41 protein-coding genes, 1 pseudogene and 1 riboswitch are annotated in these 50890 nt (G+C 61.7%); of the genes and pseudogenes, 30 read left to right on the top strand and 12 right to left on the bottom strand.

The features are described 5' to 3' along the window. A pseudogene (locus tag WA904_RS04510) lies at nucleotides 1-767 on the bottom strand (DUF349 domain-containing protein); the annotation flags it as partial. A gap of 207 nt (nucleotides 768-974) precedes the next feature. Continuing rightward, nucleotides 975-4931 carry a DUF748 domain-containing protein gene (locus WA904_RS04505; RefSeq protein ID WP_425195928.1) on the bottom strand — a complete coding sequence of 1319 codons (3957 nt, stop codon included), beginning with the start codon at nucleotides 4929-4931 and terminating at the stop codon, nucleotides 975-977. Nucleotides 4932-5666: 735 nt separating this feature from the next. Here WA904_RS04505 and WA904_RS04500 point away from each other — a divergent pair. From WA904_RS04500 to tolA, 20 genes are all read left to right on the top strand, one after another. Further along, nucleotides 5667-6545, top strand: coding sequence for a transglycosylase SLT domain-containing protein (locus WA904_RS04500; RefSeq protein WP_425195927.1), 879 nt, complete (start codon nucleotides 5667-5669; stop codon nucleotides 6543-6545). A 56-nt stretch (nucleotides 6546-6601) separates the two neighbouring features. After that, nucleotides 6602-6731: riboswitch (ZMP/ZTP riboswitch) on the top strand. A 44-nt stretch (nucleotides 6732-6775) separates the two neighbouring features. Next, nucleotides 6776-8020, top strand: a complete 1245-nt coding sequence (glyA, locus tag WA904_RS04495) for a serine hydroxymethyltransferase (RefSeq protein WP_425195926.1) — start codon at nucleotides 6776-6778, stop codon at nucleotides 8018-8020. 99 nt (nucleotides 8021-8119) lie between these two features. Beyond that, on the top strand, nucleotides 8120-8569 hold the full coding sequence (nrdR, locus tag WA904_RS04490) for a transcriptional regulator NrdR (RefSeq protein ID WP_425195925.1): 450 nt from the start codon (nucleotides 8120-8122) through the stop codon (nucleotides 8567-8569). A gap of 116 nt (nucleotides 8570-8685) precedes the next feature. Further along, a complete protein-coding gene (locus WA904_RS04485) occupies nucleotides 8686-9324 on the top strand; it encodes a GspH/FimT family pseudopilin (protein ID WP_425195924.1) in 639 nt (212 codons plus the stop codon). Next, nucleotides 9315-9935 (top strand): type IV pilus modification protein PilV, encoded by a 621-nt coding sequence (pilV, locus tag WA904_RS04480; RefSeq protein ID WP_425195923.1) that lies wholly within the window; start codon nucleotides 9315-9317, stop codon nucleotides 9933-9935. Before WA904_RS04485 ends, pilV begins: the two co-directional genes overlap by 10 nt. Then, on the top strand, nucleotides 9932-10930 hold the full coding sequence (locus WA904_RS04475; RefSeq protein WP_425195922.1) for a PilW family protein: 999 nt from the start codon (nucleotides 9932-9934) through the stop codon (nucleotides 10928-10930). The genes pilV and WA904_RS04475 overlap by 4 nt, the downstream gene beginning before the upstream one ends. Further along, complete coding sequence (locus WA904_RS04470) at nucleotides 10930-11616, top strand: pilus assembly PilX family protein (RefSeq protein WP_425195921.1); 687 nt, start codon at nucleotides 10930-10932, stop codon at nucleotides 11614-11616. Before WA904_RS04475 ends, WA904_RS04470 begins: the two co-directional genes overlap by 1 nt. A gap of 11 nt (nucleotides 11617-11627) precedes the next feature. Beyond that, nucleotides 11628-16718: a pilus assembly protein gene (locus WA904_RS04465; protein ID WP_425195920.1), complete on the top strand. Its 5091-nt coding sequence runs from the start codon at nucleotides 11628-11630 to the stop codon at nucleotides 16716-16718. Between the two features lie 6 nt (nucleotides 16719-16724). After that, the gene (locus WA904_RS04460; RefSeq protein WP_425195919.1) at nucleotides 16725-17234 is read left to right on the top strand and encodes a type IV pilin protein; all 510 of its coding nucleotides are present in this window, start codon (nucleotides 16725-16727) and stop codon (nucleotides 17232-17234) included. Nucleotides 17235-17263: 29 nt separating this feature from the next. Continuing rightward, nucleotides 17264-17872, top strand: coding sequence for a hypothetical protein (locus tag WA904_RS04455; protein ID WP_425195918.1), 609 nt, complete (start codon nucleotides 17264-17266; stop codon nucleotides 17870-17872). A gap of 82 nt (nucleotides 17873-17954) precedes the next feature. Further along, nucleotides 17955-19040 (top strand): bifunctional diaminohydroxyphosphoribosylaminopyrimidine deaminase/5-amino-6-(5-phosphoribosylamino)uracil reductase RibD, encoded by a 1086-nt coding sequence (ribD, locus tag WA904_RS04450; RefSeq protein ID WP_425195917.1) that lies wholly within the window; start codon nucleotides 17955-17957, stop codon nucleotides 19038-19040. Nucleotides 19041-19094: 54 nt separating this feature from the next. After that, entirely contained in the window at nucleotides 19095-19730 is a 636-nt protein-coding gene (locus tag WA904_RS04445) for a riboflavin synthase (RefSeq protein WP_425195916.1), read from the top strand. A 3-nt stretch (nucleotides 19731-19733) separates the two neighbouring features. Next, complete coding sequence (ribBA, locus tag WA904_RS04440; protein WP_425195915.1) at nucleotides 19734-20846, top strand: bifunctional 3,4-dihydroxy-2-butanone-4-phosphate synthase/GTP cyclohydrolase II; 1113 nt, start codon at nucleotides 19734-19736, stop codon at nucleotides 20844-20846. Nucleotides 20847-20848: 2 nt separating this feature from the next. After that, nucleotides 20849-21313: a 6,7-dimethyl-8-ribityllumazine synthase gene (gene ribH / locus WA904_RS04435; protein WP_425195914.1), complete on the top strand. Its 465-nt coding sequence runs from the start codon at nucleotides 20849-20851 to the stop codon at nucleotides 21311-21313. A 33-nt stretch (nucleotides 21314-21346) separates the two neighbouring features. Beyond that, nucleotides 21347-21865, top strand: coding sequence for a transcription antitermination factor NusB (gene nusB, locus WA904_RS04430; RefSeq protein WP_425195913.1), 519 nt, complete (start codon nucleotides 21347-21349; stop codon nucleotides 21863-21865). 18 nt (nucleotides 21866-21883) lie between these two features. After that, a complete protein-coding gene (locus tag WA904_RS04425) occupies nucleotides 21884-23080 on the top strand; it encodes a pyridoxal phosphate-dependent aminotransferase (RefSeq protein WP_425195931.1) in 1197 nt (398 codons plus the stop codon). Next, nucleotides 23077-23505: a tol-pal system-associated acyl-CoA thioesterase gene (gene ybgC / locus WA904_RS04420; RefSeq protein WP_425195912.1), complete on the top strand. Its 429-nt coding sequence runs from the start codon at nucleotides 23077-23079 to the stop codon at nucleotides 23503-23505. Before WA904_RS04425 ends, ybgC begins: the two co-directional genes overlap by 4 nt. Then, complete coding sequence (tolQ, locus tag WA904_RS04415) at nucleotides 23502-24194, top strand: protein TolQ (protein ID WP_425195911.1); 693 nt, start codon at nucleotides 23502-23504, stop codon at nucleotides 24192-24194. Before ybgC ends, tolQ begins: the two co-directional genes overlap by 4 nt. Before the next feature lie 16 nt (nucleotides 24195-24210). After that, a complete protein-coding gene (locus WA904_RS04410; protein WP_425195910.1) occupies nucleotides 24211-24642 on the top strand; it encodes a biopolymer transporter ExbD in 432 nt (143 codons plus the stop codon). Between the two features lie 3 nt (nucleotides 24643-24645). Continuing rightward, a complete protein-coding gene (gene tolA, locus WA904_RS04405) occupies nucleotides 24646-25536 on the top strand; it encodes a cell envelope integrity protein TolA (protein WP_425195909.1) in 891 nt (296 codons plus the stop codon). Between the two features lie 71 nt (nucleotides 25537-25607). On the opposite strand, the gene dnaE is transcribed toward tolA, so the two are convergent. Continuing rightward, nucleotides 25608-29114, bottom strand: a complete 3507-nt coding sequence (dnaE, locus tag WA904_RS04400) for a DNA polymerase III subunit alpha (protein WP_425195908.1) — start codon at nucleotides 29112-29114, stop codon at nucleotides 25608-25610. 175 nt (nucleotides 29115-29289) lie between these two features. Between dnaE and WA904_RS04395 the strand changes: the two genes are divergently transcribed. Then, nucleotides 29290-30072 carry a sulfurtransferase gene (locus WA904_RS04395; protein ID WP_425195930.1) on the top strand — a complete coding sequence of 261 codons (783 nt, stop codon included), beginning with the start codon at nucleotides 29290-29292 and terminating at the stop codon, nucleotides 30070-30072. Between the two features lie 52 nt (nucleotides 30073-30124). Next, entirely contained in the window at nucleotides 30125-31462 is a 1338-nt protein-coding gene (egtB, locus tag WA904_RS04390; protein WP_425195907.1) for an ergothioneine biosynthesis protein EgtB, read from the top strand. Between the two features lie 25 nt (nucleotides 31463-31487). Here the strand turns inward: egtB and WA904_RS04385 are convergent, their stop codons facing one another. From WA904_RS04385 to WA904_RS04370, 4 genes are all read right to left on the bottom strand, one after another. Then, nucleotides 31488-32372 carry a pirin family protein gene (locus tag WA904_RS04385; RefSeq protein ID WP_425195906.1) on the bottom strand — a complete coding sequence of 295 codons (885 nt, stop codon included), beginning with the start codon at nucleotides 32370-32372 and terminating at the stop codon, nucleotides 31488-31490. A gap of 33 nt (nucleotides 32373-32405) precedes the next feature. Further along, on the bottom strand, nucleotides 32406-32960 hold the full coding sequence (locus tag WA904_RS04380) for a flavodoxin family protein (protein WP_425195905.1): 555 nt from the start codon (nucleotides 32958-32960) through the stop codon (nucleotides 32406-32408). Nucleotides 32961-33034: 74 nt separating this feature from the next. After that, the gene (locus tag WA904_RS04375; protein ID WP_425195904.1) at nucleotides 33035-33445 is read right to left on the bottom strand and encodes a DoxX family protein; all 411 of its coding nucleotides are present in this window, start codon (nucleotides 33443-33445) and stop codon (nucleotides 33035-33037) included. Between the two features lie 81 nt (nucleotides 33446-33526). After that, nucleotides 33527-34228: a pirin family protein gene (locus WA904_RS04370; RefSeq protein WP_425195903.1), complete on the bottom strand. Its 702-nt coding sequence runs from the start codon at nucleotides 34226-34228 to the stop codon at nucleotides 33527-33529. 109 nt (nucleotides 34229-34337) lie between these two features. Between WA904_RS04370 and WA904_RS04365 the strand changes: the two genes are divergently transcribed. The 5 genes from WA904_RS04365 to WA904_RS04345 all read left to right on the top strand — a co-directional run bounded on the left by WA904_RS04365 (nucleotide 34338) and on the right by WA904_RS04345 (nucleotide 39132). Beyond that, on the top strand, nucleotides 34338-35291 hold the full coding sequence (locus tag WA904_RS04365; protein ID WP_425195902.1) for a LysR family transcriptional regulator: 954 nt from the start codon (nucleotides 34338-34340) through the stop codon (nucleotides 35289-35291). Nucleotides 35292-35445: 154 nt separating this feature from the next. Continuing rightward, entirely contained in the window at nucleotides 35446-36516 is a 1071-nt protein-coding gene (locus WA904_RS04360) for an NAD(P)/FAD-dependent oxidoreductase (RefSeq protein WP_425195901.1), read from the top strand. 23 nt (nucleotides 36517-36539) lie between these two features. Continuing rightward, nucleotides 36540-37493, top strand: a complete 954-nt coding sequence (gene gluQRS / locus WA904_RS04355) for a tRNA glutamyl-Q(34) synthetase GluQRS (protein ID WP_425195900.1) — start codon at nucleotides 36540-36542, stop codon at nucleotides 37491-37493. Further along, nucleotides 37493-38227 carry a tRNA (guanosine(46)-N7)-methyltransferase TrmB gene (gene trmB, locus WA904_RS04350; protein ID WP_425195929.1) on the top strand — a complete coding sequence of 245 codons (735 nt, stop codon included), beginning with the start codon at nucleotides 37493-37495 and terminating at the stop codon, nucleotides 38225-38227. The genes gluQRS and trmB overlap by 1 nt, the downstream gene beginning before the upstream one ends. Next, a complete protein-coding gene (locus WA904_RS04345) occupies nucleotides 38224-39132 on the top strand; it encodes an RluA family pseudouridine synthase (RefSeq protein WP_425195899.1) in 909 nt (302 codons plus the stop codon). The genes trmB and WA904_RS04345 overlap by 4 nt, the downstream gene beginning before the upstream one ends. Nucleotides 39133-39255: 123 nt before the next feature. Here the strand turns inward: WA904_RS04345 and WA904_RS04340 are convergent, their stop codons facing one another. Then, on the bottom strand, nucleotides 39256-40362 hold the full coding sequence (locus WA904_RS04340; protein WP_425195898.1) for a transglutaminase-like domain-containing protein: 1107 nt from the start codon (nucleotides 40360-40362) through the stop codon (nucleotides 39256-39258). 216 nt (nucleotides 40363-40578) lie between these two features. Here WA904_RS04340 and WA904_RS04335 point away from each other — a divergent pair, with 216 nt between their 5' ends. Next, the gene (locus tag WA904_RS04335) at nucleotides 40579-41724 is read left to right on the top strand and encodes a hypothetical protein (protein ID WP_425195897.1); all 1146 of its coding nucleotides are present in this window, start codon (nucleotides 40579-40581) and stop codon (nucleotides 41722-41724) included. 140 nt (nucleotides 41725-41864) lie between these two features. Here WA904_RS04335 and WA904_RS04330 read toward each other — a convergent pair whose 3' ends face one another. After that, nucleotides 41865-42416 (bottom strand): TlpA family protein disulfide reductase, encoded by a 552-nt coding sequence (locus WA904_RS04330; protein ID WP_425195896.1) that lies wholly within the window; start codon nucleotides 42414-42416, stop codon nucleotides 41865-41867. A 174-nt stretch (nucleotides 42417-42590) separates the two neighbouring features. Between WA904_RS04330 and egtD the strand changes: the two genes are divergently transcribed. Beyond that, nucleotides 42591-43610, top strand: coding sequence for an L-histidine N(alpha)-methyltransferase (gene egtD / locus WA904_RS04325; protein WP_425195895.1), 1020 nt, complete (start codon nucleotides 42591-42593; stop codon nucleotides 43608-43610). A gap of 211 nt (nucleotides 43611-43821) precedes the next feature. Here the strand turns inward: egtD and parC are convergent, their stop codons facing one another. The 3 genes from parC to WA904_RS04310 form a co-directional block, all read right to left on the bottom strand. Further along, nucleotides 43822-46179, bottom strand: coding sequence for a DNA topoisomerase IV subunit A (gene parC / locus WA904_RS04320; protein WP_425195894.1), 2358 nt, complete (start codon nucleotides 46177-46179; stop codon nucleotides 43822-43824). A gap of 163 nt (nucleotides 46180-46342) precedes the next feature. Then, a complete protein-coding gene (locus tag WA904_RS04315) occupies nucleotides 46343-47173 on the bottom strand; it encodes a lytic transglycosylase domain-containing protein (protein ID WP_425195893.1) in 831 nt (276 codons plus the stop codon). 105 nt (nucleotides 47174-47278) lie between these two features. Then, nucleotides 47279-49249, bottom strand: coding sequence for a DNA topoisomerase IV subunit B (locus WA904_RS04310; protein WP_425195892.1), 1971 nt, complete (start codon nucleotides 49247-49249; stop codon nucleotides 47279-47281). 149 nt (nucleotides 49250-49398) lie between these two features. Between WA904_RS04310 and WA904_RS04305 the strand changes: the two genes are divergently transcribed. Further along, on the top strand, nucleotides 49399-50628 hold the full coding sequence (locus tag WA904_RS04305) for an MFS transporter (protein WP_425195891.1): 1230 nt from the start codon (nucleotides 49399-49401) through the stop codon (nucleotides 50626-50628). Nucleotides 50629-50890 lie beyond the last annotated feature (262 nt).

Raw genomic sequence — 50890 nt, 5'->3', positions numbered from 1 at the left:
GCCCACACCGGAACGGCGGGCAGCGGCGCGGCTGCGTCTTCGGCAGCAGCAACAGCCAGCGAGAGCGCGGCCTGGAAGGCTTCCCACACCGCCAACAGCTGGCCGCGCGAGGCATCGAGCAGGGGCGGAAACTTCGCGTCCACGCTGGGCCAGTTGGCGTCTTGTGCCAGTTCGTCGGCTTCGGTCTGCCAGTGCGTCACGTCGGCGCGCAGCGCGTCCCACGCGGCCTGCGCGTCGCGCCATGATTTGGTGGAAAGAACCTCGACACGCTGGGCCATCAGCACGGCGGCTTCGCGCTGTACCTGGGCGCGGTGCTGCAGGTCTTCAATCGTCTTGACGCGGTCGGCCAGCCGCGCTTTCAGGCCGGCCAGCGGCTCACGCGACAGCGGCGCACCGGCCTTGGCGGCGTCGCGCTGCCAGGCCAGCGCGTCAGCCATGTTGAGTTTTTTCAGGGCCAGCAGGGCATTGCCTTTTTCGGCCCATTCAGCGGCCACGGCTTCCTGGCTTTTCAGGCGCTTGGCTTCGTCGAGCTTTTCCTTCAGCGGCTTGGCAGCACCCTTGTCGCGGTTGGCCAGGTCTTTGTAGACCTCGGCCATCTGCTCGGCGCTGGGGCCGGTGGCCAGCCACTCGCGGATGCGCGTGGTGCGCTCGCCGGAGGTGGGCGCGGAGAAAGCGCCACCGGTCAGGCCGTCCAGGGGATGGCTGTCGGCGCTCCTGGCAGCGGGCGTTTTCACGACGGGGGTTTCGGGCTTGGAAGATTTGGACATGGGGAAACGCAGCATATGAATAAGTGGAACCGGCGAAGCGGGATCTTCGGGAATCTGGAAATTGCAGGTCTGCCTCTTGGACTCTCGGGCTGTTGGCGTCAACAGGCAAAGACAGGACCAGCGTAAAAAAGAGGAGCCGCTGGACAGATATCCGCGACCCCCGACCCAAGCTTCAGAAATAAAGCAATGCGGCTATTTTCGCTGTTTTTACGGCATCGCCAAATTAAGTTCGGCACGCGGTGTCCATTTGGCGTCTGCAGGCGCATTTTTGGGTGCACCGAGGAGGAGCCGGGCAGATGGCAGACCGCTGGCCGCCAGGTAGTCCTTGACCGCCACCGCACGCTGCAGGGCCAGCTCTCGCAAGGTGTTGTCATCGGCCACGATGCCGGCCATCAGCAGCTTTTCCATCTCCGGCACAGGCAGGTCTTTGGCCAGGCCTATCAGGTTGCGTGGCTTGGCCATGTCGGCGCGCTGGTAAACCGCCTTGAGCAGCGCCGGATATTCGGCCGGGCTGACGCTGATGGCTGCGGTGCTGCTGCCCCCTTCCCTGACAGTGGCACGGCGCTTCTCGGTACGCACCATCTCCGCGAGCCGTTCACGCTTGAAGCCGTCACGCTCGGCCTCAAGGCTGCTGGTGCCCACCACCGTGAGCTGGAGCGCGGGCCGCTCGGTCAGCGCCTTGGCCACCTTGTCGAGCCCGGCCCGGGCTTCAGGTGCCAACTGCGCGCTGCCAGCCGCAAAGCCCACCGTGCCCAGCTCTTCACCACCGCCGCCCAGCGCGTTGGCCAGCAGGCTGAAGGGCGCGGCAATGGCCTTGACAATCAGGTTGAAGATGACCTTCACGATGACGGGGCCCAAGCTGAACTGCGGGTCGTTGAGCGAGCCGCTGATGGGCAGGTCGACGTCGATCACGCCATGGCGGTCGGCCAGCAGGGCCACGGCCAGCTTGACCGGCAGGCTCGCGGTCGAACCTTCCACCTTGTCGCCGAAGCTGAGCTGGTTCAGGACGAGCTTGTTGCTGGCCGTCAGCTGGCCATCAGGGCGCACCACGTAATTGACATCAACGCTGAGCTTGCCGCGGGTGATGCCATAACCCGAATACTTGACCGAATACGGCGAGAGCGGCGGCAGCTCGAGGTCACGCACCTTGCCCTTGATGTCGAGCGCCAGGGGCTGGGCCAGCGGGTTGAGCTTGCCCAGGATCTCCAGCGAAGCCGTTCCTTCGGCCTTGCCGCGCAGCTCCAGGTCGGCCATCGGAGGCGCCGTGCCGGCGGGCGTGCCGGGAGCGACCGAGGAAAAGGCGCCCAGCCTGCCGGTCAGCTCGCTCAGGTTGGCCGAGTAGCTGGGTTTGACAAACCGGTCGGAAAACAGGACCTTGCCATTGACCAGGCTCATCGGTCCGAAGCTCATGACAGGCGGCGGCCCGGCAGGGCCGGCCGCCGCGGCGGGTGGCGACGCAGCCGCAGCCTTGGCATCTTTTATGCCTGCAGCCCCCGTCTCTCCTGCGCCGGCAGCTATCGTTTTGGAAGCATCCTGGGGCACGGCGGCCGGTGGTTTGAGCAGGTCCTGCAGGTTGATGCGGCCTTCCGGCGTGATGATCACCCGGGCGAAAAAATCGGTGAGCAGTGTTTCCTTTACATCGACACGCGTGGCACGCGCCGGATCCAGCGCTACATGCAGGCCGCGCAGGTTCAGCGACTTCCAGGCCAGCAGCTCCTCGCTGGGCGCCAGCGTGTTGGCGCGGAACTCTTCAAGCGCCACGTCGCCCGTCAGTTGCGCCCGCGGCCCGGCGGGCGTTTGCCGGTAAGCCACGCGGCCCTTGAAGCTGGCGTCGGCACGCAGCAGATCTATATTGACGGTATCCGCAAAATACGGCTCAAACACCTGCACCGGCAGCCTGTCGATGGCCAGGCGCCCCTGGGCCTGGACCGGACTCAGGCCGAGCTCACCGTTGAAGGCCAGCTTACCGGGCTCGAAGCGGCCCGCGCCCGTCCCCAGGCGCAGCGAGGCAGTCAGGGGCATGGCTTTGGCGGGCTGGGCTTTGGGTCCCGGGTCGTCAATAACCAGGCCTCCCAGCCGCGCATTGGCGGCCGTGACTTCAAACCCCACGGGTTTGGCGCCGGCCTTGTCGGAAAAAGACAGGGCACCGCCTTCGAGCTGCACCTCGTTGATAGCCACCGACCAGGACGGCGCAGCGGCCGCCGCTGCGGCATCGGTCCTGGGAGCGGGCGTGTTTGGCGCCTTGCCCTGGGCCACCATCCAGCGTTCATACATCCAGCGCTTGTCGCTGCCCCGCTCCACCAGGGCTTTGGGTTGCATCAGCTGCATGCTGGCAGCCTTGAAGCGCTGGCCTGTCACATCAATATCCACCTTGCCCAGCGCCACCCGCTTGACGGACACCAGCGATGTCTTGCCCTGGGCCAGCTGGACATCACTGACGGCGATCTGCGGCGCCGTAAGCTGCAGCACCTGCGCCCCCTCGCTGCCGGCCGCCTGCCAGTTCACGCCGAGCTGCGCATCAAGCTGGCCATGCAGTGCCGGCAACAGGAACTGGCCCACATACTTGGCCGCCATGGTGAGCGGCCAGGCCACAACATGGGCCGTGACCTGGGCCGCCCGGTCGGTTGCGCTGCCGCTAAAGCTCAGCAGCGCCGGCGCGGGCGCCGCCGCCGGCACGGCTTTCCCTTTCCTGCCGTTCGAAACCGGGGCAACTGGGACGTCCAGCCCCATCGAACCGTCGAACTTCAGCGGCGCGGCCGCCGCAAAGGGAAAACGAATGGCCGAGGCATTGAGCGCCACACCCGCCAGGCGGATCTGCGCCGGTGACGCCAGGGTTTCGTCGAGCCAGTTCACCCTGCCCCCACGCACGACCACGCTGCCAACCTCGACGCGCCATGGTGCAGGGGCAACTGGGGCCGGGGGCTGCGCAGCCGCCGGGGCACTGGCAGCTGCGGTAGCTGGCCGCGCCTCGTTCTTCGAGTCATTTTGGCCTGCAGCCCTTTCGGGTCGGGCGTCGGCAGCTTCGTTATTAATAGCAGAACGAGTTGGCGGCAGCAGCGTCAACCGCCCTGCACGGTCGCGGATCAGGTCCAGCACCGGCGCGCTGAGTGTCACCGTGGAAAGCTTGACCGAGCGCTCCAGCGGCCGCACGTCGTCCATGCCGACCTGCAGGCGCTCAAAGGCCAACAGGTCGCGGCTGTTGGCCTGGGCGTCGAGCACGCGGACCTGGTCGGCGGTCACCGTGCCGGACAGCCGAACCACCGTGGCCGGTGTCTGCTCGAACGCAACCTTGACATCGGCATGGACCACCGCACTGTGCAGCTTGACCGGCAGGCCGACCGGCCAGTAGGCCAGGTAGGGACGCAGGTCAAGGCCACGCAGCGCCAGTGTGGCGTCGGTCTTGTGCGTCTGCGCAAAAGGCGTTCCCACGGCAGAGGTGTCGAAACTGCTGCCGTTGAGCTTGAAAGCCAGGTGCGGGGCGGTCTTGACTTCACGCTGCGACTGCAGGTTGCTCAAAAAAGGCACCGAGAGGTTGAGTTCGCGCAAGGCGTGGGTCTTGCCTGCGGGCGTGTCGGAAAAATCCAGGGAACCACCGGTGAGCACCAGGTTGTAGAGGGCAAAGCGCAGCGGACTGCGCGCCGGCTCGTCAGCAGGTGTCTTCAGGCGTTCAAGGATGTCGTCGATGTCGTAACGCCCCTGGCCCAGATGGTTCAGCGAGAGCACGGGCTCGTCGACGGCAATGGCGTCGGCCACAGGCGCCAGCCGCAGCAGGGACTGCATCTCTGCATCTATATAGAGGCGTTTGATTTTCAGCTGGGGCAATGCCTGGGCAGTTCCCGTTCCGGCGGCCTGCGAAGCAGTTCCCGGCAGGCTGCCCGCTTTGGCGATGGCAAACTCGCTGATCGTCAGCTCCAGCGACCAGGGCTTGAAGTCCACGGCCCCCACCGTGACCTGCCGGCCCAGTTTTTCGGAACCAACCCGCTCGATTTGCGCCTTCAGGAGCACAGGAACCGCGGCATAAGCGAGGGCCCAGATGAACAACAGGGCCGCCACAGCCCAGGCGGCGCGACGCTGCCATCGAGGCGACCGAAACACGGCAACCGTGCGGGCCGGAAATGTTTTCCAGAAGCTCCGGAGCTTGCTTTTCAATTCTTGGCTTGGCATAGGCAGGCAAATAAAAACCCCGGGCAGCGGAGCCGACCGGGGTTGACGGCGGGCGTAATGCTCATGCCGTCGGGCTTCGCAAAGAAGAGAAGATCGTCTCCAGTGCGATGAAAGCAAGTGATTGCTCTCAGGTTGCCAGGGTTGGTTACCCAGCTAATGCTCGAGGTACTCAAGCAATTGCAGATTAAACCTCTGATGACCCCTGTGCAAGTCGAAATTTGTAATCAAACCTGCACTGGCCATCGCCATTTTCTTGAAGATTTACAGCTTGTGGTTTTGTCCTACAGACAGACGGGAAAAGTACCAACTCAAAGCCAAAAAAGTCGCTGCTCGAATGTTCCGGCACTTTCTCGCGAAAACGCTGCAAGCACTTGAGTTAAAAGCCCTTTACTGTCAAAACGTACAGCCATTTCCTGGAAATCAGGGCACCGAATCGGCACTTAGAGGGAATCGCCCAAAAACCAGCGAAGTGTGAAAAATAGGCCTTTTGGGCGGTATTTTGACCTTTTAATTTCATATTTAATATATAAAATCAATTTAATATTATTGACAAGTTATTTAGAGCCCTCATAGAATTCGCCGTCCCACAGAAAACCAAGGGACAACCCGAACCCGCTGCCGAACCCGGCAAAGTCAGACAAGGGGTCAACACCCCCAAGGCCACAGTCCTTGGTTTGATGGCGACCCAATCAAAGCGTGAGGCTCAAAAAGCCGGTGCGCGTAGAAAGGAGTGCTATGACAGCGCTAGGACAATCCACTCTCGCACCGGTGATGCGAACGCTTCAGAAAAACGTGGCCGACAGTCTGGCAAACATTGCCGACGACATCGCCCAGGGGTTTTTTGAAATCACCCACAACAGCTTTGCCCTGCTCGGTCTGGCCGTCGTGTTTGCGGTGATCACCCTGACAGCCCGGCCCGACCTGCGTGACGCTGGCGAATCCCGGCTGAGGGCCTGGCTGCAGGAGCGCCAGGAAGCCGCCATCGGCTTCACCGAGCCCGAGGCCATCGACCGGGCCACCGCGGCCAACCCGAAAGACCTGCCACGCCAGCAGGCGGCGGTGGCCTTCTGGCTCAGCAAAAAATACAACGTGGCGCCCGAGCCCCTGAGCGTGCTGGTTGCCGAAGCCTTTGAAATCGGCCAGAAAGCCAAGCTCGATCCGACCCTGATCCTGGCCATCATGGCCATTGAGTCGGGTTTCAACCCGTTTGCGCAAAGCCCAGTGGGCGCCCAGGGCCTGATGCAGGTCATGACCAACGTTCACCACGCCAAGTACGAAAACTTCGGTGGCAAACTGGCCGCCTTTGACCCGGTGACCAATTTGCGCGTCGGCGTCAAGGTGCTGCAGGAATGTATTGCCCGCGCCGGCTCGGTCGAAGCGGGGTTGAGGTTCTACGTGGGTGCCGCCAACCTTGAAAGCGACGGCGGCTATGCCGCCAAGGTCATGGCTGAGCACGCGCGGCTGCTGGCCGTTGTGAGCGGACGCGCACCGGCCTACACACCGGCCGTGCGGCCGCCGCTGGCCATCCCTGCGTCCTTGCCTGCAGCGCCCGAACCCGGCGAAATGCCTGGCGAAAAAACCACCGGCAAAGTTGCCAGCCTGGCAACGTCCTGATCCAGCCCGGGCTTTCCACAGCCCGAAGGCGAGTCCGGCGCTGACTCCGCTACACTAGCAGGGTGCGCAACTGGCGATAGGCGACCCCTGCACAAAGGGCGTCAGCTGACGTGGGATACCACTGGGAAGCGCACCGCTGACGTCATCGGTGACTACAGCGTTCAGCCGTTCGCCTGGGCAGCCCTTGTTTCATGCCTGCCATGACAGGGACCACGTCTTGAAGGACTGCCATGTACGACCGCACCATTCTTGTGGAACAAACCGACCCCGAACTGTGGGCCGCCATCATCGCTGAGAACGCGCGCCAGGAACACCACATCGAGCTGATTGCCAGCGAAAACTACGCCTCACCCGCCGTGATGGCCGCACAGGGCTCGCAACTCACAAACAAATACGCCGAAGGCTACCCCGGCCGCCGCTACTACGGTGGCTGCGAACATGTGGACGTGGCCGAGCAGCTGGCGATTGACCGCGTCAAGAAAATCTTCGGCGCTGAAACCGCCAACGTGCAGCCGCATTGCGGCGCCTCCGCCAACGAAGCCGTCTTCCTGGCCTTCCTCAAGCCCGGCGACACCATCATGGGCATGAGCCTGGCCGAAGGCGGCCACCTGACCCACGGCATGGCGCTCAACATGAGCGGCAAGTGGTTCAACGTGGTCTCCTACGGCCTGAACGCCAAGGAAGAGATCGACTACGAAGCGATGGAACGCAAGGCGCATGAAACAAAGCCCAAGCTGATCATCGCCGGCGCGTCGGCCTATTCCCTCGGCATCGACTTTGCGCGCTTTGCCAAGGTAGCCAAGGACGTGGGCGCGATCTTCATGGTCGACATGGCCCACTATGCCGGCCTGATCGCCGCAGGCATCTACCCAAACCCGGTGCCGCACGCCGACGTGGTGACCTCGACCACCCACAAAAGCCTGCGCGGACCGCGCGGCGGCATCATCCTGATGAAAGCCGAGCACGAAAAAGCCATCAACAGCGCCATTTTCCCCGGCCTGCAGGGCGGCCCGCTGATGCACGTGATTGCGGCCAAGGCGGTGGCCTTCAAGGAAGCGCTGGCGCCCGAGTTCAAGACCTACCAACAGCAGGTGCTCAAGAACGCACAAATCGTGGCCGAAACGCTGACGCAACGCGGCCTGCGCATTGTCAGCGGCCGCACCGAAAGCCACGTCATGCTGGTGGACCTGCGCGCCAAGGGCATCACCGGCAAGGAAGCCGAAGCCGTGCTGGGCAGCGCCCACATGACGATCAACAAGAATGCCATTCCCAACGACCCGGAAAAACCGATGGTCACCAGCGGCGTGCGCATCGGCACCCCGGCCATGACCACGCGCGGCTTCAAGGACGAGGAAGCGCGCTTGACGGCCAACCTGATTGCCGACGTGCTCGACAATCCGCGAGATGCAGCAAACATTGAAGCGGTTCGTGCCAAGGTCAATGCCCTGACCAGCCGTTTCCCGGTATACCGTTAACCATGCGGCGCAGCTCAGGCACTATGTTTTTGATAGCTGCCTGCGCCCGCCACACAAGGGCTGGAGGCCAAAAATGCTGATGAATCCAGGCAGAGCCGCATGAAGTGCCCCTTCTGCGGCAATCTGGAAACCCAGGTGGTTGAAACGCGGGTGTCGGAAGACGCAGACTTCATACGCCGCCGCCGCCAGTGCGGCGCGTGTGAAAAACGCTTCACCACCTACGAGCGGCCCGACGTCAACTTTCCGGCCATCGTCAAGAAAGACGGCCGCCGCATCGAGTACAAGCGCAGCAAGATCCTCGGCTCCATGAACCTCGCCTTGCGCAAACGCCCTGTCAGCACCGAACAGGTCGACTCCGCCATTGAACGCATCGAAGAAAAACTCCTCAACCTGGGCCTGCGCGAAGTCCCCTCAGCCCGCCTGGGCGAACTCGTCATGCGCGAGCTGAAAAAACTCGACAAGGTTGCCTATGTGCGCTTTGCGAGCGTGTACCGGAGTTTTGAGGATATTGACGAGTTCAAGACGCTGGTGGATGAGGTCAGAAGATAGCAAATAGTCAGATCGACTATCTATGGCAATCCACCTGAGGGCTGCAGCAGATTAGTGGTAGCGGGAGCCCGACGGTCGGAACCGGCAACTTCAGCCCCGGTTCCTATACTGAGCCCATGCCCCAGTACTCCACCACCAGACTGAAGCCACCGGCCTCCAGACCCGACCGCACTGGGATCTCCCCAAGGAGATCAAGCTCGGGGTTCACTATCATTGAACTGATGGTCGCGATCGTGGTATTAGGCGTCATCCTCGCCTTTGGGCTTCCGAATTTGAGGGAATTTTTGGTTCGCAATCAGGTCGGGACCATCACCAGCGAATTTGCCAGCGACATTGCACGGGCCAGAGTCGAGGCCATCAGTCGAAACAACTGCGTGACCATTTGCATGTCCAGCAACACTGCCAATGCATTGACGGGGGGCACACCAACTTGTGCAGGCGCCGGGACCAACTGGCAGGCTGGCTGGATTGTTTTTTCGAATCCGAGCTGCAGCCCCACCCAAGACGACCCAACAACCGTGAACTCAACACTAATTGCGGTCCGCCAGGCCGGAGCAGACTCGTTTACGCTGACGCCCGCATCAGGCACTCTACGCAGACTTATTTTCGACTCTAGAGGCTTGGCAGCTTTGACCCAAGAGACCTTCACATTGAGCTACACCCCAGAAGCCGTAGGTAGTCCTCATTACCGAACCATTTGTCTAAGCACTGCAGGGCGAGTAATTACAAAGAAGGGAGGGAGTACATGTCCATAACACGCCAGCGAGGTGCGGGCTTGATTGAAGCCCTCGTAGCCATTCTTGTACTGTCCATCGGGCTGCTGGGCATGGTGGGCATGCAAACGGCCTCCGTCAAATTCGAGCAAACCGGGTGGGTGAGGTCTGCGCTTTCCTCCAATATCAGCAGTCTGGCAGACCGCATCCGGGCCAACGCCAGTGCGGATCCCGTCGCCTACACCTTTACCAGAACGTACGCCGCGGAACGCGCCTCCATTGAAGCCACCAGCGCCTATCTCACACCGGCAAAGGACTGCAACGCCGAGATTTGCACCAACGCAGAGCTGGCCGCTTATGACCTGCAGATCTGGCGTAGCGACTTGAACCAGCAACTCCCAGGTGCCGTAGGTTTTGTGACTCCCACGGGCGTGAAAGGTGTGGATCTGCGTTTCGGAATCACCGTCGCCTGGTTCAATAAAGACTTCCTCGACGAAACCGACCCCGACCCTAACGTGAAAACTTTACGCCAGCCCGTCGCTTGTACAGCCGCCACAACGGGTATTGCCGCCCGCAACTGCTGTCCCGCCGCGGTAGGCACTCCAGCGGCCCTGGCAGGCGTTCAGTGTGTCAACCTGGAGATTATTCCGTGATCAAAACCGGCTATCACCGTAAGGCATCCCTGGCCCCGCAAAACGGGGTGAGCCTGATCGAACTGCTGGTGAGTCTGGTCATCAGTCTGGTGATCGCGCTGGCCGCAGCCGCCGCCTATCTGGGAACGCGCGCTACTGCCACGGCGATGTCCAACGTTGCGGGCATGAACGAGACCGGAAAACTTGCGCTGGACATGGTCGGGCGCGATCTCCAAATGGCCGGATTTTTTCCCGCCATTGTGCAAAGTCCGACCAGCGATCAGTACGCAGGGGGGTTCAGCAACACGAAAAATATAGCAATGGCAGCCTACAGCCAAGGGCTGTTCGGTTGCGATGGCGGCTTGTTTAATCCGACCACAGGCGCATGCCCCTCCCCTACCGCTGGCGCCCCTGACTCGGTGGTGGTCAATTATTTTGCGAAAGCAGAGCTTGACGCAACGACGTTTGTCAGTGGCTTCGATTGCCTGAGGGCAAACGTTTCAGCGGACCCTAGCAACGTCATCCAGGCGGCGGCGGGACGGCCTCTTTATGTCTCCAACCGGTTTGGACTGACAAATACAACCTACACCAAGCCAGGGCCAGGGGGCACCACGCAAACCATCACCACCAAAAGCCTCGCCTGCAATGGCAATGGGAAAGCCGCGGAAGACACTGTGTATCAGCCGATTTTCGAAGGCGTTGAGGACATGACACTTGCCTATGGCGTTCATGGGGGAACGGGCGGACTGTCTCCGCAGACTTACTACACCGCGACGGAAGTGGCTGCCTTGCCAACCATCGGCGGTATGACAGGTTGGCAGCGAGTCACCGCGGTTCGGATATGTGTGTTAACGCGCAGCCCCGACAGCATTCGGACCCAGGACAAAGCGGGCAGCCTGCGCACCTATACCAATTGCAGAGGGGCTAGCGTCACCTATGCGGCAACGGACCGATCGCTGTACAAGAGGTTCGAGCGTGTATTTGCCATTCGCAACAACCTGACTGGAACTTACTGATGCAACTCGCCAAGTTTGCATATCGGCCGTCGCTCCGCATGGAAACGGGTGTGTCCCTTCCTGTGGTCCTCATGTTCCTTCTGGTCATCACGATCCTGGGCACTTTGGGTATCCGGCGGGCTACCACCGGCGAGACGTTGTCCAGAAACCAGCTTGACTATGAGGTGGCAAGGCAAGCCGCCGAAGCGGCCTTGCGTGATGGCGAGCGCGACCTGCGAATTCCATCTGTCCTTCAGACCAACGCGTTGTGTGCCCGCGACACCAACCGGCCGCTTGTAGTTGGCGCTCCGCATTTCGATACGAATTGCCCCCGTGGGCAATGCAGGTTTGAGTTGACGCACTACGACACCAGCAACTACATGGCCACTCCCGTCGTCAACCCTGAGCCCTGGTGGCCCACCATTAATGACAAGCAGGGGCGGTGGGATGGTGATCCTGCCGGCGCCGCCAGCCCCAAACCGGGAGATGCCACGGGCGTCAACGTCAACTGCAACTTCGACGGTTCCGTTCCACTTGGTACGTTCACGGGCGTCGCGCGGCTCGCCGGTGTGGCCAGGCAGCCAGAGTATCTCATTGAATACTTGGGAAGAGGCGATGACCAACTGATGCGCATCACATCCAGAGGGTTTGGCGCAGACATCAACACAGAAGTTGTTATGCAGACTTATTACCGGCCCTACAAATAAAAGGAAATACGATGAAAGAAAAACTTTTCTTTGCCGGTCTTTTTCTTGCCGTTGCGTGCTGGCAAGCACCGGCAGCTGCACAAGCACTGACGCCGGCGATACCGCCCAACATCGTGACCTCCACCCCGAGGCCAATGATCATGCTGAATATGTCGAAAGACCATCAGCTGTTTTACCGGGCTTATGACGAATTTTCCGATCTCGACGGAGACGGACTGCCGGAAACCACCTACAAGCACAGTTTCAACTATTACGGCTACTTCGACTCCTACAAGTGTTACAGCTACAGCGGCACCACGAATCGGTTTGACCCTGTCAGTACCAATACGACCAAATACTGCTCAGGCAACTGGAGTGGTAATTTCCTGAACTGGGCCACCATGACACGTATTGATGTGGTGCGCAAAGTTCTGTATGGCGGCCATCGTTCGACCGACACTGCTGCTCTTACGGTGCTCGAGCGAGCCAGTTTGCCTACAGACGCCCATTCGTTTGCCAAGTACTACAAGGGGGACGATCTCGCGCAACTCACACCCTTCAGCGCATCCCAGTTGGCAGCATCGGCCACCATCAGCAACAATGGCAACAACAACGCCAGGCGGCAAGTCCGGTTTGTTGCAGGCAGCAATAAAGCGTATCGAAACAATGACGGCAGCGCGCCTTCGGCTGCCACCTCAACCACCTGCGAAAGCAAGGTCGTCGCTTACTATGCCGCCCAAGACCCCCCTACCACGCCTCCACCCGACTACCATTGCGTCACCTACTCAGTCACCCTAAACAGCACGTTCACCATAGAGGTGGGAGATCAGGTAAGGGCCGTTGACGAGGGCAATGCAGCACGCTATATGGAGGGTGTTGCCTTGGAGGTCAACAGTACGGATGGCTGGTTCAACATGGTGGTCACGCCAACCGGATACGTAACACCAGGCAGCGCCAGCAGCAATTTCAAGAATTGGACAATTCAAAATCTGACGCAAACCTCCGCCACTATTTGTAATACAACCCTCGGCGACAACCTGACCGCAAATTCTCCATTCAACACCAACACAGCGGGCAATGGAGATTCCCATACCAATGCCAACCCGCCCTTGATGCGCATCGCAAGAGGCGACTACCAGCTATGGAATGCCAATGAACGCTGGCAGTGCCATTGGAGCGGTGAAAAAAGCGCATCCAACGGCAACAACGTCGGCATTACCGGGCTGGGGGCAGGCTCAAGCAACCCGACCAAAGGCACGCAGGGCGTGGTCGTGTCGGGGAGCGGGCCAGACTTTATTGTCCGTGTCGCGGCCTGCAACTCAACGCTGCTGGGCACCGAAAACTGCAAACAGTACCCGTCAGGCAACTTCAAACCCCAGGGCTTGCTGCACGAGTATGGGGAAGGCAACCTTGCAGAATTCGGGTTGATGACCGGTTCCTTTGCGAAAAATATCAGCGGCGGTGTACTTCGAAGTAATTTGCAGTCATTCCGCAACGAAGTGAATTACACAACCGATGGCACGTATACAACCACCCAGGGCATTGTTTACACCATCAACAAGCTGCGCGTTTACGGCTATCGGTATAGCGACGGCACCTATATCGGAGATGGTAACTGTACTTTTCAGCTGACGTCGCTGACAGACAACCAGTGCACCAGCTGGGGTAACCCCATGGGTGAAATGTTCACAGAGGCGCTCCGCTATCTTGGCGGCCTGTCTCCAAGTTCCAATTACGACTACACACAAACAGGCTCAAAAGATGCCGCCATGGGTCTACCAAAACCGGCCTGGGTTGATCCAGTGAACCGGGCCGATGCTGCCGCCAAGACAGCTGCCGACGCCATATTCGGACAGGGCCAGTGCCGCGCCATCAATGCCATTAATTTCAATTCCAGCGTGACGTCTTATGACAACAACACTGGCACCCAGTGGAGCCCATTCGCCACGCTGCCGGGTGGCCCCAGCCTGGTCAACATGATCAACGTGATCGGCACCGATGAAGGGATTCATGGCAACAAGTTCTTCATTGGAAACAATGGCACGACCAACGATGGAACCTGTACCGGCAAGACCATTTCCACACTGGCGGCAGCAGACGGTTTGTGCCCTGACGCGCCAACCTATGCGGGCTCGTATGCACTGTCCGGCGCTGCCTATTGGGCCAGAACCAACGCTGTGCGGACGCCAACTGCCGCGCAGTTGATCGCGAATCCGGATGCGTTCAAAGTCAAAAGCTTTTCGGTCGCACTGTCTCCCGGAAAACCCCGTATTGAAATTCCGCACCCTACCCTTGCGGGCCGCAAAATCATTATCCAGCCCTCCTACCAACTGGTTGCGGGTGGCGCGGTTGGTGGCGGTACCCTGGTTGACTTCCGTGTCGTGGGTACCCCCACGGCCACATCCGGAAAATTCCTGATCATTTGGGAAGACTCCGAGCAAGGTGGTGACTACGACAGTGATGCTTCGGGCATCCTGCGGTACGAGGTCGTAGGCACCAAGGTGTACGTGTACACCCGGGTTTTTAATGCCGCATCAGTGAACCCTCAAGGTTTTGGTTACACCATATCCGGCAGCACCAAAGATGGCGCGCACTTCCATTCCGGCATTTATACCTACAACTTCAACGACAGCACCTCGCCGACCGTGACAAAGGCCGACGGTACTGCGCACAGCAATATCAACGGAACGGGTGGTTGCCGTAACTGCGAAGTGAACCAGGAAGAAAGCCGGGCTGAGTACGATTTCGGCACAGCAACTGCTGGACAGTTGCAAGACCCCCTGTGGTACGCGGCCAAATGGGGCGGTTTCAGCAAAAACGAAAATGTCACCGTTCCTCCGTCTGACCCCAAGATCTATTTCGAGAAACCCACCGCGGACAAAGCCAACTGGGACGTAAAAAAACTCGATGGAACATCTGGGGCAGATGGTTATCCAGACAATTATTTCCTGGCGATTCGACCCAGCGAGCTTGAAAAAGCCCTCAGGGCTGCGTTCAGCGCCATCGTTGGCGCATCCAACACGGCGCCCGCCGTGGCGTCTGCGCAGATTCAGTCGGGCAGCCTGAAATACCTGGCGAGCTTCGACGCAGACGATGGCCACGGCGAACTCCTGACGTTCATCGTCAAAGCGGATGGCTCCTTTGATGTTGTCCTGAAAACCGACGGCACCCTTGATCGCACGCACTACAATTGGGCCGCCCATACCAAATTGACGGCGTTGGCTCCAGCATCGCGTCAGATCATTACCAATGTGGGCAATTCAACCGGTCTGCCATTTACATGGGCAGCCCTGTCAGATCCCGTCAAAACCATTGCCTTTGGTGGGACCAACGCCACGGCGGAGGCCAAACTAAACTGGTTGCGGGGTAGCCGCACCGACGAAACGCCAAATGGGTTCCGGTTTCGCAAGCGCAATGCCAACTCCATCATGGGTCCCGTTGTGAGTTCCAACCCAACGGTAACCTCGCCACCGAGTGCAAGTTTCTTCGGCTCAAGATTTCCGGGATATGGCGCCTTTGTGACCGCAAACAAAAATCGCAAAAGCATTGTCTGGGTAGGCGCGGGCGATGGCATGCTCCATGGATTCAACGCGGCAAGCCCCACATCCACAGGCGGAACGCCCATCGTTTCCTATGTGCCGCAGCTCCTTCACTCCCGCCTGCAGGACTGGGTAGAACCGGCCACAGAAAAAGTGCAGGCCTTCCAGGATGGGACTCCTTATTCAGCTGACGTGCTGCTGGGCTCGACCATTATCAACACCGGAGATCCCGCTTACGACGCCGCCGCACCTGCGGCAGCCTGGAAAACCTATCTATTTGCCTCTCTGGGACGCGGCGGCAAGGGCATCTACGCCCTTGATGTCACCGACCCGGATGCATTGACTGAAACCAACGCAGCCAGTATCTTCAAATGGCAATTCTCCGAGGCAGATGACAGCAGCGGCGACCTGGGCTACAACCTGGCCCAAATGGGTGCAATCAGCCGGGTAAGTCAGCAATCCTCGGCGGTCGTCAAGATGAACAACGGCAAATTCGCCGTGCTCATGCCGAATGGCGTCAACAGCACCAACGGCTCTGCAGCCCTTTACATCCTGTTTGCCAATGGTCCCTATGGAGGGGTTTGGTCTCCGTCTACAAATTACGTCAAACTCGTGGCAGACGGCGGCCCCGCCAATGGGCTTTCACAAGCAACATGGGTAGATACCAACAATGACGGCGTAGCAGACTACATCTACGCCGGTGACCTGAAGGGGAATTTGTGGAAGTTTGATGTATCCAGTTCCAACCAGGCCAACTGGAAGGTTGCGTATGCCAACGCCGATGGAACGAATAAACGCCCCTTGTTTATCGCAAAACAATCCGACGCTTCTGCGCTTCGGCTGCCTATCACCTCCGCGCCCGAGTACCGCTTTCATCCCCTCGGCGGCGTGGTGATCAATTTTGCGACTGGAAAATCGATTGTTTCTTCGGATTTTCCGGATGGTTCTGGCCGAACCCATGCCATCTTCGGCATCTGGGATGCGCCTCTCTACTCCAGTGCCAGCTATGTATCCAACCCGGCCTTGCTGGATGATGCCAGCACCGGCCTGCCTCGTCTTCGTACCCAACTGGCAGCACGTACCTTCAACCGTATCACCGTCGACGACGCAGATCCAACCAACGGCGTTGTCGGTGAAGGCTATGTCACCGGTACGGCCATGGACTGGACCAGCAAAAAAGGGTGGTACGTCGGTCTTCCGGACACCTCCGAAATGGTGGTCAGCAACCCTACGATCACACAGGGCCTGCTTGCTACGGTTTCCATTGCCCCGGCCGCAACCAGTGCCAATATCTGTTTCAGTGGGCCGGTTGCGTATTCCACGTTCCTGGACCCGATTAGCGGCATGCTGGATTCGGATATTTTTGGAACGCGTACGATCGGCGGTGTCGTCTATCACATAGCGTCGATAAAAATTACCGATCAGCGCGTCACGTTTTCCAGAGATGCCACCAGTACCCAATGCGCCTCGGGCGATCAGGACTGCACCCGTATCATCGGTGACACAACCGACATAACGGCGAGAGCTCCGAATACTGCAGCGCGAATCTACTGGCGTGAAATCCCCTCCTTCAAAACAAGGTAAGCAAGCATGAAACCCGCTCCAAAAGTGTTGGCAGGAGGCCGTAGCCCGCACGTCTTCAACCTCGATCGCGGCTTTACCCTCATTGAACTCATGATTGTTGTTGCAGTCATTGGAATTCTTGCTGCCATTGCCTTCCCGAGTTACCAGGAACACATCGCCAAGAGCAGGCGCGCGGAAGTACGCACAATATTGCTGGAAGCTTCCCAGTGGATGGAGCGCCACTACTCTGAAAATTTCAGATATGACGTCAACACCGCCGGAACAGCTGTTGCAGACATCTTCCCAGCAAACCTGGCACAGTCCCCCAGAGGCTCCGGAGGCGCCTATACGATTGCAGTATCAGCGTCAGCGGCAAGAAGCTACACCCTCACGGCAACGCGCGTTGCAGGAGGGCCCGTGGCGTCCGACAAGTGTGGCGACTTTCAGATCACCAACACGGGCGTCAAAAGCAACCCCGGATTCTCCACATCCTCCTTTAGCTCCGCATCGGCAGCAGCTACGGCTTGCTGGAAGTAGTTGTCATTCGCGGGCGCTAAAGGCCTGAATTGAAATTCAGTGAACTGCCGGACATGCGGTGGATGGTAGCGATCGCTACTTCCGTGGCCCTGCATTACGGAGTTTTTGTCGCACAGCCGCTATTTTCGCGTTTCGGCTCGCCTCAAGGACAAGCCCAGTCCAACGGTGCCGTACAGCACATCGTTGCTCGCGTGATCGAACAACCGTCAACGTCCGTGGGCAGCCTCCCAATGACAGCGGCAACGGCAACGCCAGAAATGCCGCAACCGCCCAAGATCGAAGCAGGTGGTGTGCGGGGCGCAGCGGCTTCGATGCATCGGAATGCCTGGCTCCCCGACGCAGATACCAGGTTTTACGGCATTGCAGAGGTAGACCAACCGGCACTCCCTGTCCTGAACTGGCAACTTCCTCCGCAAACTCCTGCCTCTATCCAACTTCGACACCTGATCGTTCAGGTCTGGATAGCCGAAAATGGAGATATCCTGAATGTGGCGTTACTTTCCTCGCAACCGCAAATCCCGCGGGAGCAAAAGCAGAACATCGAACAGAGCTTGAAGCAAACCAAAATGACTCCTGCCACTAAAAATGGCCGGCAGGTAGCCAGCCAACGAACACTCGAAATGGCGCTTGAGTCCTGATTTTTTTCCGCTTGCGTCATTGCTGGTACTTTTTTGATCCAGATTGCACAAAATTGGCTGGTTTACTTTGATCTCAAGCGACATGACAAGCGCCCTGGCTCTTGCTCGGGATTCCATGCTTCTGACTTCTCCCAACCCCCGGGTCGGTGCGATCTACACCGCTGATGACGGTCAGATTCTGGGCAGAGGCCATACCCAACGCGCTGGCGGCCCGCACGCCGAAATAGCGGCCCTGCGCGATGCCGCCGCCCGCGGCCATTCACTAGCCGGCGCCACCGCCTACGTCACCCTCGAACCCTGTTCCCACCACGGCCGTACCGGTCCCTGCTGCGACGCGCTGATTGCGGCTGGCATCAAAAAAGTGGTTGCCTCCATCGCGGATCCCAATCCACTGGTGTCCGGCCAGGGCTTCGAGCGTCTGCGTGCCGCGGGCATTGAGGTCGAGGTCGGTCCGGGCGCGGAGGAGTCCCGCGAGCTGAACATCGGGTTTTTCAGCCGCATGATCCGCAAGACACCCTGGGTGCGGATGAAGGTGGCTGCGTCGCTTGACGGCAAGACGGCGCTGGACAACGGGGCCAGCCAGTGGATCACGTCCGAGACTGCGCGTATCGATGGTCACGCCTGGCGGGCTCGCTCCTGTGCCGTCCTCACCGGCATCGGCACCGTGCTGGAGGACAACCCGCGCCTTGACGTGAGGATGGTCGACACGCCACGCCAGCCGCACCTGGTGGTGGTGGACAGCCGCCTCGAGACCCCGCTGGATGCTCACCTTTTCATAGCTGGACGCGCGCTCTACATCTACGCTTCCGAGCAAAATGATGCCAAAAAAGCTGCGCTTGAGGCGCGTGGTGCAACCGTCATCTATCTGCCCAATGCCCAGGGCAAGGTGGATCTGGCGGCCATGCTGCACGATCTGGCGCGCCGCGAGGTCAACGAGCTACATGTGGAGGCCGGGCACAAGCTCAATGGCTCGCTGATCCGCGAAGGGCTGGTGGACGAGTTTGTGGTGTACCTGGCGCCCAAATTGATCGGCCAGGGGGCGGGCATCGCCAGTTTCGGTCCCATCACCGAGCTTTCCCAGGCGGTGAACCTCGATTTCCGCTCCAGCGACAGGCTGGGGCCCGACCTACGCATCGTCGCGCGGGTCAGCGGGCGCGACCGCTTTTAGGCCTTCTTTGCGCCGCGGCCCTTGAGCGCGCGCAATCTCTGCGAAAATGCAGCCATGTTTACCGGAATCATCACCGGCGTGGGGCGCATCGTCGCTGCCCATAGCCTGGGCAGCTCTTTGGACCATGGAAAGCGACTCACCATCGAGGCGCCAGCGGGTTACCTTGATGACGTGGGCCTGGGCGACAGCATCGCACTCAATGGCGCCTGCATGACCGTCACGGCGCTGGACAGCGCCAAAAACCAGTTCTTGATTGAAATTTCGGCCGAATCACTGGCCAAAACCAGCGGGCTGGCGGAACCCGGGCCCATCAACCTCGAAAAAGCGCTGCGTGCCAATGACCGGCTGGGCGGGCATATCGTGGCAGGCCATGTGGATGGCATTGGCACGGTCACGCATTTCGCCCAGGTCGGTGAAAGCTGGGAGCTGCGTATCCTCGCCCCCCGCGAGCTGGGCAAATACCTGGCCTACAAAGGATCCATCACGGTCAACGGGGTCAGCCTGACGGTCAACCGCGTCACGGACCTGGAAGGTGCCCAGGCTGGCTGCGAGATCAGCATCAACCTGATTTCCCACACCGTACAAAGCACGGCCCTGGGCCATCTGCGGCCACAATCGCAGGTGAATCTGGAAATTGACCTGATCGCGCGTTATGTCGAGCGCATGCTCCACGATGAAAAGAAAAACTGAACCATGACCATTGCCATTTCCCCCGTTCAAGACATCATGGCCGACATGCGGGCCGGCCGCATGGTCATCCTGGTCGATGAAGAAGACCGTGAAAACGAAGGCGACCTGGTGCTGGCCGCCGACCACGTCACCCCCGAAACCATCAACTTCATGGCACGTTACGGCCGCGGCCTGATCTGCCTGACTCTGACGCGCGAGCGCTGCGAGCTGCTGCAGCTGCCGCCCATGGCAACCCGCAATGGCGCCAAACACAGCACCGCCTTCACCGTGTCGATCGAAGCCGCCGAGGGCGTGACCACCGGCATCTCGGCTGCAGACCGCGCCCGCACCGTACAGGCCGCCGTGGCCAAAGACGCCAAGGTCAGCGACCTGGTCCAGCCCGGCCATATCTTTCCGCTGCAAGCCGTCGATGGCGGCGTGCTGATGCGCGCAGGCCACACGGAAGCCGGCTGCGACCTGGCCGGCATGGCGGGCTGCTCACCGGCGGCCGTGATCTGCGAGATCATGAAAGACGACGGCACCATGGCGCGCCTGCCGGACCTGCAGCTCTTCGCCGCCGAACATGGCCTGAAAATCGGCACGATTGCCGACCTGATCGAACACCGCAGCCGCCATGACTCGCTGATTGAAAAAATCGGCAGCCGCACACTGCAAACCACCTTTGGCGAGTTCACGGCCCACGCGTTCAGGGACAAGACCAGCCAGGGCCTGCACCTGGCCCTGGTCAAGGGCCAATGGGCGTCCGACGCCACCGTGGCTGCGCGTGTACACGAGCCGCTGTCGATACTCGATGCGCTGGAAACCGGCCGTTCCATGCACTCGTGGAGCCTGGACCAGAGCCTGGCCTATCTTGCCAAAGAGGGCAAAGGCGTGGCGGTGCTGCTCAATTGCGGGGAAACTGCCGCGCAGCTGCTCGCGCAATTCGAAGGCACGGCACGTGCCAGCCAAGCGCCCGAACGCGGCCGCATGGATTTGCGGACCTATGGCGTGGGCGCACAGATCCTGCGCGAGTGCGGTGTGCACAAAATGATGCTGATGGGCAACCCGCGCCGCATGCCCAGCATGACGGGTTACGGGCTGGAGATCACCGGCTACATCGCCAACAAAAAGGATTGACCGTGTTTGGAGCAGAAAAAGGAACAGCGGACAAGCTGGATGGCAAAAAACTCGCCATCGGCATTGTCCAGGCACGCTTCAATGAAAGCATCACCAACGAGCTGGCCAAGGCCTGCTGGCTGGAGCTGCTGGCGCTCGGCGTCGAAGAAAAGAACATCCACCACGTCAAGGTTCCCGGAGCACTGGAAATTCCTGCGGCCCTGCAGGCCATGGCCGAGCGCGACCGGTACGATGCGCTGATCGCGCTGGGCTGCATCATCCGCGGCGAAACCTACCACTTCGAGCTGGTGGCCAACGAAAGCGGCGCCTCTGTCAGCCGCCTGGCCCTGGACTACCAGTTGCCGATCGCCAATGCCATCCTGACGGTGGAGAACGTCGCGCAGGCCGAAGCGCGCCAGGTCGACAAGGGCCGCGATGCGGCGCGTGTTGCAGTGGAAATGGCCAACCTGCTGAACGACCTTTCCTGAGCATCCATTGCCAACACCTCCAACCAGCGCGCCATGTCCGACATAAACACCACCAAACCCAAACGCCCGCCGCAGACCCGCACCGGCCTGACCGACACCGGCGTTAAAAAGGCAGCCGACAAGTCCGCCCGCACCCGCGCGCGCGAGTTCGCCCTGCAGGCGCTGTACCAGCACATGGTCGGGCGCAACGAGGCGGAGTCCATCGACGCCTTCACCCGCGACCTGGTCGGTTTTCACAAGGCCGACTCTGCCCACTACGACGCGCTGCTGCACGGCTGCATCGAAGGCGCCGAGGCGCTGGACGCCAGCATCACGCCGCTGCTGGACCGCAAGATGGCGGAGATATCGCCGGTTGAACACGCGGTGCTGTGGATAGGCGCCTATGAGTTCAAGCACTGCCTGGACGTGCCCTACCGCGTCGTCATCAACGAATGCATCGAACTGGCCAAAGCCTTCGGCGGCACCGACGGCCACAAGTACGTCAACGGTGTGCTGCACAAGCTCGCGCCCGGCTTGCGTGCCGCAGAAGTTGCGGCCGACCAGAAAGCCTGAGCGCACACCGTGAGCGACATGAGGATAGCCCGGCGCGCCCAGCGCATTGAGCCCTTTTATGTGATGGAGGTTGCCAAGGCCGCAGCGGCCATGGCCAGGGAAGTCGCCCACAGCGCGCGACCCATGATTTTCCTGAACATCGGCGAGCCGGATTTCACTGCGCCGCCGCTGGTCCAGCAGGCCGCGGCCCGAGCCATCCACGACGGCAACACGCAATACACCCAGGCGACCGGCCTGCAGTCGCTGCGCGAGTGCATCAGCCGCTGGTATGCCTCGCGCTTTCATGCCGACGTCGCACCCGGCCGCATCATCATCACTGCCGGTGCCTCGGCCGCGCTGCAGCTGGCCTGCCTGGCACTGATCGAAGCCGGCGACGAGATCCTGATGCCCGACCCCAGCTACCCCTGCAACCGGCACTTTGTCAGCGCGGCGGACGGCAATGCGGTGCTGGTTCCCACCACGGCTGAAGAACGCTTCCAGCTCAGCGCGGCCAAAGTGCAGGCGGCCTGGACGGACAAGACGCGCGGTGTGCTGCTGGCCTCGCCGTCCAACCCTACCGGCACCTCGATTGCACCGGAAGAGCTGCGGCGCATCCACGAGTTTGTGACCAGCCGCGGCGGCGTCACCCTGATCGACGAGATTTACCTGGGCCTGAGCTACGAGGAGCGGTTTGGCCATACCGCACTCGCCATGGCCGACGGCCTGGGCGACAACATCATCAGCATCAACAGCTTCAGCAAGTACTTCAACATGACCGGCTGGCGCCTGGGCTGGCTGGTGGTGCCCGAGAGCCTGGCACCCGTGATCGAACGCATCGCGCAAAACCTGTTCATCTGCCCCAGCACCGTGGCACAACACGCCGCACTGGCCTGTTTCGAGCCAGAGAGCCTGGCGGAGTACGAGCGGCGCCGCGCAGAGTTCAAGGCCAGGCGCGACTACTTCATCCCGGAACTGAACCGCCTGGGCCTGACGGTGCCCGTCATGCCCGACGGCGCTTTTTATGCCTATGCCGACTGCACCGCTGCCGCCGCCCGGTTGGGCGTCAGCGGCAGCTGGGATTTTGCGTTTGAGCTGATGAAACGCGCCCACCTGGCCGTCACGCCCGGCCGCGATTTCGGCACCGATGCGCCTGAACGCTACATCCGTTTCTCCACGGCGAATTCAATGGAACAGCTGCAGGAAGCGGTGGCAAGGCTCAGGGCAGCACTCACATGAGTCCGACCGGCCAAGCCTTCCAGTGGCCGATGCGTGTGTACTGGGAAGACACTGATGCCGGCGGCATTGTGTTCTACGCCAATTACCTGAAATTTTTTGAACGCTCGCGCACCGAGTGGCTCAGATCACTGGGCATCGAGCAGCAGCGCCTGCGAGAGCGCACCGGCGGCATCTTTGTAGTGACGAAGACCACCGTGCGCTACCACCGCCCTGCCCGCCTCGATGATGAACTCATTGTTACTGCCCGCTTGATCGAAAAAGGCCGGGCGTCCTTGATAATCGCGCAGAGTGCGCTATTAAAATCAGAGCGAGAGCAGGTACTGCTCAGCGAGGGCACGATACGCATAGGCTGGGTGGAGGCTGCCAGCCTGAAACCTGCAAGAATTCCTGCTCACCTTCTTGACCGTCTGGAAACCACAACATGAACCAGGATTTATCCATCGTCAACCTCATTCTCAACGCCAGCTGGGTAGTCCAGGGCGTGGTGGCTTTGCTGGTTGGCGTGTCGATTGCGAGCTGGGCCGCCATCTTCCGCAAGATCATTTCGCTCAAGCGCGTGCAGTCGCTCAACGATGAATTTGACCGCGAGTTCTGGTCCGGCACCAGCCTGAACGACCTGTACGCCGCAGCCACCCAGAACGCCAAGCATAGCGGCCCGATGGAACGCATTTTTGCCAGCGGCATGCGCGAGTTCCAGAAACTGCGCGAGCGCCGCATGGCCGACCCCAGCACCCTGCTGGACGGCGCCCGCCGCGCCATGCGCGCCAGCTACCAGCGCGAGGTCGACGCGGTTGAAGCCAACTTGTCCTTCCTGGCCACGGTGGGTTCGGTTTCGCCCTATGTGGGCCTGTTCGGCACCGTCTGGGGCATCATGCACGCCTTCACCGGCCTGGCCGCGCTGGAGCAGGTCACGCTGTCGAGCGTGGCGCCCGGTATTGCCGAGGCGCTGGTGGCCACGGCTATCGGCCTGTTCGCCGCCATCCCGGCAGTGGTGGCCTACAACCGTTTTGCCCACGACATCGACCGCGTGGCCAACAAGCTGGAGACCTTCATCGAAGAGTTCTCCAATATCCTGCAACGCAACCTGGGCGCCACCTCGCCTTCAGGCCACTGAACACGATTGACTCGCCATGCCAGCAGTCAACTCCCGCGGCCGAGGCCGCCGCACCATCAGTGAAATCAACATGGTGCCCTTCATCGACGTGATGCTGGTGCTGCTCATCATCTTCATGGTGACAGCGCCACTGATCACGCCCAGCGTGATTGCGCTGCCCAGGGTGGGCAAGGCGCCGGGGCAGCCGCCCAAGCCGATCCAGATCGAGATCAGCAAGGACGAAGTCATCCAGATCAAGTCGGCAGGCACCACCACGCCCGCCAAACTCAGCGAGGTTGGCGCCGCGGTCAAACGCCTGCAACCGTCGGTTCCGGCCGGCGAGCAGGTCACGCCGGTGGTGATCAGCGCCGACAAATCCATCAAGTACGAAACCGTGGTCAAGGTCATGGACGCGCTGCAGAAAGCCAATGTGGCGCGCGTGGGCCTCTCGGTGCAGACTGGTAACTGACCCATGCCCAGCGCCGCCGACCGCCTCGACTTTGCCCCGCACGGCGACCCCGGTGCGCTGCGGGCTTTCGGCCTGGCAGTGCTGGTTCATCTGCTGCTGATAGCGGCACTGACCTGGGGCATCAACTGGAAACACAGCGACCCCAACCTCTCCTTCGAAGCCGAGCTGTGGTCCAGCGTGCCGCAGGAAGCAGCACCCAAGCTGGTGGAAGCCCCGCCTCCGCCCCCTCCTCCTCCGCGAGCACCTGAACCGGTGGTCAAGTCCCCACCGCCGGCACCCACGCCGGACGTGGACATTGCGCTGGAGCGCGAGAAAAAGCGCAAGCTCGAACTGAAGAAAAAAGAAGCCGAGCTCGCAGAAGCCAAGAAGGAGCAGGAAAGGCTCAAAGAACTTCAGGCCAAAAAGGAAAAGGAACAGAAGGCCAAGGAAGAGCTGGCCAAACGCAAGGCAGAAGAGCTCAAGAAAGCCGAGGCGAAAAAACAGGATGCGAAAGAGCAGGAAAAGCAGAAGCTGGCGGATGCAGCCGCGGAAAAACAGCGGCAGGACAACATCAAGCGGGCTTTGGGCATGGCCGGCGCCACGGGCGCAGCCGATGCCAAAGGCTCAGCGCCAAAAGCCGGCGGCCCTTCCGCCAGCTACGGAGGCAAGGTGCGCGCCAAGGTCAAGCCCAACATCGTGTTCACCGAAGACATTGCCGGAAACCCGACGGCGGAAGTGGAAGTGCGCACGGCACTGGACGGCAGCATCATCAGCCAGCGCCTGATCAAATCCAGCGGCAACAGGGCCTGGGACGATGCCGTGATCAAGGCCATCATCCGCACGGAGACCATGCCACGCGATGTGGATGGGCGGGTTCCGACACCGATGATTCTGGAATTCCGGCCGAAAGATTGAGCGAGAACTCGCTCAATCGCTATCAATAAAATAGCTGCTTGCGCCCGCGGAATAAGGGTAAACGCCCGATTTCACTCATAGACAATCTGCGCCTGCCCCTGGTCGGCCTGGGCCATCCAGCTGGCCAGTGCCGCATCGGTTGGGAAAAATTTCGCGGCTTCACCAAGCTGCAGCTCGGCCACCACACTGTCGCGCCTGAGGCTCAGGCGCACCGGCAAGCCGCGCTGGACCTCCCCCTGCTCCGACATCTCCTTGCGCGGCGGAAAGTCCCGCACGATGCGCTGCACGTCCGGCGCCGCACCGTTGACCGCCACGCGCAGGTACTTGCCAAAGCGGCAGCGCGCGGACTCCAGGCTCCAGACCTGCGTCACCTTGAAGCGGCGGCCGAAGCGCTCTGACGCCGGTTGCAGCGTGCCCTGCACGATCACCAGCTCGTCGTCCTTGAGCAGGTTGCGGTTGGCATTGAAGGTGGCCTCGTCCACCGAGGCTTCCAGCGTGTCGGTCTTGTCGTCGAGCTTGAAAATGATCAGCTTGCCGCGGTTGCCGTTGATGACCCGCAGGTCGCTGACGATGGCCGCCAGCAAATGCTGGTCGCGCGAATCGATCAGATCGTCGATCTTGCGTTTGACGAACTGCCGGACCTCGGTCTCGACTTCGTCGAACAGGTGGCCGGACAGGTAAAACCCGATCGCGGTTTTTTCCTGCACCAGCCGCGCCTTCACACCAAAAGGCACAGCCGCCACCAGTGGCGGCTCCTGCGTGCTGGCCGCATGGGAGTCCATGTCGAACAGGCCACCCTGGTTGACATTGGCCTCGGCCTGTGCGGCGAACTCGAAAGCCCGGTCCACCGATGCCAGCAGCGACGCGCGGTTCAGTTGCAGGTTGTCGAAGGCACCGGCCTTGATCAGCGCTTCGACCGTGCGCTTGTTCATTTTTGTCTTGTCAACGCGCAGGCAGAAGTCGTACAGCGAGGCAAAGGGCCCGCCCTCTTCGCGCGCCGCGACGATGGCGGCGATCGCCTGCTGCCCCGTGCCCTTGACGGCACCCAGGCCGTAACGGATGCTGGTGTTGCTGATCGGCTCGAAGCGGTAGTGGCCGCGGTTGACGTCGGGCGACTCGAAGCTGATGCCCATCTTCTGCGCGTCACCGAAAAGAATTCTCAGCTTGTCGGTATCGCCCATTTCCACCGTCATGTTGGCGCAGAAAAATTCGGCGGTGTAGTGGCGCTTGAGCCAGGCGGTGTGGTACGCCAGCAAGGCGTAGGCGGCGGAGTGGGACTTGTTGAAGCCGTAACCGGCGAACTTCTCCATCAAGTCGAAAACCTCGTCGGCTTTTTCCTGCGACAGGCCGTTGATACCGGCACCCTTGCGGAAAATTTCCCGCTGCGAGGCCATCTCCTTCTCGTCCTTCTTGCCCATCGCGCGGCGCAGCATGTCGGCGCCGCCCAGCGAGTAACCGCCCAGGATCTGCGCCGTCTGCATCACCTGCTCCTGGTAGACCATGATGCCGTAGGTCTCCTCCAGGATGGGCTTGACCCGCGGGTCCGGGTACTCGGGTGTTTCCTTGCCCTGCTTGCGCGCAATGTAGGTCGGGATCAGGTCCATCGGACCCGGCCGGTACAGCGCATTCATCGCGATCAGGTCTTCCAGCCGGTTCGGCCGCGCGTCGCGCAGCATACGCTGCATGCCGATACTTTCAAACTGGAACACGGCTTCGGTCTTGCCCTCGGCAAACAGCGCGTAAACCCGCTGGTCATCGAGCGGCAGGTTCTCGAACTTGAAGTCCTTTTGCGCCGGATGCCGCTGGACAATGAACTCGCGCGCCAGCTCCAGGATGGTCAGCGTCGCCAGGCCCAGAAAGTCGAACTTGACCAGGCCGATGGCCTCGACGTCGTTTTTGTCGAACTGGCTCACGGCCGAGGTGCTGCCGGGCTGAAGGTACAGCGGGCAGAAATCGGTGAGTTTGCCCGGTGCGATCAGCACGCCGCCGGCATGCATGCCGACGTTGCGCGTCAGGCCTTCGAGCTTGCGCGCCAGCTCCAGCAGGGTGCGCACGTCTTCTTCCTTGGCTTCCCGCTCGGCCAGCACCGGCTCGGCCTCCAGCGCGTACACCATCTTGTCGTTTTTCTTGCGATCGGCAGGCACCAGCTGCAGGGTGACGGCCTGGCCGGGCTTGTTGGGCACCAGCTTGGAGATGCCATCACAAAAGCCGTAGGAGAAATCGAGCACCCGGCCGACGTCGCGGATCGCCGCGCGTGCTGCCATGGTTCCAAAGGTGACGATCTGGCTGACCGCGGCATGGCCGTACTTGTCTTTCACATAGTCGATCACGCGGTCGCGGTTGGTCTGGCAGAAGTCGATGTCGAAGTCGGGCATGGACACCCGCTCCGGGTTCAGGAAACGCTCGAACAGCAGGTTGTACTGCAGCGGATCCAGGTCGGTGATCTTCAGCGAGTAAGCGACCAGCGAGCCGGCGCCGGAACCCCGGCCCGGCCCAACCGGGCAGCCATTGTTCTTGGCCCAGTTGATGAAATCGCCCACGATCAGGAAGTAGCCCGGGAACCCCATCTTCAGGATGGTGTTGATCTCGAACTCCAGCCGCTCGACGTACTCCGGCCGTTTTTTATCGCGGACCGCTTCATCCGGGTACAGGTGCGCCAACCGCTCTTCCAGTCCTTCGAACGAGGCGTAACGAAAATACTCGTCGGGCGACATGCGCACGCCATTGACCTCCGGCGTCGGGTACTCGGGCAGCATGGGCTTGCCGAGGTCGAGCTTGAGGTTGCAGCGTTTGGCAATTTCCAGCGTGTTGGCCAGCGCCGACGGGAGGTCGGCGAACAGCTCGGCCATTTGCGCCGAAGACTTGAAATACTGTTCGCGCGTGAACTTGCGCACGCGCCGAGCGTTGCCCAGGATTTCGCCTTCGGCGATACACACGCGCGCTTCATGGGCCTCGTAATCCTCGTACCCCAGAAATTGCACCGGATGGGTCGCCACCACCGGCAGCTTGAGCCGGGCGGCCAGTTGCACCGCCGCCGCCACATGCTGCTCGTCGTCGGCGCGTTGCGCGCGCTGCAATTCCATGTAAAAGCGGTGCGGAAACAAACCCGCGAAGTGCAGCGCACATTCCAGCGCTCGCGGGCCGTCGCCTTGCACCAGCGCCTGCCCGACGGCGCCACCCTGCGCACCCGACAGGGCGATCAGGCCTTCGCCGAGCTCCTGCAACCATTCCAGGCTGATGACGGCCAGGTCGCGCACCACGCCGCGGGTCCAGGCCCGTGTGAGGAGTTCCGACAGGTTCAGGTAGCCCTGGCGGTTTTGCACCAGCAGCAGCAGCCTGGCCGGTGCGGCGCCGGCGTCCTTGCCCGGAACCTGTACCCACACGTCTGCGCCAATCAGCGGCTTGACTCCTGCGCTGCGGGTCTCCTTGTAGAACTTGACGGTGCCAAAGAGGTTGCCCAAGTCAGTGATGGCGAGGGCGGGCTGACGGTCAGCCGCGGCAGCAGCCACAATTTCATCGATGCGGTTGGTGCCATCGACCACTGAAAATTCGGTGTGGATGCGTAAATGAACAAACATGGCTTCATTTTAGGGGGGAGGTAGAGCCCCACGGTCGCTCACTGCGTGTAACTCCCTGCCCCCGAGGGGCCGCTGCGCCTGCGGGCCGGCAAAGCCGGACCCGCGGCCCCTGCTGGAAAAATACTGGCATCCCTGATCGCCGTCCTCCGTAAAGGCATCCCCCTACAATTCCGGCATCATGAAAGTTCTGAACGTTGCGGCCTACAAGTTTGTGTCGCTGGAAGGCCTGCCGGAGCGGCAGGCCGCACTGCGGGAAGCCCTGCAAAGCCGCAACATCAAGGGCACCGTGCTGCTGGCCGGGGAAGGCATCAACCTGTTCCTGGCCGCCCGCGCCAGCGACATTCATGATTTTTTGGCATGGCTGCGGCTCGACCCGCTTTTTCATGAGCTGGAGGCCAAGGAAAGCTGGTCGCACGCCCAGCCCTTTCGCAAACTGCTGGTGAAGATCAAGCCGGAAATCATCCGCATGGACCATCCAGCCATCCAGCCCGCGGCCGGCCGCGCTCCGGCGGTGAATGCCGTGACGCTCAGGCGCTGGCTGGATGCCGGCCATGACGATGAGGGGCGCCCCGTGGTGACGCTGGACACGCGCAACGACTTCGAGGTGGATGTGGGCACCTTCCGAGACGCCATTGACTGGCGCATCACCAAGTTCACTGGCTTTCCGCAGGCCTTGCTGCAGCACCGCGAGGAGCTTCAAGGAAAAACCGTGGTGAGTTTCTGCACCGGCGGCATACGTTGCGAGAAGGCTGCCATCTTCATGCGCGAGGCCGGCGTCGAACATGTCTTCCAGCTCGACGGCGGCATCCTCAAATATTTCGAGGAAAGCGGCCACGCCCACTTTGACGGAGAATGTTTTGTCTTCGACGAGCGGCGCGCACTCGATCCGGCATTGAAACCCCGCGTGAATGTCGGGGCATTGTCTGACAGCCCGGCACCGCAAGACATGGAAAGCTGAACGGGTTTTCCGGGCCATACCGCCCTTTCACTTTTTTTTGCATCGAGCTGCCATGCCCACACCCACCGCCGCCCGCCATGCCGCCGCCGGGACCTCCAGCCTGGCCCAGCGCTTCCAGCAAGTCCGCGGCCAGACCGAACGTCTGGCACAACCGCTGAGTGCCGAAGACTGCCAGCTGCAATCCATGCCGGACGCCAGCCCCGCCAAATGGCACCTGGCCCATGTCACCTGGTTTTTCGAGACCTTCATTCTCGAGCGCTTCGAGAAGAACTTCCAGCCCTTTGACGCCGGCTTCCGAGTGCTGTTCAACAGCTACTACAACGGTGTCGGTGCCAAGCATCCACGCCCCCAGCGCGGCATGATCAGCCGCCCGGCCCTGGAGCAGGTGCTGGCTTACCGCGCCCAGGTCGACGAACGCGTGCAGAACGTCATGGCGCAGATTCTGGTTGGTCAGGCCGGTCCTGCCGGTGACGAATTGCAGAAGCTCGTCACGCTGGGTCTGCAGCATGAACAGCAACACCAGGAGCTGCTGCTGACGGACATCAAACATGCCCTCTCCTTCAACCCCGCACGGCCGGGTTATGCGCGGCAGTGGCCGCTGGCCGGTATCAGCCCCCAGCCGCTTCAGTGGCTGGGTTTCGCAGGCGGTCTGATCGAACACGGGTTTGAGTCCGCCCTGGACGGACCATTTGCCTTCGACAACGAAACGCCGCGCCACAAAACATATGTGGCTCCGTTCGAAATCGGCAGCCGCCTGGTCACCAATGGCGAAATGATGGCTTTCATGGCGGATGGCGGTTACCAGCGCCCGGAACTGTGGTTGTCCATGGGCTGGGACTGGGTGCAGGCCCGCGAAGCAAGCATGCCGCTGTACTGGCAGGCGCCTGCAACACCCGGGGAGCCGCATGGCAACTTCACCCTGCAGGGCTGGGTGCAGGTGGATCCCCACACGCCGGTATGCCACCTGAGTTATTTCGAGGCCGATGCCTATGCACGCTGGGCCGGGGCGCGCCTGCTGACAGAGTTTGAATGGGAGCTGGCAGCGCGCAGCGTGCCAGGCCCGGCTGGGCTGCGGGCCGAAGGCAACTTTGTTGAAAGCGGCGCCTACCACCCGATCGCACTGCAGCATCGCAGCACGGGCCATCCGGCCCAGATGTTTGGCGACGTGTGGGAGTGGACCCAGTCCAACTACAACCCCTATCCCGGCTACAAGCCTTGGGAAGGACTGGTCGGCGAATACAACGGCAAGTTCATGTGCAACCAGCTGGTGCTGCGTGGCGGCTCCTGTGCCACGCCGCAAAGCCATGTACGCGCCAGCTACCGCAACTTTTTCCCGCCGGATGCCCAGTGGCAGTTCAGCGGGCTGCGCCTGGCGCGCGATATCGGGTGATGCTGGCTCGCTGACGCAGGAGAGCTCAGTCCGGAATCAGCCGCCGCTCCGGCAGGGGAATCAATTCGGCGTCCCCTGGCACCCGGCCCATGGCCTGCCGCTCCCAGTCCTGCGCAGCCTGCGTTATCCGCTCCCTGCGGCTGGACACAAAGTTCCACCACATGAAGCGGTGCCCGTCCAGCGCATCGCCGCCTATCACCATCAACCGGACCGCACTGTTGGCCACAACAGCCGCCGTAGACTTCGGCGCCAGCAGCGTCAGTGTGTGTGCCTCCACCTGCTCACCGTCGACCGTCACCGGGCCATCCACGGCATACAGCGCCAGTTCCTGGGCCAGCGGCGGCAATTCGAAAACGGTACCGGCGGCCAGTTGCACGTCAAGGTAAACCGTTGTCGAGAAGGTCCTGACCGGCGAGCTGCGGCCAAACGCCTCACCCACCAGCACCCGAACCTGTGCGCCGTCCAGCAGCACCTCGGGAATGGCAGTTGCCGGCGTGTGCACGAAATCCGGTTCGACCTCTTCCTGCTCACGCGGCAGGGCCGCCCACAGCTGGATGCCGTGGTTGACGTATTCCCTGTCCTTCCATTCCCCGGGCGCGCGCTCCGAATGCACAATGCCGCGCCCCGCCGTCATCCAGTTGATGGCGCCGGGTTCTATGCGCTGGCTGAAGCCCAGGCTGTCGCGGTGCATGATGGCGCCTTCGAACAGGTAGGTCACCGTTGCCAGGCCGATATGCGGATGCGGCCGCACATCATGGGCCGCCCCGGGTACCACCGTGACCGGACCGAAGTGGTCAAAAAACAGGAAAGGGCCTACCGACTGCCGCTGCGCGGCCGGCAGCAGGCGGCGCACACGAAAGCCGCCCCCCAGATCCTTCTCGTGTCCGGTCAGCTTCAGTTCAACAGGCATGGCAATGTCTCCAGAAAGTTTTCCAGGCAGGGATCAGGCGTGAAATCTTGCAGCCACATCGGCCACGCGTTTGCCGAACAGCCTGGCCGTTTCGAGGTCACCCGCGGCCATCTCGCTGGCCCCTGCATCGGAAGGCGATTGTGCGATCGCTCCGCTGTAAGACACCAGGTAGTTGATGTCGTCGCGCTTTGCTGCTTTGGCATTGGACGGCATCAGGCCCTGGCTGACCCACAGCATGCCGTGCTGCATCGCCAGCGTGAACAGCGTGGTGAGCGTGCCCTGCTTGTCACCGTTCATGCCCGCGCTGTTGGTGAAGCCGGCGGCCAGCTTGTCTTTCCACTCCTGGCTAAACCAGGGTTTGGACGAATCATCGGCAAACTTCTTGAACTGCCAGCTGACGCTGCCCATGTAGGTCGGCGAACCAAAGATGATGGCGTCGGCAGCCTTCAGTTGTTCCCAGCCTCCCGCGGGAAGATTGCCGTTGGCGTCGATGGCCAGCAGCCGGGCGCCTGCGCCCTCCGCGACGGCCTGCGCCATGCGCTGGGTATGCCCATAACCCGAGTGGTAAACAACGATGACACTTGTCATTGCGCGTCCTTGATGTGTGAAGAAAACAGAAAGGCCGGCTGGAAAGCCGGCCTGCAAATCTCAATGGCGTGCGATCAGCCTTTGCTCTGGCCGTCCACGCTCCAGGCACCAGCGCCCCAGGCCGCGATGGTCAGCAGGCCGCCGACCACTGCGATGTTCTTGAAGAAAGCCTGTTGCTGCATCATGACCTGCTCGGCAGGGACAGCCCAGAAGTTGTGAAAGATGAACGTGATGACCACGGTGAACAGCGCAATGCCCAGCGCGGCCCAGCGTGCCTGGAAGCCAACCAGCAACAACAGGCCCAGGCCCAATTCCACGCCAATGGCTGCAGCCGCAGCCACTTCAGGAAGCGGCACACCCTTGGAGGCGATGTAACCCGCGGTTCCGGCGAAGCCGGCAATCTTGCTGAAACCGGCCGGAATAAACAGCAGGGCAATCAGCGCGCGGCCAAGGAGGGAAAGCGGGTTTTGCAGTGAGTTGAGCATGGTGAATCCTTTTTTGTTGAAGTGATGAAAGAAAAATAATGAACCGAAGCGCCCGGCGGTGCAAGTACCGGGCCTTCCGGTTCAGCCTGCGAGATCGAACACGAGCACCTCGGCCGCCTTGCCATGGGACAGCTGCAACCGGCTCTCGGCTTCCAGCTTGAACGCATCGCCTGCACTCAGAGGCTGCCCGTTGACCTGGAGTTCCCCGCGCACCAGGTGCACATACGTCTTGCGCTGCGGATTCAGCGTCATTTCAGCAGTTTCATCGCCATCGAACAGGCCTGCATAAAGCCTGGCATCGGCGTGCACCGTCACCGAATCCCGGGCCCCGTCGGGGGACGCCACCAGCCGCAGTGTGCCGCGCTTTTCATTTTCGGGAAAGGTCTTCTGTTCGTAGCTGGGCGGAATGCCCGTCACATTGGGTTCAATCCAGATCTGCAGGAAATGCGTGGTCTGGCCTTCGGCATGGTTGAACTCGCTGTGCTGCACACCGGTGCCTGCACTCATGCGCTGCACATCACCGGGTGGGATGCCCTTGATGTTGCCGATGCTGTCCTGGTGCGCCAGCTCGCCGCTCAGTACATAGCTGATGATTTCCATGTCCCTGTGGCCGTGTGTGCCAAAACCGCGACCGGCGGCAATGCGGTCTTCATTGATCACCCGCAGGTTGCCAAAACCCATGTGCGCCGGATCGTAGTAGCCCGCAAACGAGAAGGAGTGAAAAGACTTGAGCCAGCCGTGGTCGGCATAGCCGCGTTCGCTGGAAGATCGTTTGGTCATCATCGTGTGCTCCTTTCAAGGTGCGTTTGCAATGCCTCCAATGTAGGCGCCGAAGCGGTGTTGTCCATTGCGGCTGTTTGATGGCATCATTCAAATTATTTGAACTGGAACCATGCCAACGATCAACAACCGGGTGCGCGATGCCCTGACGCCGGAAACGCTGGGCCTGATCGGAACCGTGCACCGTACCGGCAGCATGGCGGCGGCGGCACGTGAACTGGGCGTGGTTCCCAGCGCGCTGACCTACCGCATCCGGCAGGTGGAAGACGCCCTGGACGTGCTGCTGTTCGACCGCTCCTCGCGTCAGGCCAGACTCACCGAAGCCGGCAAGGAACTGCTGCGCGAAGGCAACCGCCTGCTGGCCGAGCTCGACGCAGTGGCCAACCGCGTCAAACGCGTGGCGACCGGCTGGGAGCCGGAGTTGACCCTGGCAGTGGACAGCGTGATCTCGCGCACCACCGTGATGGAGCTGTGCGAGGCTTTTTTTGCATTGAACCCGCCGACACGGCTGCGCCTTCGGGAAGAAGCCCTGTCAGGCACGCTCGAAGCCCTCACGTCGGGGCAGGCCGACCTGTCCATTGGTGTGGCGATCGAGCCGGGTATTCACAAATCGGTCCAGAGCAAGCCGCTGGGCAGCATTCATTTCATTTATGCCGTTGCGCCGCATCACCCGCTGGCCAACGCCGCCGAACCCGTCACCGACGCGATGCTCATGCCGCATCGCGCCGTTGCGGTCGCCGATTCGGTGCAGCGCGGCAGCGGCGTCACCGTCGGCCTGCTGGGGGGCCAGGACATCTTCACGGTGCCCGGCATGCAGGAAAAACTCGACGCGCAGCTACGCGGCCTGGGTGGCGGCTTTTTGCCTGAATACCTCGCGCGGCCGCACATCGCCACGGGTCGACTGGTGGAAAAACGCGTGCAGCGGGCCGAGCGTGTCATCCCCGTCAGTTACGCCTGGCGCCGCGTGACCGCTGGAAGTGAAGGCCGTGCCCTGCAGTGGTGGCTCAGCCAACTGGTAAAACCCGGGACACGAAAGGCGCTGCTGGAGCGCGAACATGCGGTTTAAAAAAGCTGGTATCTGGCGCCGCATCGGCGCCAGCGTGTAGAGTGTCACCATGATTTGTATTCATCTGGATGCCGGGCTGCGAAAATGGCGCGAAGCCCGCCATGCAAAACACATGAATGTCCCTCCCCTGACCAACCGATAAAAAGTACAAGACATGACAAAAAACCCCCGTCCAGCTTCCGCTCCCGTGAAACGCCATATAGCCGTGGTTGGCGCGGGCATGGCCGGCATTGCCTGTGCACGCACACTGATGCAGGCAGGCCACCAGGTGACGGTGTTTGAAAAAAGCCGCGGCCCGGGCGGCCGGATGTCCACCCGCAACACAGAGTTCGGGGGGTTTGACCACGGCACGCAGTATTTCACCGTACGCGACACACGTTTCGAAAAAGCCCTGGCCACCAGCCCAGGCCTGGTGCGCCCCTGGAGCGCCAATACCGTGCGCATCCTCGACGAAGCAGGCCGCGTGGTGGCCGCCTCGCTGCCACCCAAGGAGGCGCACTGGGTGGCCACACCGGGCATGAACGCGCTGCTCAAGCAATGGGCCCAGCCACTGGACGCGGCCGGCGCGCTGATGCTGGAAACCCAGGTGATCCGGATGGAGCGCGACAAGCTGCATCCCGAGCGCTGGCAACTGCAGACCGAAGGCCCGGGTGCCAGCAGCCGGGTGTATTCCGGCTTTGATGCAGTGGTGCTGGCCGTGCCTGCACCGCAGGCCCACGCCCTGCTGCTGAGTTCCCAGCAGGGCAAGGCCCTGATGCCGGTGCTGGGAGGCATCGCCATTGCCCCCTGCTGGACACTGATGCTGGCCTTCCCGCAGGCCATGCAACCCACCCTGCCGCATCTGGGCCCGCACTGGAATGCAGCACGCAGCACCCACCACCGCATTGCCTGGCTGGCACGCGAATCGTCCAAGCCGGGACGCAGCGCCATCGAACGCTGGACCGTGCAGGCCAGCCCGGAATGGTCCGAACGCCATCTGGAAGATGACGACGAACGCGTCAAGGCCAAACTGCTCAAGGCCTTCACCGAAGTCACCGGCATACGCGCCCAACCCAGCCATGCTGCCGTACACCGCTGGCGTTATGCCCAGACCACCGAACCCCTGGGCCAATCCCATCTGCTGGATGCCAAACTGGGCATAGGTGCCTGTGGCGACTGGTGCCTGGGTCACCGGGTGGAAGACGCTTTTGTGTCGGGTCTTGAAATGGCCCTCGCCCTGGCCTGAACAGCCCAACAGGAAACGTCCGCATGGGGACCGCATACACAGGGCGGTTTGCACCCTCGCCAACAGGTCCGCTGCATGCGGGCTCTCTCGTTGCGGCACTGGCCAGCTGGCTGGACGCACGGGCTCACCAGGGCCGCTGGCTGGTTCGCATCGAGGACATCGACACGCCGCGCTGCGTGCCCGGCGCAGCTGCCCTCATCCTCCAGCAGCTGGCTGCCTGCGGCCTTGTTCCGGATGCGCCGCCGCTCTATCAGTTACAGCGCAGCACCAAGTACCAGGCCGCGCTGGACCAGTTGATCGCCTCTGACCTTGCTTACCCCTGTGCCTGTACACGGCAGGACATCGAGCGGGAAATTGCCGCCCGCGGCCAGCCGCGGCCACGCCATGGCGAACTGGTTTATCCGGGGACCTGCCGCGGGGGCCTGCAGGGCCGCCTTGCGCGCGCCTGGCGCTTCTTCGCCGGAAGTATTGAACAAAATTGGCCTCCAGCCCCTATGAGACGGGCGCAAGCAGCTCCTGATTCAATAGCAAATCAACCGCTTCACTGGCAGGATCGCCGCCTCGGGCCGCAGCAGCAGAATGTGGGAGAAGCTGTGGGCGACTTTGTGCTCAAGCGCGCCGATGGCCTCTGGGCCTACCAGCTGGCGGTGGTCGTGGACGACGGTGCGCAGGGCATCACCGACGTGGTTCGCGGTGAAGACCTCGCTGACAACACGGCGCGGCAGATATTGCTGCAGCGCGCGCTGGGGCTGCCCCTGCCGCGTTACCTGCACACGCCGCTGGTGCTGGGTGTCAACGGGGAAAAACTCTCCAAACAAAACGGCGCCACGCCGCTGGACACCAGCCGGCCGCTGCAAGTATTGAACGAGGCCGGGCGGGTTCTCGGACTTCCCGCAGGCATCCTTGCACAGACGCCCGCTGACTGGCTGCAGCAAGCCGTCGCCCTCTGGAGCCGGGCGACTAAAATTGACCGGTGATTGAATCCCCCACCACTCCGCCGTCCGCCCCGCCAGAAGGCGCCTCACCTGACGCCAGCCACCTGCGCACCATCCGCAGTTTTGTACTGCGCACCGGCCGCACCACCGCTGGCCAGGCCAGGGCTTTTGCCGATGCCGGGCCGAAGTTCCTCCTGCCTTATTCGGCAGCGCCGCTGGATATCGAAGCCGCCTTCGGACGTGCCGCGCCAACGATTCTCGAGATCGGCTTCGGCATGGGCGAAGCCACTGCACAGATTGCGGCCTTGCTGCCTGAAAAAAACTTCCTCTGCTGCGAAGTGCACACACCGGGTGTCGGCGCGCTGCTCAAACGCATCACCGAGCAGGGGCTAAGCAACATCCGCATCCTGCAGCACGACGCGGTGCAGGTGCTGGACCACATGCTGGCGCCCGGCAGCCTCGACGGCGTGCACATTTTTTTTCCCGACCCCTGGCACAAGAAAAAGCACAACAAGCGCCGTCTGATCCAGGGGCCGCTGGTGTCCAGGCTGGTTTCCCGTCTCAAACCCGGGGGCTACCTGCATTGCGCCACCGACTGGCAACCGTATGCCGAGCAGATCCTCGAGGTCCTGCGCGCGGAGCCGCTGCTGAAAAACACGGCTGCCAGCAGCGACGGTTATGCCGCCAAGCCCGACTACCGCCCATTGACCAAATTCGAAAACCGCGGCATCAAGCTCGGGCACGGTGTCTGGGACCTGGTGTTCGAACGCGAGTGAAAGACAAGCCCGCGCTCGGAGGCCTGCCCACGCGCGAAGGTGTCGGCCCGAGTTGCGTCAGTCTGCCTGCCGGCAACTGGTCCACCATCACCGACTTTCTCGCCCAGCGTTTTCCTGACATTCCACGTGCGGTGTGGCTGGAACGCATGGCCGCCGGGGAGGTTTTCGATGAGTTCGGCGAGGCCGTCACGCCTGCGCGTGCCTACCGCGGCCACATGCGGCTGTATTACTACCGCACCCTGCCAGCGGAGACCCGCATCCCTTTTGACGAAGAGCTGCTGTTCCAGGACGACCATCTGGTTGTCGTCGACAAGCCGCATTTTTTGCCGGTCACGCCCTCGGGCCACTACCTGCAGGAAACCCTGCTGGTTCGGCTGAAAAACCGGCTGGGCGTCGCAGGGCTTAGCCCCATCCACCGGATTGACCGCGAAACCGCCGGACTGGTGCTGTTTTCAGTGCAGCCGCAGGAACGCGCCGCCTACCAGGACCTGTTCCGCCAGCGCGAGGTCAGCAAGTGGTATGAAGCGATTGCACCCTGGCGCGACGATCTGACGTTTCCAAGGGTCTGCGCCAGCCGCATCGTGGAAGGCCAGCCCTTTTTTCGACAGGCCGAAGTGGCCGGCCCACCAAATAGCGAAACCCACATCGAATTGCTTGAAATCAGCGGGCCGCTGGCACGTTACGGCCTGAGCCCGGTCACCGGCAAAAAACACCAGCTGCGCGTACACATGCATGCGCTGGGCCTGCCCATCGTGAACGATCGTGTCTATCCGCCGCTGGACCCTACCCCTGAAGACGATTACCGCTGTCCGCTGCAGCTGCTGGCCAGGCGCATTGCCTTCGACGACCCCTTTACCGGGGAGCGCAGGGAGTTCAGCAGTAAGCGCTGCTTGGAACTGCCCTAAGCAGCGACGCCGAAACGGGGGCTCTATTTCAAGCAGGGGCCGCGGAACCGGCTTCGCCGGGCCGCAGGCGCAGCGCCCCCTCGGGGGGGACAGCGGCTACACGCAGTGAGCAAGCGTGGGGGCTCAAATCTCTTTTGCGGTGATCTGGTACTTGAAATCATCCGGCGTGTAGGAGTCAAAACGGCCGGCAGCGTTTTCGCCCACGGGGTACATGAAAAAGCCCAGCTTCTCCAGCTTCGAGTTCGGCAGCGCGATGTCATGCGCGGTGTTGTAGGCCATCCAGTTGCCCTCCCAGCCACCGAACAGCGCCTTGTTGACCGGGGCGACCACCGGGTCGGTGGTGTTCTTGATCCAGCTGGCCGTTTCCAGGCGCATGACCTTGGCCACATCGGCAGGGTCCATGGCCACCCAGCCATAACCCTTGAGGAAAACTTCCGAGCGGCAGTGCTGCGCGCCCTTGAGGCTGGCCGGGTTGCCGCTGAGCTCCTTGTAGCCAAAGGCTGAAGGCACCAGGCGAATGCCGTACACATCGCGCGCCGGAATGCCCACCGAGCGGCACAGGCCGACGAACAACGCATTCAGGTCGGCACACTTGCCGCCCAGGTTGCCGGTTTCCAGCATGGTCTTGATGTCGCCCTCGCCGCAGCCGCGCACCTTGGGGTCGCGGTAGGTGTTGGCCACGATCCAGTCATAGATCTTTCGTGTTTTTTCGACGTCGGTTTTGGCATTGCCGATGGCTTGTTGCGCCGTGGTGCGGACAATGCCGTCGGTCGGCAGGAATTTGGTCGGGCGTGTGAAATAACGCAGGGTGTCCGCGTCTTCCCGCACCGCGGTTTTGTGCGCCCAGTCGATGGCGCGGCCCTGGGTTTGCACGCGACTGGTCAGTTCAACAAAAGGTTGCGCCAGGCCGGCGGGGAATTCCACGTACAGCATCTTCGCGCCGTCCACGCCGTCATCGGTCAGGTCGGTCGCGCCGTTGCTGGAAAAACTGTTGCCCTGCGAACGCTGGTAGTCGCTGTTGACGGAGGGAATGGGCAGCCAGACCTTGGTCACGCCCTGTGGTTTGACGATGTCAACGCGCGTTGTCACGTCAAAGGTGCGCCAAGCGCCGCTTTGTGGGGCGAAGTTGCGGCGAGCGGCAGGGGTCTGCGCGAAATGGATCGAGGGGAATGCAGCGGCCACAGAGGCAGCGGCGGCATTTTTAAGAAAGGTACGGCGTACGGTGGTCATCAAGAGAACTCCGGAAAGTGGGTGGGCGGACGTGGCCAGGCATGTGAAAGTGCACCGGAATGTCCATGCGGCACAGGGAAAACCCAGTATCGCGGGGCAATTATGGCCGCTTTCACTGTGCAGGGCGTCGGTTATATTTCTCCGGCAGCCCTGCGTCGCGTGCGCCGCCGAAGTTGCATGCTCCCACGACAAAAGACTGAACGCCGGAGACGATGGATGGGTAAATCAGGCAAACAACCAACGGATCCGCAAGGCATCCTGCTGCGCAGGGACGCCGGCCAGGAATTCGCGGCGATCCGACAATCCGTGTTGTTACAGCTGGACGTGCTGGACCTGGCGTATTGCGTGCACAGCACGGAAGGCATGGATGCTGCGGGTCCGTACTTGCAGTTCAGGCTCGACACAAAGAAGGTTGACGCTTGGGCCCCCGGTTATGACACCCTGGCGCTGAGCCACACCCTCCAGCTCGACTCCGGACAACGGAGCGCCGGTCTGATGCGCGAGATCGTGCTGGCCATGCTGATGGGACCGGTCGCTTTCGAATTCCCCTGCCTGGAAGAGCTCGTGTCAGCCGTGCACATCCGCCACAACATTGCACGGGCTGCACGCAAAACGACGCTGGCCTTCCACACCAGCCAGGCGGAAAGGCCCGAAGACTGCTGGACCTACAAGGAAGACGCCGGCTTCGTCATCCGGCCCGGTGTCTCGCTGGTCACCGCACTTGCCAAGGCAACGCAGCCCGAGGTTTCCGGGGCCTTGTATTCGTTCTCCTGTTACCGCGCCACGGAATATGTCATCCTGCTGGGCATTGCCGAAGAACTGGCAAGTTGCAACCCGGCGCTGTATGCGCAACTGCAGGCATTCTGGAACGAGCGGCCTATCATGTCAGGCCAGTTTCACGACGTTTTCCTGCGGGAACAGGGCTCCATGGAGGAACCCTTGCCTCCCCGCTATTTCGTGCCGGGGGACAGGACCTGGTTTCGCAACCCCGATGAGCCGTCGGCCGATGCATCGGGTTATGAAGGTTCCTGGGTCATTTATATGGGCGACGGGCTGTTCAGCAATTTCTGGAAACGCGAGCAACCCTTCACCCTGACCGACAAATGCCTGGAGATCTACCATTGGCGCAACGCGATCTACCTGGACGAAAAAGGCGACAAGCGTATCAACGAGGAAAAAGTCGAAGCACTGGTCGCTGCCGCACGCCAGGATGCATCCGAGGTCGAACGAATCCTCGCGGTCATGCTGCGTTACCGTGAACCGCGCGGCGTGTACCGCCATGGTGGCTGCCTGGACACCACGCGCGAATTTGCGCGCTGGGTCTGCCCCGGGACGGCTGACCTCGTCCTGCCCACGGAATAGGGCCTCCACGCTCGGCACTTCGTGTCCTCGCTGCCCCCCGAGGGGGCCGCTGCGCCTGCGGACTGGCAAAGCCAGATCCGCGGCCCTGGCTGGCAGGGAGAAGATCCCCATGGTCGCTCAACTAACCAGGGGTAGTTCGCCTACTGCTTGAGCAAGGCCTCCAGCCACTGTGCGGCGGCGGCGCCGGTCCAGTCAACCTCACCCTGCACCCGCTGGCGCGGCCAGCCCTGGCGGTCCACCAGCACCGTGGAGGGAAACACCTTGATGCCCCAGGCACGCGCGGCCTGGCCCTGGGGGTCCAGCAGAATGGGCAGGCTCAGCCCGGTGCTGGCGGCAAACTGGATGGCACGTGCCGGGTGTTCCTTGAAATTGATCGCCAGCACCAGCAGCTTGTCGGAACCGTACAGGTCGGCAACCTGTTGCAGGGTGGGCATCTCGGCGCGGCAGGGCTCGCACCAGCTGGCCCAGAAGTTGAGCAGCACCGCACGGCCCTTGAGCCCATCGAGCCGCCAGGTTTTGCCCTGGGTATCCACTGCCTGCAGCGGTGGCACGGCGCCCTGCCAGGGTGATACGGTATAGGCTGCCTCACCGGCTGCCAGGGCCTGCCGACCCAGCACCAGCGATGTACCGGCCAGCGCAGCGCCCTGCAAAAAAAGGCGCCGGGATGCCAGGGGATGTAAGAAAGAAGCCATGGTTGCGACCAAGCTTAGCAGGGCAGAATGAACCCCGTGATGTACGGGGCATCTGGTACGGCCCGAAAATCAAGCGCAATTCCCCCAAGGCGTGCAAAGAGAAACTGTCCTACAAAGGCAGGCAAGCCGCTGAAGTAAATTGACGAACCACATGCAGCACCTGCTGAACCCATTTTGAACGCTCCCCTCAAACGCCCCAAGCTGGCCCTGGCCCCTGCGTCCCCGCAGTTCATCAATTGCCACCAGGCGTCCGCGCAAGGCCCGGCTCCTGATGTGGCGCATGAACTGGCCGAAGGCCTGAATGCCGTGGCCGCCAGCGTGGCGCCCAAGTATTTTTACGATGCGCTTGGCTCCCAGCTGTTTGAAACCATCACGCAGCTCGACGAGTATTACCCGACGCGCACCGAGGCCGGCATTTTCGATACAGCCTACCGGAGCATTGCCGAGACCGTGGCCGGTGCGGGCATCAAACAGCCCTGCCTGATTGACCTGGGTGCCGGCAATTGCGCGAAAGCCGCGAAGCTGATTCCCTATCTGAAGCCGAAACAGTATGTACCGGTCGACATTTCGGCGGACTTCCTGCGGGATGCCGCCGAGCAGGTGCAGACCACTTTCCCCGCCCTGGATATTGTGGGGATAGGCATGGACTTTTCCGCCGAGCTGGCACTACCGCCCCAAGTTCAGCGCCGCGACCGCGTTTTCTTCTACCCCGGTTCGAGCCTGGGAAATTTTTCGCCCGACCAGGCTCTCACTTTTTTGCAGCAAATGGTCGACCCGGCGCAAGGCGCCGCACGCGGCCTGCTGCTGGGCATTGACCTCGTGAAAGACAAGACCACCCTGGAGGCTGCCTATGACGATGCGCTGGGCGTGACAGCGGCCTTCAACAAAAACCTGCTGCGCCACGTCAACACACTGCTAGGCAGCGACTTCGATGTGCGCCAGTGGCGCCACCTGGCACTCTTCAACGAAACCGAATCCCGCATCGAGATGTACCTGCAGGCCCAGCGCAACCTGATGGTGCACTGGCCCGGAGGTGAACGGGCTTTCCGCGGCGGAGAACGCATCCACACAGAAAACTCCTGCAAATACACAGTGGCGTCCATGACAGCACTGCTGCGGCGTGCCGGCTTCACGCAGATCAGTTACTGGACCGATCCGAAAGACTGGTTCGCGGTGTTCTGGGCTTCGGTTTAGCAAGCTGTCTTGCCGCTTGGGCCGGGCCCGTCAAAGCCTTCTTCGATTCGACTGATAGTGGTTTTCCTGCTGGCCGGGAGTAGCCGGCTTGCTGGCACACCACAAATCGCCGAAAAAAAACAAGTCTACAAGCTCGAATTATCGAAATAAATCGATCTCTAGCCCTTTGCTGGCGGGCGCAAGCAGCTACCAAATCGATAGCGTATAGAGACTATTCAGCCCGCGATATCGCTGAAGGTTTGAAGCCCAGGTCCGCCGCCTTGCCTTTGCGGGCACGCGCTGCCCTGGCGTTGTTCAGGCTGCGGATTTCCAGTGTTTCCTCGCGTACCTTGCCGCCGCGGCCAATGCCTTCGATCTTCACGCTGCGGGTGTAAGCCGCCGCGCCGGCCAGGGTGTCCTTGGCGTCCAGGTCAATCAGCATCAGGCCGCGGCCGCCGGCCGGCTGGGTCTTGAGTTCGCTGATCTCGAAGGTGAGGATGCGGCCGCCGGTGGAAGCGCAGGCCACATGGGTGGCCGGATTCAGGGGCACGGCGCCGCTGCTGCCAGAGACAGGCGATGGCTTGCAGATCGATTCGCCCTCACCGCAGCTGATGAAAGCCTTGCCGGCTTTGAGGCGCGATGTCATGTTTTCCACCGTGGCCAGGAAACCGTAGCCGCCGCTGCCGCTGAGCAGCAGCGTGGCGCCCGGTGGGCCGGCAAAATAATGCGCCGGGTGGGTCCCGCTTTCAAGCTCGATCAGCGTGGTCACCGGCTGGCCGTCGCCGCGCGCGCCGGGCAGCATGGCGACCGGGATCGAATACACCCGGCCCGTGCCTTTGGCCGCGGTGCCGAACACCAGCAGGCTGTCCACCGTGCGGCATTCGAAGGTGCCGTACAGGCCATCGCCCGACTTGAAGGCAAAGCTGGCAGCGTCATGGCCATGGCCGCTACGTGCGCGTACCCAGCCCTTGGCGCTGACCACCACCGTCACCGGCTCATCGATCACCTTGACTTCAAGCACGGCTTTTTTATCGGCCTGGATCAGGGTGCGGCGCGGATCGGCAAACTGCTTGGCGTCGGCCTCGATCTCCTTGATCATCAGGCGGCGCAGCGCAGCCGGGCTGCCGAGGATTTCCTCGAGCTTGCCCTGCTCTTCGCGCAGGCTTTTGAGCTCCTGCTCGATCTTGATGGCTTCCAGCCTGGCCAGCTGGCGCAGGCGGATTTCAAGAATGTCTTCGGCCTGCCGGTCACTCAGATTGAAGCGCGCAATCAGCGCAGCCTTGGGCTCTTCGGCCTGGCGGATGATGGCGATCACCTCGTCGATGTTGAGCAGCACCAGCTGCCGGCCCTCGAGGATGTGGATGCGGTCCAGCACCTTGTTCAGGCGGTGTTGTGAACGCCGCTCTATCGTGGTCTGGCGAAAGCTGATCCATTCCTGCAGCATCTGGCGCAGGTTCTTCTGCGTCGGCTTGCCGTCCAGCCCGATCATGGTGAGGTTGATCGTCGACGAGCTTTCCAGGCTGGTGTGGGCCAGCAGGGTCGTGATCAGCTCGGTCTGGCTGATGCGGCTGGTCTTGGGCTCGAACACCAGGCGCACCGCGGCGTCCTTGCTCGACTCGTCACGCACCACGTCAAGCACGGCCAGCACCGTTTGCTTGAGCTGCACCTGGTCCAGGCTCAGGGCCTTCTTGCCAGCCTTGATTTTCGGGTTGGTGATCTCTTCAATCTCTTCCAGCACACGTTGTGTGCTCACGCCGGGCGGCAGCTCCTGCACCACCAGCTGCCACTGGCCGCGCGCCAGGTCCTCAATCTTCCAGCGCGCGCGCACCTTGAGCGAACCGCGGCCCGTGCTGTACGCCGCGGCAATGTCGGCCGTGCTGGAAATGATCTGCCCGCCACCCGGGTAGTCCGGCCCGGCGATCAGCGTGTACAGCTCTTCGTCGCTGAGCTTAGGCGTCCTGATCAGCCCAATGCAGGCGTCGGCCACTTCCCGCAGGTTGTGACTGGGGATTTCGGTGGCCAGGCCCACGGCAATGCCGCTGGCGCCGTTAAGCAGCGTGAACGGCAAACGCGCCGGCAGTTGGCGCGGCTCATCAAAAGACCCGTCGTAATTCGGCACGAAGTCGACCGTGCCTTCGTCAAGCTCGTCGAGCAGCAAGGTGGTGATTTTCGACAGCCGTGCCTCGGTGTAACGCATAGCCGCCGCGCCATCACCGTCACGGCTGCCGAAGTTGCCCTGGCCATCGATCAACGGGTAACGCTGGCTGAAATCCTGCGCCATGCGCACCATCGCGTCATAGGCCGCCTGGTCGCCGTGCGGATGGTATTTGCCGAGCACGTCGCCAACCACCCGCGCGCTTTTGACGGGCTTGGCGCCGCTGTTGCCGGAAAAGCCCAGCCCCATGCGCGCCATGGCGAACATGATGCGGCGCTGCACCGGTTTCTGGCCGTCGCAGATATCGGGCAGGGCCCGGCCCTTGACCACGCTCAGCGCGTATTCAAGGTAGGCGCGCTGGGCATAAGCGGCCAGCGATTCCTGGTCAGGCAACTCGGGGCTGGAAGGCAAGTCAGGTGTAAAAAGATCGTCCATCGGGTTCAAACTGCAAAAGTATCAGAAGGAGAAGGGAGAAGGGAGAAGGGAGAAGAGGGAATTTGGCCAGGCCACCGGTCCGGCGGGCCATCGCAGGGAATTATGGCCTCGGCACTGGCGCTACCTCGCCTCACGGGGACCACGCGAACCGCGCACCGGACATTCAGTCGCGTTCGACCCTGAACTCCGGCGCGACCGGGCTTTGCACCACAAGCGCCGGCAACTGGTTGCCGCGTCCGATGGCGCCTCCGATGGCCGGGCTGGACGGCACTTTGCTGCCGCCCATCATTTCCAGCCTGACGCGGCCGGAGCGGCGCGCGTTGCCGATCGCGCTGGGCGGTGTCAGGTGGCCATACAACTGCATCACGGTTTTGACGTAGTTTCTGGTTTCAGGGTAGTTGGGGATTTTGTTGCCTGCGCGCTGGACCGCGCCTTCACCGGCGTTGTAGGCAGCAACCGCCAGTTCCAGCTGGCCGGGGAACATGTCGATCAGGTAGCGCAGGTAACGTGAGCCGGCACGGATGTTGGTCTTCGGATCGGTCAGCTTTTTTTCGATCGGCGAATTCTTGTCGGCCCGCACGCCGTAACGCTGAGCGGTGGGCGGCATCAGTTGCATCAGGCCGATGGCACCCTTGGGCGACACCGCATGGGTGTTGAAGCCCGATTCCGTGGCAATCAGCGCCTGCAGCAGCTCGTAGTCGATGTCGTTGACCACCGCCGCTTCACGCAACAAATGCTTGACCGCCTTGTAGTTCGGCGAAACATCGAAGAAGGCCAGCAACTTGGGCGGTGCACCGGAGCTGCCGCTGCCCAAAACACCCGAAGAACCACGCCCTCCGCGGCTGGTGTCGAAACTATCGCCACCGCGAAAAAACAGCTGGTAGCGCTCATCGAGCCGTTCGGCCGAGAAATGGGCCACGCCCTTGTCATCCACGTAGCCCCAGACATCGGCGCGAGCCGGCGTCACAGCCAGCAGCATGGCGGCAGCAACCATCAAAAATGATAGCTGCCTACGCCCGTGCCACAAGGGCTGGAGCCACATTTTATGCATCATGCAGCCCACGCTGCAGAAGTCCGCGGATCGCGCATGAAGGTCCTTTTAAATATCGATCTCCACGGCATCGCCGTGAAGTTCCATCAATTCGCGCCGCGCCGCGGCTTCGCCCTTGCCCATCAATTTGGTCACCAGACTTTCGGTCTGGGCAAAGTCGAAGTTGCCGAGTTGCACCGGCAACAGCCGACGGGTATCAGGATTGAGTGTGGTTTCCCACAATTGTTCCGCATTCATTTCGCCCAAGCCCTTGAAGCGGCTGATGGCCCAGGCCCCTTCGCGCACGCCTTCCTTGCGCAATTTATCCAGAATCGCGATCAACTCACCCTCATCCAGCGCGTACGCCTTCGATGCGGGTTTCTTCCCGCGGGCCGGCGCATCCACCCGAAACAGCGGCGGCCTGGCCACAAAAATATTGCCGCTTTCGATCAGTTTGGGGAAGTGCCGGAAAAACAGGGTCAGTAGCAGGACCTGGATGTGGGATCCGTCCACGTCGGCATCGCTGAGGATGCAGATCTTGCCGTAACGCAGGCCACTGAGGTCAGGCGAATCGTTGGGGCCATGCGGATCCACGCCGATGGCGACCGCGATGTCGTGGATCTCGGTGTTAGCAAACAGCCGGTCGCGCTCGACCTCCCAGGTGTTGAGCACCTTGCCGCGTAGCGGCAGGATGGCCTGGCTTTCCTTGTCGCGGCCCATCTTGGCGCTGCCACCGGCGGAATCGCCCTCGACCAGAAACACTTCGTTGTGCGCCAGGTCCTTGCTTTCACAGTCGGTCAGCTTGCCCGGCAACACGGCCACACCCGAGCCTTTGCGTTTTTCAACTTTCTGGCCGGCTTTCTGGCGGGTCTGCGCCGCCTTGATGGCCAGTTCGGCGAGTTTTTTGCCGTAATCGACATGCTGGTTCAGCCAGAGCTCCAGCGTCGGGCGCACAAAGCTGGAAACCAGCCGCACCGCATCGCGCGAGTTGAGCCGCTCCTTGATCTGGCCCTGGAACTGCGGATCCAGTACCTTGGCGGAGAGCACATAACTGGCGCGGGCAAACACGTCTTCGGGCAGGAGCTTCACACCCTTGGGCAGCAGCGAGTGCAGCTCGATGAAACTCTTGACCGCCTGGAACACGCCGTCGCGCAGGCCGCTTTCGTGCGTGCCGCCGGCGCTGGTCGGGATCAGGTTGACGTAGCTTTCGCGCACCGGCTGACCGTCTTCAGTAAAGGCCAGGCACCACTGGGCGCCCTCGCCCTCGGCAAAACTGTCGTGCGCCGCGTCGGCGAAACCCTCGCCTTCGAACAGCGGAATCACCGGATCGGCACTCAGCGTCTGCATCAGGTAGTCGCGCAGGCCGCCCTTGTAAATCCAGGTCTGCACCTCTTTGGTTTTTTCGACCACCAGCGTCACGGTGACGCCGGGCATCAGCACCGCCTTGCTGCGCAGCAAGTGGGTCAGCTCGGCCATGGGCAGGGCCGAGGCTTCAAAATATTTGCTGTCCGGCCAGGCACGTACTGTGAGGCCGGACTTGCGGTCGCCCTCGGCCTGCTTGCGCAGTTGCAGCTTCTCGATGACGTCGCCTCCGCTGAACACCAGCGTGGCGGCCATGCCGTCACGGTAAGAGCTCACCTCCAGGCGCTTGGACAAGGCATTGGTGACACTGACGCCGACGCCGTGCAGGCCGCCGGAAAAACTGTAGGCCCCGCCCTGGCCCTTGTCAAACTTGCCCCCGGCGTGCAGGCGGGTGAACACCAGTTCAATCACCGGCGCCTTTTCCTCGGGGTGCATGCCATGGGGAATGCCACGTCCGTCGTCCTCAATGCTGATCGAGCCGTCCGTGTGCAGCGTGACCTTGATCTTCTTGCCGTGGCCGGCCAGCGCCTCGTCGGCGGAGTTGTCCAGCACCTCCTGGATGATGTGCAGGGGGTTGTCGGTGCGCGTGTACATGCCCGGCCGCTGCTTGACGGGCTCAAGGCCCTTGAGCACGCGGATCGAGCCTTCGGAATAGTCGTTGGGTAGTTTGGTCACCATGGGAGGGTGGATTGTAGACCCGGCTGATTTTAAAACTGTATGAATATACAGTTTTTTTCCGCAACACCCTGAAATCCATGCCCGGTTCGCATCAATGGCGGCAAAAACTTTCAAAAGCAGAAAGCGACACCATTAGGTACATTCGCTGCATGCAATCTCCCAGCCGAAACCTCTCCATCGCCCAGGTGCTCATCTGCGGCGCCGCCATCGTCACCCTGTCCATGGGCATCCGCCACGGCTTCGGCCTGTGGTTGCAACCGATCACCCAGGCCCAGGGCTGGACGCGCGAAACCTTTGCCTTTGCCATTGCCATCCAGAACCTGTCCTGGGGCGTGTTCGGCATTTTTGCCGGCATGCTGGCCGACCGCTTCGGCGCCTTTCGTGTCATTGCCGGCGGCGCGGTGCTGTATGCGCTGGGTCTGGTGGGCATGGCGCTGTCACCCAGCGGGCTGCTGTTCACGCTGACAGCCGGTGTGCTGATAGGCGCGGCGCAGGCGGGCACCACCTATGCCGTGATCTACGGTGTCATCGGCCGCAACATTCCGGCCGAAAAACGTTCCTGGGCCATGGGTGTCGCCGCGGCGGCCGGCTCCTTTGGGCAATTCCTGATGGTGCCGGTGGAGGGTTTCCTGATCAGCGGTCTGGGCTGGAAAGAAGCGCTGCTGGTACTGAGTGCTGCGGTGCTGTTGATCGCGCCGCTGGCCTTCGGCCTGCGCGAAACCAGCTTTGGCCCGGGCCAGGCACCGCCGCGCGAACAAACCATCCTGCAGGCACTCAAGGAAGCCTTCAAGTATCCGAGCTTCCAGCTGCTGATGGCCGGCTATTTTGTTTGCGGTTTCCAGGTGGTGTTTATCGGGGTACACATGCCCAGCTACCTGCGGGACAAGGGGCTCTCGCCGCAGGTCGCCAGTTACGCGCTGGCCCTGATCGGACTGTTCAATGTGTTCGGCACCTATGCGGCCGGCGCCCTGGGACAGAGGCTGGCGAAGAAAAACATCCTCGCTTTCATTTACTTCGCGCGGTCCGTCGTCATCGCCGTGTTCCTCGCAGCCCCCCTGAGCCCGGTTAGCGTCTATATTTTTGCTAGCCTGATGGGCTTGTTGTGGCTGTCTACCGTTCCACCGACGAATGCCGTCGTCGCACAGATTTTCGGCATCCAGCACCTGTCCATGCTCAGTGGCTTCATCTTTTTCAGCCACCAGATCGGTTCCTTCATGGGCGTGTGGCTGGGCGGCTACCTGTACGACCGCACCGGCAGCTACGACATCGTCTGGTACATCGCCATCGGGCTGGGTGTGGCTGCCGCGCTGGTCAACCTGCCGGTGCGCGAGGCCGCCATCCAGCGGCCGGCAGCGGGCCGGTTGCCCCAAGGTGCCTGACGTGGCCCGCAAACTCGCCCTGTATGCACTGGCCATTGCGGCCACGCTGGGCGTGTTTGCGCTGTATTTGCGGCCCGATTTTTTGCTGACGCTAGCTGACCAGATCTGGGCCTGCTTCTAAGCCATAGGGCCTGCTAACGCTATTTGTGCAAATGCGAACGGGGTGAAAACAGTGCCAATCAAGGCGCGCGACGACGCCCAGACTGGGCGTCTGGGTTAGGAGTGCAACGCCGAGTGGCGCTGTTTTCACCCCGTTCCCTCC

The sequence above is a fragment of the Polaromonas sp. genome, from assembly GCF_049790275.1.
GTDB lineage: Bacteria > Pseudomonadota > Gammaproteobacteria > Burkholderiales > Burkholderiaceae_C > Polaromonas.
This window is presented reverse-complemented; position numbering and strand designations above follow the sequence as displayed.

Excerpts from the sequence above, each read along its gene's own strand:
- nusB (WP_425195913.1), top strand. The coding sequence starts at position 21,347 with ATGTCCGACATAAACACCACCAAACCCAAACGCCCGCCGCAGACCCGC.
- WA904_RS04470 (WP_425195921.1), top strand. The coding sequence starts at position 10,930 with ATGCAACTCGCCAAGTTTGCATATCGGCCGTCGCTCCGCATGGAAACG.
- egtB (WP_425195907.1), top strand. The coding sequence starts at position 30,125 with ATGCCCACACCCACCGCCGCCCGCCATGCCGCCGCCGGGACCTCCAGC.
- gluQRS (WP_425195900.1), top strand. The coding sequence starts at position 36,540 with ATGGGGACCGCATACACAGGGCGGTTTGCACCCTCGCCAACAGGTCCG.
- WA904_RS04375 (WP_425195904.1), bottom strand. The coding sequence starts at position 33,445 with ATGCTCAACTCACTGCAAAACCCGCTTTCCCTCCTTGGCCGCGCGCTG.
- WA904_RS04445 (WP_425195916.1), top strand. The coding sequence starts at position 19,095 with ATGTTTACCGGAATCATCACCGGCGTGGGGCGCATCGTCGCTGCCCAT.
- nrdR (WP_425195925.1), top strand. The coding sequence starts at position 8,120 with ATGAAGTGCCCCTTCTGCGGCAATCTGGAAACCCAGGTGGTTGAAACG.
- WA904_RS04380 (WP_425195905.1), bottom strand. The coding sequence starts at position 32,960 with ATGACAAGTGTCATCGTTGTTTACCACTCGGGTTATGGGCATACCCAG.
- WA904_RS04425 (WP_425195931.1), top strand. The coding sequence starts at position 21,884 with ATGAGGATAGCCCGGCGCGCCCAGCGCATTGAGCCCTTTTATGTGATG.
- WA904_RS04500 (WP_425195927.1), top strand. The coding sequence starts at position 5,667 with ATGACAGCGCTAGGACAATCCACTCTCGCACCGGTGATGCGAACGCTT.
- dnaE (WP_425195908.1), bottom strand. The coding sequence starts at position 29,114 with ATGTTTGTTCATTTACGCATCCACACCGAATTTTCAGTGGTCGATGGC.
- WA904_RS04460 (WP_425195919.1), top strand. The coding sequence starts at position 16,725 with ATGAAACCCGCTCCAAAAGTGTTGGCAGGAGGCCGTAGCCCGCACGTC.
- parC (WP_425195894.1), bottom strand. The coding sequence starts at position 46,179 with ATGGACGATCTTTTTACACCTGACTTGCCTTCCAGCCCCGAGTTGCCT.
- WA904_RS04310 (WP_425195892.1), bottom strand. The coding sequence starts at position 49,249 with ATGGTGACCAAACTACCCAACGACTATTCCGAAGGCTCGATCCGCGTG.
- ribBA (WP_425195915.1), top strand. The coding sequence starts at position 19,734 with ATGACCATTGCCATTTCCCCCGTTCAAGACATCATGGCCGACATGCGG.
- WA904_RS04410 (WP_425195910.1), top strand. The coding sequence starts at position 24,211 with ATGCCAGCAGTCAACTCCCGCGGCCGAGGCCGCCGCACCATCAGTGAA.
- WA904_RS04485 (WP_425195924.1), top strand. The coding sequence starts at position 8,686 with ATGCCCCAGTACTCCACCACCAGACTGAAGCCACCGGCCTCCAGACCC.
- WA904_RS04305 (WP_425195891.1), top strand. The coding sequence starts at position 49,399 with ATGCAATCTCCCAGCCGAAACCTCTCCATCGCCCAGGTGCTCATCTGC.
- WA904_RS04370 (WP_425195903.1), bottom strand. The coding sequence starts at position 34,228 with ATGATGACCAAACGATCTTCCAGCGAACGCGGCTATGCCGACCACGGC.
- tolQ (WP_425195911.1), top strand. The coding sequence starts at position 23,502 with ATGAACCAGGATTTATCCATCGTCAACCTCATTCTCAACGCCAGCTGG.
- WA904_RS04315 (WP_425195893.1), bottom strand. The coding sequence starts at position 47,173 with ATGGTTGCTGCCGCCATGCTGCTGGCTGTGACGCCGGCTCGCGCCGAT.
- WA904_RS04505 (WP_425195928.1), bottom strand. The coding sequence starts at position 4,931 with ATGCCAAGCCAAGAATTGAAAAGCAAGCTCCGGAGCTTCTGGAAAACA.
- WA904_RS04330 (WP_425195896.1), bottom strand. The coding sequence starts at position 42,416 with ATGGCTTCTTTCTTACATCCCCTGGCATCCCGGCGCCTTTTTTTGCAG.
- ybgC (WP_425195912.1), top strand. The coding sequence starts at position 23,077 with ATGAGTCCGACCGGCCAAGCCTTCCAGTGGCCGATGCGTGTGTACTGG.
- WA904_RS04385 (WP_425195906.1), bottom strand. The coding sequence starts at position 32,372 with ATGCCTGTTGAACTGAAGCTGACCGGACACGAGAAGGATCTGGGGGGC.
- tolA (WP_425195909.1), top strand. The coding sequence starts at position 24,646 with ATGCCCAGCGCCGCCGACCGCCTCGACTTTGCCCCGCACGGCGACCCC.
- WA904_RS04465 (WP_425195920.1), top strand. The coding sequence starts at position 11,628 with ATGAAAGAAAAACTTTTCTTTGCCGGTCTTTTTCTTGCCGTTGCGTGC.
- pilV (WP_425195923.1), top strand. The coding sequence starts at position 9,315 with ATGTCCATAACACGCCAGCGAGGTGCGGGCTTGATTGAAGCCCTCGTA.
- WA904_RS04335 (WP_425195897.1), top strand. The coding sequence starts at position 40,579 with ATGGGTAAATCAGGCAAACAACCAACGGATCCGCAAGGCATCCTGCTG.
- WA904_RS04365 (WP_425195902.1), top strand. The coding sequence starts at position 34,338 with ATGCCAACGATCAACAACCGGGTGCGCGATGCCCTGACGCCGGAAACG.
- ribD (WP_425195917.1), top strand. The coding sequence starts at position 17,955 with ATGACAAGCGCCCTGGCTCTTGCTCGGGATTCCATGCTTCTGACTTCT.
- WA904_RS04340 (WP_425195898.1), bottom strand. The coding sequence starts at position 40,362 with ATGACCACCGTACGCCGTACCTTTCTTAAAAATGCCGCCGCTGCCTCT.
- WA904_RS04360 (WP_425195901.1), top strand. The coding sequence starts at position 35,446 with ATGACAAAAAACCCCCGTCCAGCTTCCGCTCCCGTGAAACGCCATATA.
- glyA (WP_425195926.1), top strand. The coding sequence starts at position 6,776 with ATGTACGACCGCACCATTCTTGTGGAACAAACCGACCCCGAACTGTGG.